50 protein-coding genes (2 of these 50 running past the window's edge) are annotated in these 57,351 nt (G+C 68.6%); 21 read left to right on the forward strand and 29 right to left on the reverse strand.

Annotated elements, in window-relative coordinates; translation table 11 throughout:
• Positions 1 to 648, forward strand: partial view of a lytic murein transglycosylase gene (locus tag EV651_RS35420; RefSeq protein ID WP_133789621.1) — the end only. It extends 723 nt beyond the left edge of the window; only the last 648 of its 1,371 coding nucleotides appear in the window; its start codon lies off the left edge, out of view; its stop codon occupies positions 646 to 648.
• 102 nt (positions 649 to 750) lie between these two features.
• On the opposite strand, the gene EV651_RS35425 is transcribed toward EV651_RS35420, so the two are convergent.
• The 3 genes from EV651_RS35425 to EV651_RS35435 form a co-directional block, all read right to left on the reverse strand.
• Positions 751 to 4,404: a S8 family peptidase gene (locus EV651_RS35425; RefSeq protein WP_133789622.1), complete on the reverse strand. Its 3,654-nt coding sequence runs from the start codon at positions 4,402 to 4,404 to the stop codon at positions 751 to 753.
• Positions 4,405 to 4,614: 210 nt separating this feature from the next.
• Positions 4,615 to 5,577 (reverse strand): LLM class F420-dependent oxidoreductase, encoded by a 963-nt coding sequence (locus EV651_RS35430; RefSeq protein WP_133789623.1) that lies wholly within the window; start codon positions 5,575 to 5,577, stop codon positions 4,615 to 4,617.
• 82 nt (positions 5,578 to 5,659) lie between these two features.
• Positions 5,660 to 7,504 carry a S8 family serine peptidase gene (locus tag EV651_RS35435; RefSeq protein WP_166658896.1) on the reverse strand — a complete coding sequence of 615 codons (1,845 nt, stop codon included), beginning with the start codon at positions 7,502 to 7,504 and terminating at the stop codon, positions 5,660 to 5,662.
• Between the two features lie 374 nt (positions 7,505 to 7,878).
• Here EV651_RS35435 and EV651_RS35440 point away from each other — a divergent pair, with 374 nt between their 5' ends.
• Positions 7,879 to 11,019, forward strand: coding sequence for a glycoside hydrolase family 3 N-terminal domain-containing protein (locus EV651_RS35440; protein WP_238157400.1), 3,141 nt, complete (start codon positions 7,879 to 7,881; stop codon positions 11,017 to 11,019).
• Positions 11,020 to 11,120: 101 nt separating this feature from the next.
• On the opposite strand, the gene EV651_RS35445 is transcribed toward EV651_RS35440, so the two are convergent.
• The 3 genes from EV651_RS35445 to EV651_RS35455 all read right to left on the reverse strand — a co-directional run bounded on the left by EV651_RS35445 (position 11,121) and on the right by EV651_RS35455 (position 13,368).
• Complete coding sequence (locus EV651_RS35445; RefSeq protein WP_133789626.1) at positions 11,121 to 11,780, reverse strand: hypothetical protein; 660 nt, start codon at positions 11,778 to 11,780, stop codon at positions 11,121 to 11,123.
• A 66-nt stretch (positions 11,781 to 11,846) separates the two neighbouring features.
• Positions 11,847 to 12,764, reverse strand: coding sequence for a GlxA family transcriptional regulator (locus EV651_RS35450; RefSeq protein WP_133789627.1), 918 nt, complete (start codon positions 12,762 to 12,764; stop codon positions 11,847 to 11,849).
• 4 nt (positions 12,765 to 12,768) lie between these two features.
• A complete protein-coding gene (locus tag EV651_RS35455; RefSeq protein ID WP_202870657.1) occupies positions 12,769 to 13,368 on the reverse strand; it encodes an isochorismatase family protein in 600 nt (199 codons plus the stop codon).
• A gap of 191 nt (positions 13,369 to 13,559) precedes the next feature.
• Here EV651_RS35455 and EV651_RS35460 point away from each other — a divergent pair, with 191 nt between their 5' ends.
• Positions 13,560 to 14,795 (forward strand): aldose epimerase family protein, encoded by a 1,236-nt coding sequence (locus EV651_RS35460; protein WP_133789628.1) that lies wholly within the window; start codon positions 13,560 to 13,562, stop codon positions 14,793 to 14,795.
• Between the two features lie 114 nt (positions 14,796 to 14,909).
• Here the strand turns inward: EV651_RS35460 and EV651_RS35465 are convergent, their stop codons facing one another.
• Positions 14,910 to 15,692 carry an SDR family NAD(P)-dependent oxidoreductase gene (locus EV651_RS35465; RefSeq protein ID WP_133789629.1) on the reverse strand — a complete coding sequence of 261 codons (783 nt, stop codon included), beginning with the start codon at positions 15,690 to 15,692 and terminating at the stop codon, positions 14,910 to 14,912.
• Between the two features lie 104 nt (positions 15,693 to 15,796).
• On the opposite strand from EV651_RS35465, the gene EV651_RS35470 reads away from it, so the two are divergent.
• Positions 15,797 to 16,384: a TetR/AcrR family transcriptional regulator gene (locus tag EV651_RS35470; RefSeq protein WP_133789630.1), complete on the forward strand. Its 588-nt coding sequence runs from the start codon at positions 15,797 to 15,799 to the stop codon at positions 16,382 to 16,384.
• Between the two features lie 59 nt (positions 16,385 to 16,443).
• A complete protein-coding gene (locus EV651_RS35475; protein WP_133789631.1) occupies positions 16,444 to 17,661 on the forward strand; it encodes a cytochrome P450 in 1,218 nt (405 codons plus the stop codon).
• On the opposite strand, the gene EV651_RS35480 is transcribed toward EV651_RS35475, so the two are convergent.
• Complete coding sequence (locus EV651_RS35480; protein WP_133789632.1) at positions 17,662 to 19,056, reverse strand: hypothetical protein; 1,395 nt, start codon at positions 19,054 to 19,056, stop codon at positions 17,662 to 17,664. It abuts the gene before it with no gap.
• Between the two features lie 215 nt (positions 19,057 to 19,271).
• On the opposite strand from EV651_RS35480, the gene EV651_RS35485 reads away from it, so the two are divergent.
• Positions 19,272 to 20,192, forward strand: coding sequence for a phosphotransferase enzyme family protein (locus tag EV651_RS35485; RefSeq protein WP_133789633.1), 921 nt, complete (start codon positions 19,272 to 19,274; stop codon positions 20,190 to 20,192).
• 64 nt (positions 20,193 to 20,256) lie between these two features.
• Positions 20,257 to 21,654 carry a HAMP domain-containing sensor histidine kinase gene (locus EV651_RS35490; protein ID WP_133789634.1) on the forward strand — a complete coding sequence of 466 codons (1,398 nt, stop codon included), beginning with the start codon at positions 20,257 to 20,259 and terminating at the stop codon, positions 21,652 to 21,654.
• Positions 21,655 to 21,908: 254 nt separating this feature from the next.
• Here EV651_RS35490 and EV651_RS35495 read toward each other — a convergent pair whose 3' ends face one another.
• The 4 genes from EV651_RS35495 to EV651_RS35510 are packed head-to-tail and all read right to left on the reverse strand — an operon-like array spanning position 21,909 to position 26,192.
• Entirely contained in the window at positions 21,909 to 23,006 is a 1,098-nt protein-coding gene (locus EV651_RS35495; protein WP_238157401.1) for a Gfo/Idh/MocA family protein, read from the reverse strand.
• 40 nt (positions 23,007 to 23,046) lie between these two features.
• Positions 23,047 to 24,375 carry an ABC transporter substrate-binding protein gene (locus EV651_RS35500; protein WP_166658897.1) on the reverse strand — a complete coding sequence of 443 codons (1,329 nt, stop codon included), beginning with the start codon at positions 24,373 to 24,375 and terminating at the stop codon, positions 23,047 to 23,049.
• A gap of 19 nt (positions 24,376 to 24,394) precedes the next feature.
• The gene (locus EV651_RS35505; protein WP_133789636.1) at positions 24,395 to 25,279 is read right to left on the reverse strand and encodes a carbohydrate ABC transporter permease; all 885 of its coding nucleotides are present in this window, start codon (positions 25,277 to 25,279) and stop codon (positions 24,395 to 24,397) included.
• A complete protein-coding gene (locus EV651_RS35510; protein WP_133789637.1) occupies positions 25,269 to 26,192 on the reverse strand; it encodes a carbohydrate ABC transporter permease in 924 nt (307 codons plus the stop codon). Before EV651_RS35510 ends, EV651_RS35505 begins: the two co-directional genes overlap by 11 nt.
• A 184-nt stretch (positions 26,193 to 26,376) precedes the next feature.
• Between EV651_RS35510 and EV651_RS35515 the strand changes: the two genes are divergently transcribed.
• Positions 26,377 to 28,125: a hypothetical protein gene (locus EV651_RS35515; protein ID WP_133789638.1), complete on the forward strand. Its 1,749-nt coding sequence runs from the start codon at positions 26,377 to 26,379 to the stop codon at positions 28,123 to 28,125.
• Between the two features lie 51 nt (positions 28,126 to 28,176).
• Here the strand turns inward: EV651_RS35515 and EV651_RS35520 are convergent, their stop codons facing one another.
• The gene (locus tag EV651_RS35520; RefSeq protein ID WP_133789639.1) at positions 28,177 to 30,024 is read right to left on the reverse strand and encodes a hypothetical protein; all 1,848 of its coding nucleotides are present in this window, start codon (positions 30,022 to 30,024) and stop codon (positions 28,177 to 28,179) included.
• 208 nt (positions 30,025 to 30,232) lie between these two features.
• Here EV651_RS35520 and EV651_RS35525 point away from each other — a divergent pair, with 208 nt between their 5' ends.
• The 6 genes from EV651_RS35525 to EV651_RS35550 are packed head-to-tail and all read left to right on the forward strand — an operon-like array spanning position 30,233 to position 36,420.
• Entirely contained in the window at positions 30,233 to 31,261 is a 1,029-nt protein-coding gene (locus EV651_RS35525) for a LacI family DNA-binding transcriptional regulator (protein WP_133789640.1), read from the forward strand.
• The gene (locus EV651_RS35530; protein ID WP_133789641.1) at positions 31,262 to 32,866 is read left to right on the forward strand and encodes an FAD-dependent oxidoreductase; all 1,605 of its coding nucleotides are present in this window, start codon (positions 31,262 to 31,264) and stop codon (positions 32,864 to 32,866) included.
• A gap of 14 nt (positions 32,867 to 32,880) precedes the next feature.
• Positions 32,881 to 34,134, forward strand: a complete 1,254-nt coding sequence (locus tag EV651_RS35535) for a sugar ABC transporter substrate-binding protein (RefSeq protein WP_133789642.1) — start codon at positions 32,881 to 32,883, stop codon at positions 34,132 to 34,134.
• Positions 34,131 to 35,069, forward strand: coding sequence for a carbohydrate ABC transporter permease (locus EV651_RS35540; RefSeq protein WP_133789643.1), 939 nt, complete (start codon positions 34,131 to 34,133; stop codon positions 35,067 to 35,069). The genes EV651_RS35535 and EV651_RS35540 overlap by 4 nt, the downstream gene beginning before the upstream one ends.
• Positions 35,059 to 35,883 (forward strand): carbohydrate ABC transporter permease, encoded by an 825-nt coding sequence (locus EV651_RS35545; protein ID WP_133789644.1) that lies wholly within the window; start codon positions 35,059 to 35,061, stop codon positions 35,881 to 35,883. The genes EV651_RS35540 and EV651_RS35545 overlap by 11 nt, the downstream gene beginning before the upstream one ends.
• A 12-nt stretch (positions 35,884 to 35,895) precedes the next feature.
• On the forward strand, positions 35,896 to 36,420 hold the full coding sequence (locus EV651_RS35550) for a dihydrofolate reductase family protein (RefSeq protein WP_133789645.1): 525 nt from the start codon (positions 35,896 to 35,898) through the stop codon (positions 36,418 to 36,420).
• A 301-nt stretch (positions 36,421 to 36,721) separates the two neighbouring features.
• Here the strand turns inward: EV651_RS35550 and hemB are convergent, their stop codons facing one another.
• The 7 genes from hemB to EV651_RS35585 form a co-directional block, all read right to left on the reverse strand.
• The gene (gene hemB / locus EV651_RS35555; RefSeq protein WP_133789646.1) at positions 36,722 to 37,705 is read right to left on the reverse strand and encodes a porphobilinogen synthase; all 984 of its coding nucleotides are present in this window, start codon (positions 37,703 to 37,705) and stop codon (positions 36,722 to 36,724) included.
• Positions 37,706 to 37,707: 2 nt separating this feature from the next.
• The gene (locus tag EV651_RS35560) at positions 37,708 to 39,447 is read right to left on the reverse strand and encodes a uroporphyrinogen-III synthase (protein WP_133789647.1); all 1,740 of its coding nucleotides are present in this window, start codon (positions 39,445 to 39,447) and stop codon (positions 37,708 to 37,710) included.
• Positions 39,444 to 40,325 carry a hydroxymethylbilane synthase gene (hemC, locus tag EV651_RS35565; protein ID WP_133789648.1) on the reverse strand — a complete coding sequence of 294 codons (882 nt, stop codon included), beginning with the start codon at positions 40,323 to 40,325 and terminating at the stop codon, positions 39,444 to 39,446. The genes EV651_RS35560 and hemC overlap by 4 nt, the downstream gene beginning before the upstream one ends.
• Positions 40,322 to 41,644 (reverse strand): glutamyl-tRNA reductase, encoded by a 1,323-nt coding sequence (locus EV651_RS35570; protein WP_133789649.1) that lies wholly within the window; start codon positions 41,642 to 41,644, stop codon positions 40,322 to 40,324. Before EV651_RS35570 ends, hemC begins: the two co-directional genes overlap by 4 nt.
• 76 nt (positions 41,645 to 41,720) lie before the next feature.
• The gene (locus EV651_RS35575) at positions 41,721 to 42,476 is read right to left on the reverse strand and encodes a redox-sensing transcriptional repressor Rex (RefSeq protein ID WP_133789650.1); all 756 of its coding nucleotides are present in this window, start codon (positions 42,474 to 42,476) and stop codon (positions 41,721 to 41,723) included.
• Between the two features lie 196 nt (positions 42,477 to 42,672).
• Complete coding sequence (locus tag EV651_RS35580; protein WP_133789651.1) at positions 42,673 to 42,909, reverse strand: glutaredoxin family protein; 237 nt, start codon at positions 42,907 to 42,909, stop codon at positions 42,673 to 42,675.
• On the reverse strand, positions 42,906 to 44,354 hold the full coding sequence (locus EV651_RS35585) for a class I adenylate-forming enzyme family protein (protein ID WP_133789652.1): 1,449 nt from the start codon (positions 44,352 to 44,354) through the stop codon (positions 42,906 to 42,908). Before EV651_RS35585 ends, EV651_RS35580 begins: the two co-directional genes overlap by 4 nt.
• A 393-nt stretch (positions 44,355 to 44,747) precedes the next feature.
• Here EV651_RS35585 and EV651_RS35590 point away from each other — a divergent pair, with 393 nt between their 5' ends.
• Positions 44,748 to 45,290: a sigma-70 family RNA polymerase sigma factor gene (locus EV651_RS35590; protein ID WP_130384882.1), complete on the forward strand. Its 543-nt coding sequence runs from the start codon at positions 44,748 to 44,750 to the stop codon at positions 45,288 to 45,290.
• A 669-nt stretch (positions 45,291 to 45,959) separates the two neighbouring features.
• Complete coding sequence (locus tag EV651_RS42740) at positions 45,960 to 46,616, forward strand: hypothetical protein (RefSeq protein ID WP_238157402.1); 657 nt, start codon at positions 45,960 to 45,962, stop codon at positions 46,614 to 46,616.
• A gap of 165 nt (positions 46,617 to 46,781) precedes the next feature.
• Here EV651_RS42740 and EV651_RS35600 read toward each other — a convergent pair whose 3' ends face one another.
• The 3 genes from EV651_RS35600 to EV651_RS35610 all read right to left on the reverse strand — a co-directional run bounded on the left by EV651_RS35600 (position 46,782) and on the right by EV651_RS35610 (position 49,093).
• Positions 46,782 to 47,945, reverse strand: coding sequence for a lysophospholipid acyltransferase family protein (locus EV651_RS35600; protein ID WP_133789653.1), 1,164 nt, complete (start codon positions 47,943 to 47,945; stop codon positions 46,782 to 46,784).
• Positions 47,938 to 48,930 (reverse strand): NAD-dependent epimerase/dehydratase family protein, encoded by a 993-nt coding sequence (locus tag EV651_RS35605; protein ID WP_133789690.1) that lies wholly within the window; start codon positions 48,928 to 48,930, stop codon positions 47,938 to 47,940. The genes EV651_RS35600 and EV651_RS35605 overlap by 8 nt, the downstream gene beginning before the upstream one ends.
• A gap of 61 nt (positions 48,931 to 48,991) precedes the next feature.
• A complete protein-coding gene (locus EV651_RS35610) occupies positions 48,992 to 49,093 on the reverse strand; it encodes a 30S ribosomal protein bS22 (RefSeq protein WP_008356322.1) in 102 nt (33 codons plus the stop codon).
• A 110-nt stretch (positions 49,094 to 49,203) separates the two neighbouring features.
• Here EV651_RS35610 and EV651_RS35615 point away from each other — a divergent pair, with 110 nt between their 5' ends.
• Positions 49,204 to 49,866 (forward strand): class I SAM-dependent methyltransferase, encoded by a 663-nt coding sequence (locus tag EV651_RS35615; protein WP_133789654.1) that lies wholly within the window; start codon positions 49,204 to 49,206, stop codon positions 49,864 to 49,866.
• 31 nt (positions 49,867 to 49,897) lie between these two features.
• Complete coding sequence (locus EV651_RS35620) at positions 49,898 to 50,410, forward strand: GNAT family N-acetyltransferase (protein ID WP_133789655.1); 513 nt, start codon at positions 49,898 to 49,900, stop codon at positions 50,408 to 50,410.
• Here EV651_RS35620 and EV651_RS35625 read toward each other — a convergent pair.
• Positions 50,385 to 50,885, reverse strand: coding sequence for a GNAT family N-acetyltransferase (locus tag EV651_RS35625; protein ID WP_133789656.1), 501 nt, complete (start codon positions 50,883 to 50,885; stop codon positions 50,385 to 50,387). The genes EV651_RS35620 and EV651_RS35625 overlap by 26 nt on opposite strands.
• 12 nt (positions 50,886 to 50,897) lie before the next feature.
• On the reverse strand, positions 50,898 to 51,071 hold the full coding sequence (locus EV651_RS41660) for a hypothetical protein (RefSeq protein WP_166658898.1): 174 nt from the start codon (positions 51,069 to 51,071) through the stop codon (positions 50,898 to 50,900).
• Between the two features lie 199 nt (positions 51,072 to 51,270).
• Between EV651_RS41660 and EV651_RS35630 the strand changes: the two genes are divergently transcribed.
• Positions 51,271 to 51,486 (forward strand): hypothetical protein, encoded by a 216-nt coding sequence (locus EV651_RS35630; protein WP_133789657.1) that lies wholly within the window; start codon positions 51,271 to 51,273, stop codon positions 51,484 to 51,486.
• Here the strand turns inward: EV651_RS35630 and EV651_RS35635 are convergent.
• Positions 51,483 to 53,645, reverse strand: coding sequence for a BTAD domain-containing putative transcriptional regulator (locus tag EV651_RS35635; protein WP_133789658.1), 2,163 nt, complete (start codon positions 53,643 to 53,645; stop codon positions 51,483 to 51,485). The genes EV651_RS35630 and EV651_RS35635 overlap by 4 nt on opposite strands.
• Before the next feature lie 54 nt (positions 53,646 to 53,699).
• Here EV651_RS35635 and EV651_RS35640 point away from each other — a divergent pair, with 54 nt between their 5' ends.
• Positions 53,700 to 54,560 carry an alpha/beta fold hydrolase gene (locus EV651_RS35640; protein WP_133789659.1) on the forward strand — a complete coding sequence of 287 codons (861 nt, stop codon included), beginning with the start codon at positions 53,700 to 53,702 and terminating at the stop codon, positions 54,558 to 54,560.
• Here EV651_RS35640 and EV651_RS35645 read toward each other — a convergent pair.
• Positions 54,557 to 55,798, reverse strand: coding sequence for an amidohydrolase family protein (locus tag EV651_RS35645; protein ID WP_238157403.1), 1,242 nt, complete (start codon positions 55,796 to 55,798; stop codon positions 54,557 to 54,559). The two genes, EV651_RS35640 and EV651_RS35645, sit on opposite strands and share 4 nt — an antisense overlap.
• Positions 55,799 to 55,862: 64 nt before the next feature.
• Between EV651_RS35645 and EV651_RS35650 the strand changes: the two genes are divergently transcribed.
• Complete coding sequence (locus EV651_RS35650; RefSeq protein WP_133789660.1) at positions 55,863 to 56,351, forward strand: MarR family winged helix-turn-helix transcriptional regulator; 489 nt, start codon at positions 55,863 to 55,865, stop codon at positions 56,349 to 56,351.
• Between the two features lie 47 nt (positions 56,352 to 56,398).
• On the opposite strand, the gene EV651_RS35655 is transcribed toward EV651_RS35650, so the two are convergent.
• A complete protein-coding gene (locus tag EV651_RS35655) occupies positions 56,399 to 56,614 on the reverse strand; it encodes a helix-turn-helix domain-containing protein (protein ID WP_012923942.1) in 216 nt (71 codons plus the stop codon).
• A 146-nt stretch (positions 56,615 to 56,760) separates the two neighbouring features.
• A protein-coding gene (locus EV651_RS35660; protein ID WP_133789661.1) for an acetoin utilization protein AcuC crosses the window boundary here: on the reverse strand, positions 56,761 to 57,351 show its 3' portion. It continues 585 nt past the right edge of the window; only the last 591 of its 1,176 coding nucleotides appear in the window; the start codon falls outside the window, past its right edge — the gene reads right to left on this strand; it ends in the stop codon at positions 56,761 to 56,763.

The following is a 57,351-nucleotide window of genomic DNA, read 5'->3' on the forward strand; positions in this document are numbered from 1 at the left end:
CGCTACAACCACTCGCAGCAGTACGTCGACCTGGTGGTCAGCATCGCGAAGGCGTATGCCGGCGGCAGCTGGATCGCGGTCGGCAACGGCACCGCGGGTGACGACGTGGACGAGGCAGGCGACCAGATCGACGACCCGACCATCGACGCCCCGTCGGACAAGGACCTGCCGAAGTCGATCGACATCCCGACGCCCACCGCGACAGCGACGCCGACTCCGATACTGACCGACGAGCGGGACGGCAACCGGCCGACGGACCGGCCGACCGCGACACCGACGGCAACGCCGAGCAGCCGGCCGACGGCGAAACCGACGACGGCCAGGCCGACCACCTCGAAGCCGACCACGGCCAAGCCGACGGTTCCGACCACGACCACGCAGAAGCCGGGTCTCACCAGCCTGACGACGGCCGTCGGGGTCATCGTCGGCACGGCGGGCAGCACGCTGGCCGAGCTGCAGAAGGCCACGACGTACTGCCAGTCCGAGATGGCGAAGGTGACGATCACCAAGCCGACCCAGACCCAGTTGCAGAACTGCGTGACCGCCTACCAGACCGGTGGCGCCAAGGCGGTCGACCAGGTCATCCGCGGCCTGCTGTCGGCCCTCGGGCTGCTGGGCATCCTCGGTGGAGGCATCCTCGGGAGCTGATCCCCACTGGACCGGCGCGCCAGCCCCCACCCCTCCCTTGGCGCGCCCTTGGCGACGCCACGAAGCAATCCCCCCGGCTTCGTGGCGTCGCTCTTTTAACGTTCAGCTGGCCCAGGCGCGGTCGATCGTCTGGGTGATGCTGTTGCCGATCAGGTCCGTCGCGGTCACCCGGATGCTCGGGTACGCACCGGCCGGTACCTGGGCGCGGAGCGTGCCGGTCCCGCGGAGCGACAGCTTCGTCCAGGTCTTCCCGTCGTACGAGATCTCGGCCGTGGTCCGGAAGATCCCGGCGCCGCGCACACCCGGCTGGTAGCGCGGGGTGAGCTCGAGCCAGCCGTTGGCGTGCTTGTAGTCGACCTGGACGAGCGGCAGCACCGCCCGGCTCTTGGACGGCACCGAGAGGAAATGCCACCGGGTGTGCGTCGAGGTCGAGGTCTTCGCCCAGCTGTTCGGGCCGCGCTGCTGGTCCAGCGTGAGGTCGTACCAGGCGGCGCGTTCCGGGACGGTGAACTGTGCGACCGACCAGTTCTTGCTACCCAGTTCGACGCCGTTGCTGCTCAGCTTCATGCTCGTCACGTCGCCGCGGTCGGCCCAGCCGAACGTGGTCCGGTCGCCGCTCACGTACTGCGGAATCGCGATCCGCAGCGCGTTCTCGAACCGCGCCGGCGGCCAGCCCTGCGCCTCGTCACCCGGAGCATCCGACAACCCCGGTACGGCGGGACGCGTGATCGACTCCCACCAACCGCGCGTGACCTGCTCGCCCGGCCGGTAGGACCGCGCGATCGTGGCCTCGAAGCCGGTCTCGTTCCACTCCCCCGCAGACGTCTTCTCGTCCCAGGTGACGCCCTTCTGGTCGGTGACGAGGTAGTCGGTCCGCTTCACCGCACCGGCCACCAGACGGGACGCCGACAGCCCGGTCGAGATGCCCGGAAGGTGGGCGACCCGCTGGTCCCGGTGCAGCCAGAAAGCGTCGTTCTGCTGGAAGTCCGTCGTCACCACGGCCGGGCGCATCTTCGCGACGTCGTACGTCAGTCCTCCCTTCACGACCGACGGGCCGAGCGCGACGTCGTACCGGTAGGTGCTGTCGAGCAGACCGTTCAGCTGCACGAACTGCGGGCCCTTCGCCAGCTCGGCGAGCAACTGCTTGCCCTGCTCGGATCGCAGCAGGTAGAGCGGGACGCCCTGATCGCTACCGGTCGACCAGAAGCCGGGTGCTTCGTTGTAGAGGAACACCACCTTGGCGCCGGCGGCCTTCGCGGCCTTGACCTGTGCGGTCGTCTTGTCGAAGCCGCCCCATCGGATCAGCACGGCGGTGTCCTTGGCGCCGGTCAGCTCGGCCGCGGTGCCGTCGCCACCGTTGTAGAGCGGGAGTTTCGCGTTGCCGACGTACACCGTCCGGGACGACCCCTCGGCCGGTGTGGCCAGCCGCACGCCGTTGATGTCGACGGTCAGCTTCGGCTGCGCGAGATCCCAGCGCTGCACGACCTGGAAGGTGCCGTTGGCAACCTTTCCGAAGTCCTGGACGTAGACGCCGTCGGCGACCCGGCCGTTGTACGCCCAGCCGGAGACCGCGTCCCGGTCCCCGACCTTGCGGTGCCAGGCGATCCCGATGCTCTGCGCGTCGGCCGGTCGCGGCGTCTTGACGGTCACCTTGTGCGCGGTCCGGGCGTCGAACGTGAACGTCCGGTCGCTGCCGATCCACTCGTCCGGATCGCCGAGCAGCGTGATCGAGTTCGCCCAGTTCGCCTCGTCGCCGCCGACGGCGTACGCCATCACGCTGTAGCGGCCGGTCGGTACGTCGAGTGTGCGGCTGCCCGTCTCGTCGAACGCGATCGCGTTGACGTCGCCGGTGTCCTGGTTCCACAGCTGCACGCCGCTCGCACCGGCCTTGGTGGTGGCGGGCTGTCCGTCGCGCCCGATCGCCTTCACGGTCACCTGGTTCAGCCGCCCACCGGCCGCGAACCCGAGGCCGGTCCGGTACGACGTGGCGCCGGCGCGGGCCGTCAGCACACCGGAGTACTTGGAGGGCTGGGTCTTCGCGAGGTCGAGGGTGACCGTCGCGGACCCGGTACCACCGGCGGGGATGGTCAGCCGGGCCGGGCTCACCGTCAGCCCGGCCTCCACCCCCGCCGGAGACTGTGCGTCGACCGAGAGCGTGAGCGTCACCGATCGCTTCGAGTTGTTGCTGTAGGCAACGGTGCGGGTAACCGGCGCGGGGGCGGCCGGGCCGGTCCAGGACAGGTCACCGAAGAACAGGTTGGCGGTGTCCGGGAGGACCGACGGGTCGAGCGCGTTCGGGATGTCGATCCGGCCGAGGCCCTGCTGGTCGGTGCGGGCGCCGGCGGACGGGACAGCCGTCGAGGCGAGTGCGGCCTTCAGCTGCGGGCCGGTCCAGTCGGGGTGCCGTTGCGCGAGGATCGCGGCCGCCCCGGCGACGTGCGGCGTCGCCATCGACGTACCGCTCATGGCTGTGTAGTACTGGCCGAGGACGTGGCCCTGCTCGGTGCCGGCAGCGCGCGCGGCGGCGATCTCCACGCCGGGGGCAGTCACCTCAGGCTTCAGGGCGCCGTCGCCGACGCGCGGACCGCGGCTGGAGAAGTTCGCGAGGCTGTTGTCCCGGTCGACCGCGCCGACGGTCAGCGCCTCGGACGCGGCGCCGGGCGATCCGACGGTTTCCTCGGCGCCGGAGTTGCCGGCCGCGATCACGAACAGCGCGCCGCTCGACTTCGACAACCGGTCGACGGCCTCGCTCATCGGGTCGGTGCCGTCGGACGGCCAGCCGCCGAGGCTCATGCTGACGACCTTCGCGCCCTGCTGGACGGCCCACTCCATGCCGGCGATCGCCTCGGAGTCGTAGCCGCCGCCGCTGTTGTCGAGAACCTTGCCGATCAGCAGTTCCGAGCCGGGCGCCACACCCTTCCGCTTGCCGTCGGACGCCGTACCGAGACCGGCGACGATCGACGCGGTGTGCGTGCCGTGTCCGTGCAGATCCTGGACCGCCTCGTCGGGCACGAAGCTCTCCGCCGCGACGACCTGCTTGGCGAGGTCGGGGTGGCCGGCGTCGTACCCGGTGTCGAGGACGGCGACCTTCACCCCGTGGCCGTCGTACCCCTGCTTCCAGGCGGTCGGGGCGCCGATCTGCTTCGTGGACTGGTCGAGGGTCGCGTGGGTGCGGCCGTCGAGCCAGATCTTCGTGACCTGGCTGGACTTGAAGGTGGTCGGGCCGCTGATGCCGTCCCAGAACGTCTTCGCGTCGGCCTTCTGCACAGTCACCGCGGTGCTTCCGACGCTGTCGAGAGTACGGCGGTACGTCGCAGCAGCCGGCGTACTCGGCGCGCTGCGGAGGGTGGCGGGCGCGGTGAGGAGGAGGGGAAGGCTAGCGTTGCTGGCGTCGTCGTACCCCTGCGCCGCCAGCTCGGTCAGGTTGAAGAGGCGCTTGTCGAGGCGTCCCGCGGAGAGCAGCGGGTAGGCGTCGGCCGGGACCAGGGTGAGGTCTCCGTCGAAGGTGCCGAAGTAGTACGGCTCGTCATCGAGCAGGCGGGCCGAGACCTGGCCGTTGGAACTGGTGGTCAGCTCGGCGACGTCGCCGGTGACGAGGGTGATCCGCTTGCTGCTCGCGCCGGGCATCGGGTTGCTTGCCGTAGGCCCGGCCGGTGTGTCGGGCGGGCCGGCATTCGCCGTGGTGGTCGTCAGCAGCAGGGAACCGGCGACCACCACGGCGAGCAGGCCGGCCGCGGACCGGGACATTCGAGACATCACAGGGGGAAACCTCCCGACGCCCCGACCCACGCGAGGCCGTCAGCGGGAGCCTGTCAGTTGCCCACAGCCCCAGTCCACCACTCCCCCTGACCTACACCCGCCATGACCGATACCAGCCAATTTGGCTGGCTTGCCAGCCAAATGAGGGGTTGTGCACCCTGGTTACGGGTGACGAACCCCCAATTTGGCTGGCGGACCACCCGAATGTCAGGCGAAGCGCTTGGTGATGTTCTCGACGCGCTCGAGGAGGTCCAGGTCGTAGGCGACGCCGGGGATGTAGAAGATGACGTAGTCGGCGCCGGCCTCGAGGACCGCCTCGACCTTGTTCGCGATCTCGTCCTCGGTGGTGATCAGGTTGTCCCGGTCGAACTTCTCCCGGTTCATCGGGCCGAGGGCCTTCTCGGTCGCCTTCTGCGGGTCGTCGCCCTTGTCGATCGGGAACACGTTGAAGTTCGTCGACTTGATGATGTCGTCGTAGTTCCGGCCGAGCTTCTCGCAGTGGCCGCGGAGGATGTCGGCCTTCTCCTTGAACAGCTCCGGGTTGCCGCCGCCGATGTTCGCGGCGTCGGCGTACTGCGCGACCAGCTTCAGCGTGACCTTCGGGCCGCCGCCGCCGATCCAGAAGCTCGGGTGCGGCTTGCGGACGCCCTTCGGCTCGTTGATGGGGGCGTCGATCGAGTAGTACTTGCCGTTGTAGACCGGCTTGTCCTCGGTCCACATCTTGTAGATGATCTCGGTCGCCTCACGGAACGCCGCCATCCGCTGCGGTACGTCGGTCCACTCGTAGCCGTACGCCTTCCACTCGTGCTCGTACCAGCCCGCGCCGATCCCGGCATACAGGCGGCCGTGGCTGGCGACGTCGACGGTGGATGCGATCTTCGCGTACAGCGACGGGTTGCGGTACCCGTTGCAGCCGACCATCTGGCCGATGTTGACCCGCTTGGTGTCACGGGCCAGCGCCGCCGTCGCGCTCCAGCACTCGAAGGTGGTGTTGTCACTCGGCTCCGGCACCGTGTGGAAGTGGTCGAACAGCCAGATCGAGTCCCACGACTGCTCGTCGGCCCGCTTGGCGACGTCCGTCATCGCCTCCCATTGCTCGATCGGATCGGCGATGCCGGCCAGGTCCATCTTCCAGCCCTGCGGTACGAAGACCCCGAAACGTGTAGTCATGCTGCCATCCTTTCCGGGGATGGCAGCATCGGTCCATTGCTACGAGTACTGAATTTGCACTCAATCGGACCACTACAGCTTCTTAATTCGCGCTCAGGACTCCCGCTCCGGTGCTGGGCTCGCTGCGATCCACGGCTCGGGCGGAGAGCAGGGCGTTCAGGATGAGCGGCGAGACGTGGCCGCCGAACTCCTGCCGGGTCAGGGCCGCCACGCCGGCGGCGGTCGGCGCCGAGGCCGACGTACCGAAGAAGCGGCAGCCGCCTTGGGTCGTGGTGGGGCAGGTCCCGGAGCCGAAGCCGCCGGCACCGCTGACCGACTCGCCGTCGGCCGCGAGCCAGTTCGGCGCCGGGAAGTTCAGCGCATCCGCGCCGGGGATCCCGCGGCACGGACCGGGCTTGCCGCCGGGGCAGCGGGTCGTGCTGACGAGTTGCGTCGGACCCGCGGCGCTGAACGCCTCCAGCGGAGCGGTCTTCGGGTCGGTGGACACACTCGAGTTCACGGCGCCCGCGCTGGTGGCGAAGACGGTGTAGTTCGAGTCGGGGTTCATCGAGCCGGCCCGCTCGGGCGGGTCGATGGTCTGGACGCCGGACGCCAGCGCCCGCCAGCGCAGATCCAGGATCGGAGCCTTGCGCGCGGTCGACGTGCCCTCGACGTCGACGACGAGCTTCACGGGCTGCGGCGCCTTCGTCGTGTTGAAGTACTCGAACTGCTCGATGGTGTCGCCGACGCCGTTCGCCTGGACGGCGGTGCTGGACGCGAGGCACTTCGTCCCGGTGCTGTCCATCAGATACAGGTTGAGGTCGGTGAATCCGCCCTGGCCCGCGGTCGGGTAGATCGCCCGCGGCTCGCTCCACTGCAGGGTCGGCAGGATCCCGGCGCCGGGCAGCAGATTGAGGTCGTACGACGTGTCGCTGCCGCGCAACTGCACCACGTTGTCGGGCGACTTCGGGCAGCCGGTGTACGGCCCGGTCGCGCCGTCCGCGCCCTGGCCCGTACCGGTCGCCGTCACCCGCGGGGCGTGCCGGTTGCCAAGGTTCCCGGCCGAGGAGCTGACCCAGATGCCGTGCTTGGCGAGCGCTTCGGCCGTTGCGGCGCCGAGACCCTGCTGGAACGCGGGCTCGTCGTCGAGTGCGATGTCCTCGGCAATCATCGTGACGCCGGACTTCGCGAGGAGGTGGAACGCCTCGAAGTAGTCGGCGTTGGTCTCCAGCGTGCTCGCGAAGGTCAGCTTCGCGTCCGGCGCGAGGTCGTGGATGATCTCCATCATCGCGGTGCCCTCGTCGTTGTTGTACGCCGCCGACTGCACCACCCGGGTGTCGGCCGGCAACTCACCCGCGGCGATCGCGTCCGCGACGTGGTCGGCGTCACCGGAGATCACGCCGATCTTCTGACCGCGACCGGTCAAGCCCTTGGCCTGCGCCTTGTCCGCCTGGTGCAGCTGGACGCCCTCGGCGGTGATCGGGCCGACGTCGACGGCGGGCCGTAGGGACGGCCGCAGGGCGGTCACCCAGTCGAGTGCCGCGAGTGCGTCCAGCTTGTCGTACGGGACCGTGGCGGAGACCAGGCCGGTGCTGGGGAGCTCGGTGCCGGCGACGGCCGGGAAGTCGGCGGAGTTCTTGAGGACCGAGGCCCCGAGTGCGGTCAGGTCAGCCTGCTGTTGCGCAGTGACCGGCGCTGCGGCGTACACCTGGACGCCCAGACGGCTGCCTTCGACGCCCAGTGAGCGGGCCTGCACGTTCGACTGCTTCTTCGCGGCGAGCGTCGCGGCGTCCCGCAGCATCGACGGCACCTTCGCCGCGGCCCGGCCGTGCGCAGCCGGTGCGGCCGCCTGGTCCGGCGGCGCCGCCGCGGTCGCCGGGGAGCCCAAGGCAACCACAGCCATCGGAACGACCAGCATCACGCTGCCCAGCACATATCGGAGCTTCATACGTGTCCCTTCCCCTCCAGCACGGTCGCGACCCACAGTCATCTACCCACCAACCGACTGTCCAGTCCTTGCGTCTACCGATCCGAGCACGGTCGATCCCGGGCTGCCCTGTCAGACGCGGTAGCCGAGGTCCTCTTCTTCGATGTCCCGGTCGATCCAGCGCAGGTACCCGGACGTCAGCTCGCACCGGTACTGCCCGGGTCCGCGTCCGCACATGCGGCCGATGGTGCTCGGCGACACCGTGAGAGCGCTCTAGTTCCGGAACCGGTGAGGTCTTGACCCGGGTTCTGGGAGGGCTGAGAGTCGGGCCGAGCGCTCGTGCTCGATATCCCTGTGAGGAGTCGCCCATGCTCTGGTGGTCTGGTTCTCGAGTGATGGATCGCCGGAGGGGGCGGGTGGCGCTGGTCTCGGTGGCTGCTCTGCTGGGCGGGCTGCTGGTGACGACGCCGGCGGCGGCCGATGATCCGGCTCCGGTGACGTTGGCGGCGTTCGAGGGTGCGGAGCCGTTCGCGGCGCCGCCGAACGCCGGGATCTTCACCTGGGGCAGCGACGCCGACGACCCGCCGATGCTCGAGCTGCAGACCCGGGCGGACGCGCCGGCCGGCGAGAAGGTGCTGCACGGGACGTACAACATCAGCGGCTGGGGCGGGTTCAGTCACGACGTCACGTACGACGTGAACCCCGGCGACTGGTCGCCGTACAAGGGGATCCGGTTCTGGTGGTACGGGCAGAACACTGCCCCGCTTCCGCCCGGCTCCGGGAAGCGGATCTTCTTCGAGATCAAGGACGGCGGCGCGAACGCCGAGGCGTCCGAGCTGTGGAACACCAGCTTCACCGACGACTGGCAGGGCTGGCACCTGGTCGAGATCCCGTTCAGCGAGCTCGTGTACCGCGGTGACTACCAGCCTGTCGGCGGGATCGACCACATCCTGAACCTGACCCAGATGTGGGGCTACGCGTTCACGATGCCGGCCGGTGCACCGGGTGAGTTCGCGATCGACCAGGTCGAGGTCTACGGCAAGGCCGACCCGGCGCTGAAGAACAGTGTCGTGACCGACGCCGACGTGTACCCGGTCAAGGAGGGCGGCACCGCGCAGGTGAAGGTCTCGGTCGCGACCACGGGCGGTACGCCGCTCGACGAGCCGGTCACGGTCGACTACAAGACCGGAACCGGAACGGCCGGTGCCGACGACTACACACCGGTTTCCGGAACGATCACGTTCCCGGCCGGAACAGTTTCCGGAACGTCGCAGAATGTTTCCGTGACCACCCGGAAAGACGGTTCCGCGGAAGTTGCGGAAACCGTTCCCCTCGAGCTCACGGTCACCGGGGCCAAGGCCCCGCAGACCCAGCCGGTTGTGGTGATCGACGCCCACGACCTGCCGTACCTGAACCGGAAACTCCCGATCGGAAAACGTGTTACCGATCTGCTGGCCCGGATGACGACGGCGGAAAAGGTCGGACAGATGACCCAGGCCGAGCGGAACGCGCTCCGGTCCCGCTCGGACATCGCGTCGTACGCGCTCGGCTCGCTGCTGTCCGGCGGCGGCTCCGTCCCGACCCCGAACACCCCGGCCGCCTGGGCTGCGATGATCGACACCTTCCAGCTCGACGCGCAGGCGACCCGGCTGCAGATCCCGTTGATCTACGGCGTCGACGCGGTGCACGGGCACAACAACGTGATCGGCGCGACGATCCTGCCGCACAACATCGCGATCGGTGCCACCCGCGATCCGGACCTGGCCCGGCGGACCGGCGAGGTGACCGCGACTGAGGTCCGCGCGACCGGCATCCCGTGGGACTTCGCGCCGTGCGTGTGCGTCGTCCGCGACGACCGCTGGGGCCGCGCGTACGAGGGGTACGGCGAGGATCCGGCGCTCGTGCAGTCGATGGCGACCGTGATCACCGGCCTGCAGGGCAAGGCCGACGGCAGTCAGCTCGCGGGCAACACCCACGTCCTCGCCACCGCGAAGCACTTCGTCGGCGACGGCGGTACGACGTACGGCAGCTCGACGACCGGCTCGTACAAGATCGACCAGGGCGTCACGCAGGTGACCCGGCAGCAGTTGGAGACCATCCACCTCGCGCCGTTCAAGACGGCTGTCGACCTCGGCATCGGCACCGTGATGCCGTCGTACTCGAGCATGTCGGTCGACGGCGCCGCGCCGGTCAAGATGCACGGGAACGGTGAGCTGATCAACGGCGTGCTGAAGCAGCGGATGGGCTTCGACGGATTCGTGATCAGCGACTGGCAGGCGATCGACCAGCTGCCGGGCGACTACGCGAGCGACATCCGTACGTCGATCAACGCCGGCCTGGACATGATCATGGTGCCGACGAACTACCAGGGCTTCACGCAGGGCCTCACCGAGGAGATCGGTGCCGGCCGGATCCCGATGACCCGGATCGACGACGCGGTCCGCAGGATCCTGACCGAGAAGTTCAAGCTCGGCCTGTTCGAGCACCCGTACGCCGACACGACCAACGCCGCGACCATCGGATCGGCCGCACACCGGGCGGTCGGTCGCGAGGCGGCGGCGAAATCCCAGGTGCTGTTGAAGAACGACGGCAATCTGTTGCCACTGGCATCGACTGCCAAGGTGTACGTCGCCGGAAGCAACGCGAACGATCTCGGCAACCAGATGGGCGGCTGGAGCATCAGCTGGCAAGGCGGATCCGGTCCGACGACAACAGGTACGACGATCCTCGACGGCATCAAGCAGGTGGTGCCGGACGCGACGTTCAGCGCGGACGCGTCAGCACCGCTCGAGGGTCACGACGTCGGCGTGGTCGTGGTCGGCGAACGTCCGTACGCCGAAGGAATCGGGGATGTCGGCAACGGTCACGACCTGCTGCTCTCGGACGCCGACAAGGCCGCCGTGGACAAGGTCTGCGGCGCGATGAAGTGCGTCGTACTGATCGTGTCCGGCCGTCCGCAGGTGATCGCGGATCAGCTCGGCGAGATCAACGCACTGGTCGCGTCATGGCTGCCGGGGACCGAGGGCGCCGGCGTCGCGGATGTGCTGTTCGGCAAGGTCCCGTTCAGCGGTCGCTTGCCGGTCAGTTGGCCGCGCGCGGAGGACCAGCAACCGTTGAACGTCGGCGATGCGTCCTACAACCCGCAGTACCCGTTCGGATGGGGCCTCACAACCCAAGCCGCAGCCCGTGCAGCACTGACGGAAGCGCGCAACACCTTGCTGCGCAAGCACGATCCGTACGCCGTGGCTGCCGGGATCGCTGCCGGTGTCGCACTCCGGGCCGACGACTGGTCGGGGCCGCAGGCAACCATCGCTCTGGCGGCCGCTGCCCAGGCCGCCAAGTTCCTGGAGCGCACCAAGGCGGACACCTTCGCCGAGGACGACGCCGTCGTCGGCGTGGCGCGGTGGATCGCGCAGAACCACGTCGGCCAGAACCTGGACGAGCCGGCGTCGAAGCTCATCTCCGACGCCGACCACGCCCTCCTCAGCGGGCAGCTGAGCACCGCGGTCACGAAACTGACGGCGGTTTCGAGGTAAGACAAGTGTTGGCCGGGACGGTGACCCCTCATCCGTCCCGGCCAACACCCCCCAGGCACGCTACTTTCCCCGCACGCCGTCCCGCGTCTTCTGCGCGAAGTTCAGCGGCTGACCTTCGCCGCCGCCTGACGAGCGAGCTTGTCGAAGTTCGGCGCGGGCATCCCCGGCCCCATCTCACTGAACGCCAGCACCGAGACGTTGCGTCCCTTCAGCGTCACGGCGTACGGGAAACCGCCCGCCTCGCTGCCCGGGTCGTTCGGCTTCGGGTAGTCGTACCAGCGGATCACCTGCGTGAGGTCGCCCGAGGCGCCCTTGACCACGCGGTTCTCGGTGATCTTCCGTGCGTGCGTCGGCGCCGGCTTGCTGTACGCGCAGCTCTTCAGCGTCGCGATGATCGAGTTGTACGCCGCCCGCGCGGTCGCCGCGTTCGCGTACCGGCTGACGTACTGCGCGCCGTACGCGTCCATCTCGTCGGTGAACCCGCGGGCCATCCGCGCGGAGACCCGCTTGCCCTCGGTCGACGCCGGCCCGCAGTAGGTCTTCGGCAGAATTCCCCTGTCGACCTGCCGGATCCAGTCCCGCCGCGCATCGGCCTTCTTCACCGCGCCGACCGTCAGCATCTGCGACCGGCTCAGCGCGGTGGCCGACGTCGTCCCGGCGTCCGCGCCCTGCGTTGCCAGGGCGGTGAGCCCCACGGCCAGCACTCCTGTCGCCACACCCGTCGCAACCACCCCTCGGCGCATGCCCCCAGCGAACTTCATGTCCCGTCCCCTCGTCGGTTGGTTGTACGAGTAGACGTGCGACCCGCGGGAAAAGTTGGTTCTGGTCTAGACGGAAGTTCGGCCGCGGAGGCGGCGGAGCATGCGGGCGTCCTCGAAGCCGACGATGCGAGCGGCGGACTCGACCGTGGTGCCGTGGCCGATGAGGTGTTCGGCTCGTTCCAGGCGGAGGAGCTGCTGGTACCGGAGCGGGGTGAGGCCGGTGGCGGCGGTGAAGATGCGGGTGAGGGTGCGTTCGCTGACGCCGACCTGCCCGGCCAGATCGGTCAGCGGCAGCCGATCGGCGTACCGCGCGTCGATGACGTCCTGGACGCGGTGCGCGAGGTCGTTGAGATGACCCCGGTGGCGGAGCATCGCGGATTCCTGGAATTCGTCGCCGTTGCGGCGGGCGTAGACGACCATCTCGCGCGCCACCCGGGCCGCCGCCTCGGCACCCCGGCCGACCGCGACGAGATGCAGCGCGAGGTCGATACCACTCGCGATCCCGGCGGAGGTGATGACGCGATCGTCCTCGACGTACAACACGTCCCGCACGATGATCGCCCGCGGGTACCGGGCCGCCAGCTCGTCGGTCAGGTCGTGGTGGGTCGTGAAGCGCCGCCCGTCGAGCAGGCCCGCCCATCCGAGGGCGTCGGCCCCCGAGCAGACACTCGCAACCGACCCACCACGCGCGTGGTGGGCACGCAATCGCTCCCGGAAGTCCGGCCCGATCGGCGGCTCCGGCGACAAACGCGGCGACCGCCATCCCGGTACGACGATCAGGTCCGCCACATCGAGCTCCGGCCACTGCAACTGGGCCCGCAACGGCACGCCCTGAGCGGTCGCGATCTCCTCGGATTCGGCGACGTACGACACCTCGTAGCCGTACCCGAAGTCGTTCGCCGTCGTGAAAACCTGTGCGGGCCCGGCGAGATCCAGCAAATGGAGCCGCGGCGCCAGGACGAAGACGACACGAGTAGGGCGCATCCGGTCAGGATGACACGGGTACGCCGGTGAGCTCGTCGAGCGTCCGGATCGCGGCGAACCGGCCGGCCAGCGCGTACTCCGTGCGCTCGACGACCTGCTCCGTGGTCAGGGTCCGCGGGTCGGCGAGGATCTCTTCGACGCTCGCCTCGTCGCGGATCGACCAGTGCGCCAACGCCATCGTCGCGGTCGCCTCGGTGACGAACACGACGTCGTACCCGAGATCGGACGCGACGCGTGCGGTGGTCTCGCAGCACTGCTCGGTACGGATGCCGGAGACAACGATCTCGCCGACGCCGTGCTGGGTCAGCAACTGCTGCAGATTCGTTGTGGTGAAGGCGTTGTGCGACGTCTTGGTGAGAATGGGCTCACCCGGCAACGGTTCGAGACCGTCGATCAGCTGGACGTGACCGTTGACCGGGTCGAACGCCCCGCCGGTCCCGGGCTCGGTGTGCAGCACCCAGACGACGAGGTCGCCCTTGTCGCGGGCCGCGCGCACCAGACGGTCCACGCGTTCGGCGATGTCGGGGTGGTTCACCAACTGCCAGTTCGGGCGGACCCGGAACGATTCCTGGACGTCGATCACGATCAGTGCGGTTCGGCTCATGACCTCATCCTCGCCCGCGGACGGCGTACCGCTGAAGGCTCGATCGGGCCCCGGACCGGACCGATCTGGTCACGAGGATCAGCAGCCTCCAGAGATCGGACGAATTCACACCCTTCCGAACTGTTCCAAACACTCCTCCAGCGTGCTTATCGTGCCCAGGTCTGGTTTCTCCAACGATTGAGGGGATTGCGATGCCCGATCACCTGCCCCGCCGCCAGGTCCTGCGGACCGCCGGCGCCCTGGGCCTCGGTGCCGCCGCCGCGGGCGCGCTCAGCACCACCGCTGACGCCAGTACCCAGGCCAGTTCGGCCGCTGGTACGCCGGATAAGTTGAGGACCATGGGCGCACACCACCACGGCAAGCTCGAGATCCGTCAGGACCCGTTCGGCACCACTCCGGACGGTCAGAAGGTGGACGTCTACACGTTCACCAACGGCCGGGTGACGATCTCGATGCTCACCTGGGGCGCGACCATCCAGAAGGTCGAGACGCCGGACCGCCGCGGCAGAACCACGAACATCAGCCTCGGCTTCGACAACCTGCCGGACTACGCCAAGCTCAGCCCGTACTTCGGCGCCACCATCGGGCGGTACGGGAACCGGATCGCCAAGGGCAAGTTCACGCTGGACGGGACGACGTACCAGATCCCGGTCAACAACGGTGAGAACGCGCTGCACGGCGGCACCCTCGGCTTCGACAAGAAGGTGTGGAAGGCCAAGGTCGTCCAGAGCGACAGGGCCGTCGGCGTCGCGTTCACCTACGTCAGCCCGGACGGCGAGATGGGCTTCCCCGGTGAGCTCACCAGCACCGTCACGTACACGCTGGACAGGCGCGACGACCTGCGGATCGACTACCACGCGACCGTGGCCGGCAAGGCGACGATCGTGAACCTGACCAACCACGTGTACTTCAACCTGCTCGGCGAGGGCAACGGCACCATCTACGACCACGTGCTGGAGCTGAACGCGCCGAAGTACACACCGGTCGACGCGACGCTGATCCCGACCGGCGAGATCGCCCCGGTCGCCGGTACGCCGTTCGACTTCAGCAGGCCGACCGCGATCGGCAAGCGGCTGCGCGGCGACCACGAGCAGCTGGTCTTCGGCCGCGGGTACGACCACAACTTCGTGCTCGGCGGGCAGCCGGACAGCAACGGGCTGCGGCTCGCGGGGCGTTTCTGGGAGCCGGAGCACGGCCGCACGATCGAGGTACTCACCGACCAGCCGGGCGTCCAGTTCTACAGCGGGAACTTCCTCGACGGCACGTTCCTCGGCATCGGCAACAAGGCCTACCGCCAGGGCGACGCGTTCGCCTTCGAGACCCAGCACTTCCCCGACTCCCCGAACCACCCCAACTTCCCCTCCACGGTTCTGCGTCCCGGCGAGACCTACAAGTCCACCACCATCTACTCCTTCGGCACCAAGTAGCGCCAAGGACAGGAGGTAGTCGGCCCACACCGGGCCGGCCGAGCGTGCGTACGGCGAGGTGGTCCCGTCCCGGCGGGACCACCTCCTGTCGTTCCGCGCCCTGCGCAACGGGAGCTAGGCCGTCTTCACGCTCCCCCCGTCAATGAGGAAGTCCGCACCGACAATGCTGGCGGTGAGCGGCGAGCACAGCTGGACGATCAAGGCGGCGACCTCGGCCGGCTCGATCAGGCGGCCGGTGAGCATGCCGATCTGCTGGGGTAGCGCGGCCAGCAGGTCGTCGTGCGAGACACCTAGCGTCCGCGCGAGCTGACCGCCGTACTTGTCCGGGTCCGTCCACAGCGCGGTGCGCACCGGGCCGGGCGACACGGTGTTCACCCGGACGCCTTGTGGGCCGAACTCCTCGGCGAGCGCCTTTCCCAGAGCAGTGAGCGCGGCCTTCGCGGTCGTGTACGGCGCCGGACCGCCCGACGGTACCCGCGCTGCGTTCGACGACACGTTGACGATCGCACCGCGCTGCCGGATCAGGCTCGGCAACGCGGCTCGCGTCGTCCGCACGGTGGCGAAGTAGTTCACCTCGAACAGCTGGCGCCAGACGTCGTCGTCGACCGCGAGGAATCCACTGGCCAGTTCACCGTCGCCGCCACCGACATTGTTCACCAGCAGATCCAGCTCCCCGACCTCCGCCAGCGCAGCGGTCACAGCCTGCTCCGGCCCATCCGCAGTCGCGAGGTCGGCCGGTACGACGAAGGCGCCGGTGTCACGCAGTTCCGGCGTACTGGTCCGCGCGACCGCGACCACCCGCACGCCCTCGGCGACGAGCTGCTCGACGGCGGCCAGCCCGATCCCCCGACTTGCACCGGTGACGAGCGCGGTCTTGTCCTTCAACTGAAGATCCATCTCATCGTCCCTAATCGCGTCTTGGTTGACACTGAAAATCTACTACTTGCTACATGACTGTTGCAAGTAGCGTCCAAGACGTACCTTCCGGGTAGTCTTTTCGCATGACCTCCACTCCCGCCCGCCCGCTGCGCGCTGACGCCGAGCGGACCGTGCGGACGATCCTGGAGGCGGCCGAGCGCGTCCTGAACCGCAATCCGTCCGCCTCGATGGAGGAGATCGCCGCGGCGGCCGGTGTCGCCCGGACGACCGTGCACCGTCGGTTCGCGACCCGCGAGGCGCTGGTGACCACGATGAAGGCCTGGGCGTCGAGGCAGCTCGCGAGCGCCGTCGACGAGGCCCGGTTCGACACCGCGCCACCCCTGGTCGCTCTCTACCAGGCGACCGCGAACGCCCTTCGGGTGAAGGTGTCCTGGGGCTTCTCCATGAACAGCGCTCTGGCCGCGAGCAGCGAGAGCGACGAGATCATGGCAGGCGTCGTCGCCTCGTGCGATCGTCTCTTCGCGCGACTGCAGAAGGCCGGCGTACTGCGTGCCGACGTCGACCTGGTCTGGGCCCGCCGCGTGTACTACGCCCTGCTCCACGAGGTCGCCCAGAGCAGCGATCCGGACGAGACCGACACCGACACGTTGGCGACCCAGCTCGTCGAAACCCTGTTGCGCGGCGTCGGCAGCCCGAACGCCCAGTTGTAGTCGCACCGACGCGCCGACGCCGCAGGCAAGGGCAACCTAACTTTGCCTAGGGTCGGGGTATGACTGAACCGGTGCTGCAGATTCCGTTCGAGGATGCGTTTCGGTTCGATCCGTCTCCGACGTTCGCCGAGTTGCGGGAGAACCGGCCGGTGGCGCGGGTGCGGACGCTGGCGGGCGCCGAGGTCTGGCTGGTGACGCGGTACGACGACGTGAAACTGGTGCTCGCCGATCCGCGGTTCTCCCGCGCCGCCGTGGTGAAGCAAGGAGCACCCCGGGTCGCGCTGGCCAAACCGATGCCGAACAGCCTGACCACCACCGACCCGCCGGAGCACAGCAGGCTCCGACGGTTGGTGGTGCCAACGTTCGCGCACCGGAAGATCGAGCAGACCCGGCCGTGGGTCGCGGAGCTGTCCGCACAGCTCGCGGAGGACGTCGCGGAGGCCGGCGACGGCGCCGACATCCGGCAACTGGTCGCGTTGCCGTTGCCGATCCAGGTGATCTGCCAGCTGCTCGGCGTACCGTACGCGGACCGCGCACAGTTCCGGGAGTGGACCGAGCTCGGGTACAGCATGAAGATGGCCGAGAAGGACCTCGTCGAGGACGCGATGACCAGCCTCACGGCGTACATCGAGGATCTGGTCACGAAGAAGCTCGCGAACACCTCGGGTCCCGCGGAGGACCTTCTGGACGAGCTGGTGCGCGCCCGTGAGGAGGGCGACCGGCTGAGTCAGGAGGAGCTGATCGCGTTCGGCGTGAACCTGCTGGTCGCCGGCCACGAGACGTCGGCCAACCAGATTTCGAGCTGCGTCGCCACCCTGCTGCGCTGGCCGGAGAACTGGGCGCGGCTGGTGGAGGAGCCGGAGCTGATTCCGTCGGCGATCGAGGAGCTGCTGCGGTTCAACAGGTTCAGCGAGGTTGGCCAGCTCCGGGTCGCGATCGAGGACGTCGAGCTGCACGGCGTACAGATCAAGGCCGGTGACGGGGTGATGGCCGCGCTCAACTCGGCGAACCGGGACCCGCGGGCGTACGACGCTCCGGACGAGCTACGGCTGGATCGTCGCGACAACAAGCACCTGTCCTTCGGCTTCGGACCGCACTTCTGCCTCGGCGCACAACTGGCGCGGATCGAGCTGCAGGAGTCGCTGGCGGCCCTCGTACGACGGTTCCCGCGGATGAGTCTCGCGAAGCCCGCCGAAGCGCTCGAGTGGCGTCGCGTACTGGTCAGCGGTCTCGCAGAACTGCCGGTGAACCTGGGCGGTCCACCGGCAGCTGAATGATCAGTTCTGCGAGGCGAACACGACTCCGTGCTCGGTCTCGTACTGCTCGATGAAGCGCGCCGCCATCGGCTCGCTCGAGGCGATCGCGTCGGCGAGCGTCTTCGCGCTGCGCTCACGGCCGGCCGGCCAGTCGGACAGCAGGGCGTAGGCCCGCATCCGCTTCTTCTCCAGCGCGGTCGGCTCCGGCTTGTCCTCCTCGGGCTCCGGCTCGGCCTTCGCCACGACAACCGGCGCCGGGTCGGGAAGGACCGGCTCCACCTTCGGAGTGGTGATCAGCGCCGGCGGCTGCGGATCGGCCGGGCCCGCGAACGGTGACGGCGGCTTCGGCTTCTCCACCAGCGGTTCCGCCTTCGGCTGCGGGGCGAACGGCTTGAGGCTGCTCGCCGTACCGTTGACGACGTGTTGCGGCTCGCTCTCGTCCTCGACGACAACGGCCTCGGACACGTTCCCGCTGTCGGTCGGGTCCTGGTCGACGATCGCCATCAGCTCGCCGGTCCAGGCGTCGTCGTCACGCAACCCGACCCCGGTGCCGTCAGCACGCCGCGGCTGCCCGCCCTCGAGCACCCACACGGCGGCGGGTACGGCGGGACGGTCCTCGGGCTGCTCCGGCGGCGGTGAGATCGCCTTGGTCAGCTTGTTGGTGATGACCTCGTAGTTGATCCGCTCCTCGAGCATCCCGGCCAGCCGGTCCGGGTCGTACGTCGTCTCGGCGATCTTCGCCAGCCGCTCGTCCTGGTGCTCGGAACGGATGTACTCCGCGACCGTGCCGGCGATCGCGTCCCGGCGGCTCTTGTTCCGGATCTGGTGCTGGGCCGCACGGAGGCTCTCGTACAGCCCGTAGCCGTGCTCGATCGCCAGCGACCGCGCCAGCCAGGTGACCCGCGGCTCACGGGCCCACTGGACGATGCCGTACACCGGGCCGGTCTCGCGCATCTGGCCCGCACGACGGAGCGCGTCGCGGCGTCGGGCCGAGCTGTGGATCAGCCAGAGCACGTACGCGAACGCGGACAGACCGCCGAAGCCGAAGGCCAGGAACCGCTCCTCCGGCCGCCAGTGGCCGACCACGTTGAAGACGACCGCGACGAGCGCCGCGAAGAACGACATCGCGCGGTACGCGTAGGCCTGCTCGCCCTTGCGGCGGCGCAGGTCGGCGAGCGCCGCGGTGGCGACACCGCCGAGCTCCAGCACCGCGACCGCGGGCGTGACGAGGACGATCTTGAGCAGCTGCGAGAAGCCGTCGTCCGGCCAGGGGATATGGGTCACGCCGGCCCAGACCTGGCCGACCAGCGCCGCGGCAGCCGCGGTCGCGTAGAAAGCGTAGGCGACTTTGTCCGCACCGGTGAGGGGTACGTTGACCAGTTCGCCAGTACTGGTGGTGCTGGTGTTCTCCTGCAAGACGTGCTCTCCTGACCGGTTTGGGCTCTCCGGCAGTTCGTCGGGTGGGTGGTACGGCGGCCCCATTTAGCGCGCTGCAAGAGGCTACCGGTTTCCGGCCCCGAACGGGGAGGCGAATCCGGAAACGTCTCGAACCTCCCCACTCCGGCCCCGGTTCTAACCTGCCAATTCAAACGCGTTGTGGGGTCGGCTCCGAGATTCGTAGGGTCGGCGCCATGATCCCGACGCTCCGCTCACTCCCCGACCCCGAGGCCCTGGCCGCGGAGCTCGGCACGCGTTACCGCCTCGGCTTCACCAGTTGCACCCTGCTCCGTTCGCTGGTGAACGACGTCTACGAGCTGGCCACCGACAACGCGCGGTACGTCCTCAAGCTCTATCGGTACGACGGCCGCGGACCGGACGAAATCCGTTGGGAGACAGGGCTTTCGGAGCATCTGCGCGCATCCGGCGTACTCGCTCCAATGGTCGTTCCGCTGCCCGACGGGGACACCGTCGGACTCCTCGAGACACCCGAGGGTCCCCGTCCGTTCACCCTGCTCGGGTACGTCGAGGGCACCAAGCCGCGACCGCCGTTCACCGACGAGGTGTACGCCGACTTCGGCCGGCAACTCGCCGCATTTCACGATGCCGCCGACAACTACACGTCGCCGTACTATCGGCCGCCGGCAGATCTCGTTCACCGGCTCGACCGGCCGCTCGAAGAAATCCTCGTGGTCGACAGCACGGAGGAAAACCTGCTCCGGTCTCTTGCGGGTGCTGTACGGAACAACCTCGCGCAGTACTCAAAGGCAGGAACCTGCCACGGCGACGTCACGATGGACAATGTTTTGTTGACCGAGCAGGGACTTCTGCTGCTCGATTTCGATCTCGCCGCGGTGGGGCCGTTGGCGGCGGATTTCGGCGGCGTCGCGACGACACCGCACTGGGATGCGTTCAAGGCCGGGTACGCCGCTCGCCGGCCGATCACGTCCGAGGACGAGGCGGCGATCCCGTACCTGCAGGTCGCCGGCAGAATCTTCAACCTGTACTTCCACCTCGTCGACAAGCCGCGCTGGCGCGGCGCCGAGTCGCGTGACGAGGGTTGGGCCGCGGCCGAGCTCGACGGGCTGCGCGCGGCGGCCGCCGTACTTCTCTGACGCTCACAGGAACGTCCCAGGAAACACGAAGGAACCCTCAGGGCCGGCCGCACATGCTGGGTGCATGAAGGTCGCGGCGCGTTCGTTGAGTGTGCGGGTCGCGGCGGCGATGGTGGCGCTGGTCGCGGTGGTGAGTCTCGTGATCGGCGTGCTGACGACCGCCGCGATCGGCTCGTACCTGACCAGGCAACTGGACGGAAAGGTCGCCGCCACCCAGGGCCGCGCGGTCGGTGCGCTCAAGAACGGCGGCCCGCCACCGGACGCCCCGCACGGGCAGGACGCCGGCACGGTGACGGTCTACACGGGATCTTCCACGGCTGTCGGCGAAGTGATCACCGCCGACGGCAAGCTCAGCGAGCTGTCCGACCAGGCGGTCGACGTACTCGACGATCTGGCCGACGGTCAGAACAAGACGGTCGACCTCCCGGACCTCGGCGAGTACCGCGTGCACGCAACGAGCGTCGGGCAGTTCACCGTGATCACCGGGCTCCCGACCAAGGACATCCAGAACACGATCAACAGCCTGATCGGGTGGGAGGCGCTCTTCGGCGGGATCGGCGTACTCACCGCGGGCGGCGTCGCGGTGTTCGTCGTACGGCGTCAACTGCGGCCACTGCGCCGGGTCGCGCAGACCGCCCGCGAGGTGGCCGGTCTGCCGCTCGACACCGGCGAGATCGGGATGACCGCACGGGTGCCGGATCAGCTCACGGACGAACGGACCGAGGTCGGCCAGGTCGCGGTCGCACTGAACACGCTGCTCGGGCACATGGAGAACGCCCTCGATGCGCGGCATCGCAGCGAGCAGCAGGTCCGGCAGTTCGTCGCGGACGCCTCGCACGAGCTGCGTACGCCGCTGACCACGATCCACGGCTACGCCCAGCTGAGCCTGCACCAGAGCGATCCCGAACTGTTCACGCACGCGATGGGCAAGGTGATGGTCGAGACCACCCGGATGGCGTCACTGGTCGAGGACCTCCTGCTCCTCGCGCGGCTGGACGCCGGCCGGCCGCTCGACAGTCGCCCGGTCGACCTGTCCCGGCTCGCCCTCGACGCGGTCACCGACGCGCGAATCGTTGCCCCCGGCCACCATTGGGAGCTCGACCTGCCGGCCGAACCGATCATCGTGATCGGCGACGAGCAGCGCCTGCATCAGGTCGTCGCCAACCTGCTCACCAACGCCCGCCGGCACACCCCGCCCGGCACCACGGTCACCGTCGCGGCCACCAGCAGCGAGCGCTCCGCCCTGCTCACCATCCACGACGACGGCCCCGGCATCCCTGCCGACCTGCTCCCCAACGTCTTCCAGCGCTTCACCCGAGCCGACACCGCCCGCAACCGATCCACCGGCGGCACCGGCCTAGGCCTCTCCCTAGCCCAATCCATAACCCAAGCCCACAACGGCACCCTCACCCTCACCTCAACCCCAGGCAACACCACCTTCACCCTCACCCTCCCCCGCTAGAGCGACCGCCATTTGCCTGGTTGACCCACCAACTTGGGGGTTCGCCACCCTGGTTACGGGTGGAGAACCCCCCATCGCGTGGGTCAACCAGCCAAATTGGTGGGTGGGCCAGGCAAATGCGATACGGCGGAGGTGGCGCCGCGGCGGGGGGGCGGGGGTCGCGCGGCGAGGTGGCGCGGGGCCGGGGTGGGGTTGATGTGGCTAGGGCCTTTGGGCTTGAGCGGCCAGGACTTGGCAGCCGAGGTTCTGCGGGGTCAGCTCTTTCGTTCCCCTGGTCTCGTCCACGGCGCCCCGATCTCGCTGAACAGGGCCAGCTCGTCCGAAGCACGGTCGATCCAGTCCTCGACGTCGAGAACGATCGGCCGGCGCTCCAGCCCTTCGCCTTCCCAGCGCACCAGCTCGGGCGGGATCGCCACCGGGTCCGGCGCCGTCCGCACGGCCTCGACCACGCGGGTGAACCCACCCGTCGCCTCCAGCGGCACGTACAACGGGACCGACGGATCCGCCCGATGCGCGAGCAGGTTCTCCAAGAGATCAGCTCTGCCGTACTTCGTGTCACCGATCAGGTCCGACTGGTACGTCAGGACCGCGCGCCCCTCCGACCCGTGCACGATCACGGTCGCCTCGAGATGATCGACGGCGCACAACGTCACCGCGATCAAGATCGGCGTACCGCGGCTGGTCGTGATCCGCACCGCGGAGGTGTCATCGGACTCGATCGGGTTCGCGCGGTACAACTCGGTCTCGATCGACCGTACGTCGTCCACACCGGTCGAACCGTCCAGCAGCAGGGCTGCCGCGGTGGCGTGGGCGAGCGGGTTCGTCACCGCGCCGTCGACGACATCGACACCGTCGAGCCGCCGTTTGCCGGACCACCGCGCGCGCTGGAAGTACCGGGCCTTGCGCACCCACTTCCCCACCGCGCTGATGCCCCGGATCTCGCCGAGCTGTCCTTCGGCGACCATCGCCGCCAGCTTCAGCGTGGCCTCCGACGCCTGCGCCTGGAAGCCCACCTGACACGCCCGCCCGGTCTCGGCCACCACCGCGGACAACTGCTCGAACTCGGCCATCGACGCCGTCGGCGGTTTCTCCAGCAGTACGTCGGCGCCCGCGCGCATCGCCAGCTCCGCCAGCGGGACGTGGGTCTGGATCGGCGTACAGATCACCACCACGTCGACCTCGGTTGTCGCGAGCAACTCGTCCAGGCCGCTGAAGACCTGGACGCTCGCGGGCAGGTCGTCGGCGCCTTGCGGATCGGCGACCGCGACCAGCTCGGCCCGGCCGGCCTCCGCCAGCCGGGCGACGTTGCGTACGTGGGAGGCTCCGTGGCCGTGGATTCCCACCACGGCCACGCGAGCCACCGTCATCGACAACCAGTTGCCGTCAGCAACACTATTTGAGCTCCCCGTTGACCTCGTCCAGGAACGCCTTGGCGGCCGCGTCCGGCGTCTGCCGGCCGAACAGTACCTCGGTCGTGTACCGCTGGATGATCTTCTCCACCTGACCGCCGCCGACCGGCGGCGCCGGCGACGGGTCGCCGAGCTCCTTGCCGATGTCCTGGATGAACTTGGCGGACGCGGCGTCGGCAGGCTGCAGCTTCGGCGTCACCTCGGCGCGGATCTCGGTGTTCGGCGGCACGCCCCGCTCGGCGAGCAGGATGTTGCCGGCCGCGGTGTTGTTGGCGAGGAAGTTGACGAACTCGACCGCTTCCTTCTGGTGCTTGCTCCGCGACGAGATCGACCAGAACATGGATCCCTTGTAGTACGAGCCGTTCGCGCTGGCCTTGCCTTCGACGCTCGGGACGCGGAGCAACTTGAGCTCCGTGCCGGCCGCCTTGCTCATGGCGTTGAGCTGGTTGCTCCACATCCAGGTCATCGCCAGCTTGCCGGTGGCCATCGCGGACTGGTCGAGTGCGGCGTTCATGTCCTGCGAGATGGCTTCCGCCGACGGGATGGCCTTCGCATCCCTCATCTTCAGCACCTGCTGGTAGAACGCCGTCACCTGCTCCGGGGAGACGCCGACCTTGCCGTCCTGGGTCCACAGCGACTCGCCGTGCTGGCGGGCCCACAGGTTCAGTGCGGCCTCGTTCGTGCCGGGTGCACCGGTGCCGAACGCCTTGCCGTTCAGCTTGGTGGTGAGCTCGGCAGCGATCCGGGTATAGTCGTCCCAGGTCCAGGTGGTGTCGTCGGGCATGGCGACACCCGCTGCTTTGAACAGCGCCGGGTTGGCCACGATCGCGAACGAGTTGATACCGGCGTTCAGGCCGTACAGACCGCCGTCGAACTCACCGGCCTTGAGCGTGTCGTCCTCGAACTTGCTGGTGTCGAGACCCTCGGACTTCTTCAGGTCCTGCAGCGCGCCGCGGTCGGCGTACTCGCGCAGGTACTTCTCGTCCATCTGGATGATGTCCGGGGCGTCGTTCGCCGCGACCTTGGTGGCGAGCTTGTCCCAGTACCCGGACCACTCGCCGAACTCGCCCTTGATCTTGATGTTCGGGTGGTCCTTCTGGAACGCGTCGATCGCCTGCTGGGTCAGCTTCGTGCGGGTATCGCCACCCCACCAGGTGAATCGGAGCGTGACGTCACCGCCGCCGCCGGCGGACGATCCACCGCCGCCGGAATCACCGCCACAGCCGCTCGCGGCCAGCAAGGTGGTGGCGACCGCCACGGCGGCCAGGGCGCGCAGGCGGCGGCCCGCGGTGCGTGGGATGTGCGGCCTCATGATGTGCACCTTTCAGGGGTTACTTGATACCGGTGGTCGCGATGCCCTTGATCAGGAATCGCTGGCCGACCAGGAATGCGAGGAAGACGGGGACCAGGGAAACGACCGACATCGCGAACATCGACCCCCACGACGATTCCGACGTGGCGTCGACGAACGACCGCAGTGCGACCGGAACGGTGTACATGTGCGGGTCGGTCAGGTAGATCAGCTGGCTGAAGAAGTCGTTCCAGGTCCAGATGAACGTGAAGATCGTCGTGGTGGCCAGCGCCGGCACCATCAGCGGGAGGATGATCCTCAGGAAGATCGAGGCCTTGCCGCAGCCGTCGATCCGGGCGGCCTCGTCCAGCTCGCGCGGGATACCGCGGATGAACTGCACCATCAGGAACACGAAGAACGCGTCCGTGGCGAGCAGCTTCGGCACGATCAGCGGCAGCACCGTGTTGATCCAGCCCAGGTGCGAGAACAGGATGTACTGCGGCACGATCACCACGTGGATCGGCAGCATGATGCTCAGCAGCATGATCGCGAACCAGAACTTCTTGCCCCTGAACTCCAGCCGGGCGAACGCGTACGCCGCCATCGAGCAGGACACCAGGTTGCCGAGGATCGAGCCGAGCACAACGACCGCGGAGTTCAGCAGGTAGCGGGTGAACGGCTCGGTCAGCGCGTGCCAGCCGATCCGGTAGTTCTCGATCCGCAGGTCCTTCACCAGGATCCCGGGATCGCGGAAGATCTCGTTGCCCGGTCGCAGCGAACTGACCACCATCCAGATCACCGGGTACAGCATCACCAGCGCCGAGCCGGCCAGCAGCACGTGGATCACCAGCGGCCGGATCCGCGCCCAGGTGATGACGCCGGAACGCCCGGCGGCGACTGTGGTGCGAAGCGTTTCAGTCGTCATAGAACACCCAGTACTTCGAGGCGAAGAAGTTCGCGGCGGTGAAGACCCCGATGATCACGAGCAGGAACCACGCCATCGCGGAGGCGTAGCCCATGTCGAAGTTCCCGAAGCCCCGGTCGTAGAGGTACAGCGTGAAGAACATCGTCGAGTCCGACGGTCCGCCGCTGCCCCCGGAGACGACGAACGCCTGGGTGAACGACTGGAACGCGTGGATGATCTGCAGCACCAGGTTGAAGAAGATGATCGGCGTCAGCAGCGGCAGCGTGATGCTGACGAACCGCCGCAGTACGCCGGCGCCGTCGACCGACGCCGCCTCGTAGTACATCGTGGGGATCTGTCTGAGTCCGGCGAGGAAGATCACCATCGGCGATCCGAACGTCCACACGTTCAGTACGACGAGGGTGCCGAGCGCCGTGCTCGGGTCGGAGATCCAGCCCTTGCCGTGGATGCCGATCACGTCGAGGACCTGGTTGAGCAGGCCGGTGGTCCCGAACACCTGCCGCCAAAGGATCGCGATCGCGACACTCGAGCCGAGCAGCGAGGGCAGGTAGAACACCGAGCGGTAGAACGCCATCCCGCGGACGCCGCGGTCGAGTACGACGGCCAGCAGCAGGGCGATCCCCAACTGCAGCGGCACCGAGACGAAGACGTAGGTGAACGTCACCCGGAGCGAGTTGTGCAGCCGCTCGTCGGACAACATCCGGCTGAAGTTCTCCAGGCCGATCCACTTCGGCGCCTGGATCAGGTTGTAGTCCGTGAAGGACAGGTACAGCGAGGCCACCATCGGGCCGATCGTGATCAGGAACAGCCCCAGCAACCACGGCGCCAGGAACAGGTAGCCCGCGAGGTTGTCCTTCTTCTGACCTACCGCTTTCTTCCCCCGGAGACTGCCCAGCTCGCCCAGCGCACTCATGGTCACCGCCTCTCTGGAAAGCGCTTGCCTTGGCCGGTCAAACTAGTACGAGAAACCGGTTTACGCAAGGGTTCATCGATGTAGGAAACGACCGGATCCGGACCGGCTGCGAGGTATTGACAGGACAAAGTTCCACGGCGACAGTTCTGAACATTTGGCAACCGTTTACCGACGGGAGATCGCGATGCTGCGACGTACGTTTCTCACCGGTTCGCTGACCACCGTTGCGCTCGGCGCGCTGCATCCGACCACGGCTCGTGCTGAGGTGGCAGCTGTGGACGAGGACTTCCTGACCCTGCTGACCGAGGCGAACCGGAAACAGATTCCGCTCGTGCTCGGCAACTTTCAGAACGTTTCCGACAGCGTCCGGACCGTGGCTCGCAAAGCCCGCCGGCTGGTTTCCGGCTATGTCTGGGGAAGGTCGTCGTACCACCACGACGCCACGCTCCTCGGTCCGCTCGGCTGGCTGGTCGACCAGCTCGCCGCACGCCAGCACGAGGACGGCCTGTACGACGTCGGCAACCTGCACTCGCCGCCGGACAGCGCCTTCGCGATCCAGGACGTCTGCATGCTCTACGCGTTGCTCGACGCGGACGCCGCTGCGGAAACCGTTTCGATGCGCGCGACGCTGGCCTCGGTGATCAAGAAGGCCGGGCCCGCGTTGGCGAGTGGCGGCGTACACACGCCGAACCACCGGTGGGAGGTGTCCGCGGCGCTGGCACGGGCGAACCACCTGTTCCCGGACCGGCGGTACGCGGCGCGGATCGACGACTGGCTCGACGAGGGCATCGACGCGACCCCGGACGGGATCTACAGCGAGCGGAGTTCGACGTACGCCGCCGAGGTCACGAACCCGTGCCTGCTGACGATCGCGTGGCTGCGCCACAAGCCGGCACTGCTGGATTACGTACGGCGGAACCTCGACGTGACGCTGTACTTGCTCGAGCCGAACGGCGAGGTCGACACGACCGCGTCCCGGCGGCAGGACCAGAAGGGCGTACGCGAGGTCTGGTGGTACCTGACGCAGTTCCGCGAGCTGGCTTTGCACACGCACGACGGGCGGTTCACGACCATTGCCAAGAGCATCGAGGCGCACGGCACGGGTGAGCTCGGCGATTTCCTGGCGGAGGTGCTGGAGCGGCCCGAGCTGTCCGCTGTCCTTCCGACGGCAGCACCGGCTCCGACGGACTTCGTGCAGCACTACCCGTCGCAGGCGTCGGTCCGGATCCGGCGGGAGGCCCGGACCGCGACAGTGTTCGGCGGCACCGACTTCCACGACCTCCCGGTGATCTCGTCGGGCCTCTCCACCAATCCGACCTTCTTCAAGCTCCGCAACGGCGCGGCGATCCTCGACTCGGTTCGCCTGTCGCCACAGTTCTTCAGCACCGGACATTTCCGCAGCAATGGGCTCCGCAGGCTTGGCGAGAACTCGTTCCGTCTGTCCCAAGAGGTCAAGGTTCCGTACCACCTGCCGCTCCCCAAGCGCTATCGCCGCTCGGACGGCCAGTACGCGCTCACCCCGGACGGCCGTTTCTACGCGGCGATGGATTTCGGGCACCGACCGAAGCAGTACCGGACGCTGACGACCGAGGTCACGGTGACCGAGGTCGGCGGCGGCTACGACCTGGTGTTCGAGTTCGCCGGCGACGAGACGGCGTACGCGATCGAGCTGTGTTTCCGCGCCGGCGGAACGCTTTCCGGCGTCGACGCATTGGATGCTGCGGGCAACTACCAGCTGGCGTCCGGGACCGGGACCTACACGGTCGGCGCGGATCGGATCGAGTTCGGCCCCGGAAACGGCGCCGCCCGCGTCGCCATGGACCCGGGCGAGCGCTACACCTACCTGGGCGGCAGCCTCACCCCGGACGGCCTCCGCGTCTACCTGACCGGCCGCACCCCAGGCCGCCAGATCCTGAGGCTGCGCACCTCCTGACACCGGCTCACCGACGACACGCGCCTCGAGCTGGCCGGTCGGTGTGAGCTGCTACCCGGCTGTCCGCACGACGGTCTCGAGCGAACCGTCGTGCGGAATCCGCAGTACGTGGATCCGGCGGCGCTGGTCGCGCAGATAGGTCCGCGACGAGGTGCTGAGCGTCGCCGTACACCGTCCCGACCAGGTGATCGTGATCGTCGCACGTCCGCGGCGGATCACGATGCCGTCGGCAGTGGCCGTCCGCGTCTCGCCGTACGGCACGACTGTCCCGTCCGAGAAGACCACCTCGTCGCCCGGTTGGAGCACCAGCGGGACCTGTTCGGTCGCGGCACTCGCCGCGGTCACCCGGCGGCTGACCGACTGCGAGCCGATCACGAGCTCGGTCGACACCGAGCCGTCGGGCGTGCGGTAGCGGACGCGATCCTTCGACGGGTACTCCGCGATCAGGTTGCTCTCGGCATCGGACTTGCCGTCGCGGACTGTGCCCCAGCAGCCGGTCGCGGTCTGCTGCGCGTGGATCACGGTGCCGGCCGTCGGGTGCCAGAGGAATCCGGTCCCGGCCCTGACCGCGCTGCCCTGCCGCTCGCCGAAGAAGGCGCCGAGGTACAGGCCAGGACGCCGTACGTAGAGGTAGTCCTGGTTGCCGTAGACGTCGTGGCGCCGCTCGGTGAAGTCGTCGCGGCGCAGGTACGGGAGGTTCGCGATCGCGGCGTGCTTGGCGGTCCGGGTCGGCAGCGTCTCGCCGTACGGCGCGTGCGCGATGATGCGCGGCGACGTGTCCTGCTTGGCGAGCGCAGGCACCGGAGCGGGGTCGGCGGCCCAGGCCTGCCGGGTCGCCGCCTTGTCCTCGCGGGACGTGAAGAAGGCTCCGAAGTCCGGTACGGCGGGGACGAAGTGTGATCCGAGGATGCTCCGGTCCGGGTCCGGGATGATGTCGTCGTAGAACGCGACCGAGGTCCGGTCGGAGACGGCGTAGTACGTCAGCCAGCCGGAGTCGTCCGGTTCGCGGAGCAGGTTGTAGCCGAACCAGTCGGAGAACTTGCGCGTCATCGAGACCAGCAGCGGGTTCTTGGTCTGCAGGTAGAGCTCGGCCATCTCCGGGAGCATGACCTCGAAGTTGTAGTTGATGTCCATCCCGCGCGGATCGTAGAAGAATCCGGCCGGGCTCTGCGCCCATTTCGCGACGAAGCGGATGCGGTCCTGCAGCTTGGTCCAGCGGGCCTGGTCGGGCAACAGACGGAGGGTGAGCGCCGAGCCGGCGACACCGGCGACGGCCTGGTTGGTGTACTTGAACGGGTCGTCCCAGACGACCGAGTTGCCCGGGTCCAGGTACCAGTCGACCCCCTTGCGGAGGACGCCTTCCAGCTGGGTCCTCCGGCTCGGCAACACATTCGCCTGGCGAAGGTTCGCCAGAGTCTTGGCGAGGTAGCCGATGCCGAAACCGCTGGACGCTTTGCCGCGCTCACCCGGGGAGTACTCGGGCCACGAGCCGTCCGGGTTCTGCAGCCCCAGGTAGTGCTGCAGCGCTGCGTCGAGTCGGCCGAGCAGGGCGCTGTCGCGGTAGTACGGGTTCCACGCGCGCTTGTTCGCGTAGAACCAGCTCAGGGTGAAAACGTGTTCCTGGACCCGCGAGTTGAACGGCTGCGACGGCGTCCGCCACCATCCGCCGCCCATGAAGCCGTACGGGTCCGTGTCGACGATGTCGTTCGTCATCGGCGCGAGGATCACCAGGTACCCCGCGAACCGCTGTTCCCCGGCCGCGAACAGCCGTCGATCAGGCAGTCCGGCCGGCAGCTTCGCCAGCAGTGGAAGGCCGGCAGCACGAGCCGGCGCCGAAATCATCCCGGGCGCAAGCCCGGCGGCGGCGCCGAGTAGGACAGTACGACGTTTGACGTCCATAACTGAACTCCTGAACTAGTTTCAGCGGATGGCGAGAACGGCGTCGTGGACGACGACCGGAACTGCGGCGAGTTTTCTGTGCCGGACCGACCGTGGTCAAGGCCTCGGCTTTGGTAATCCGGATTAGCAACCGAAGCCAGCCCTTGACGACGGTCCGGGGACTGTTCTAATGTCCCCGGCAATCCGTATTACCGTGAAGGATCGATCGATGCCGGACAAGGCGACCACTCGACTCACCCAACGCGACATCGCGCGGCTGGCCAAGGTCAGCCAGACGACGGTGTCGCTGGTGCTGAACAATCGCAGCGACGCGATCGCGCGGATCCCGGCCGAGACCCGGGACCGCGTGCTCAAGGTGATCCGCGAGACCGGCTACCAGGCCGATCCGCTGGCCCGCCGGATGACGAACCAGCGCAATCAGATCCTCGGCGTGTTCACCTACGAGTCGGTGTTCCCGAGTGCGAGCGGCGACTTCTACCACCCGTTCCTGGCCGGTATCGAGGACCGCGCCGAGCGCCTCGGATGGGACCTGTTGCTGTTCACCAGCGCTCCGGTGACCGACGGGCATCGGCGGATCTTCCACGAGAACAACCGGCTCCGGATCGCCGACGGCTGCCTGCTGCTCGGGCGCGAGATCCCTTCCGACGAGCTGGCTCGGCTGATCGCCGAGGACTACCCGTTCGTCTCGGTCGGCCGCCGCGACGACGCCGGCGCCCCGGTGCCGTACGTCGGTGCCGACTACAGCACCGCCACGCGCACAGTCGCGGAACGGGCGCGGGAGCTCGGCCACCGGCGGATCGCCTTCGTCGGGCTGGGCGTCGGCGCCGAGTCGTCGGCTGACCGGCTCCGAGGCTTTCGCGAGGCCGCGGGGCCGCGTGCACCGCACGTGCCGACGCTCGATCGTTCGCCGGGCGAGCTGCTCGACGACCTGCTGGAACGGCGCATCACCGCGGCGTTCGTCGAGGAGCGGGCCGACGCGGTCGCGTTGTACGCCGCGGCGGCCGAGCGCGGAGTCGACGTACCGGGCGACCTGTCCGTGATCGCGCTCGGTGACTCGACGCGGCCTGCTGCCAGCGATCTGGACTTCACGGGCTTCCACGTCCCGCGGCGAGCCATGGGCGTACGCGCGGTCGAACTGCTGGAGGCGGTCCTCAGCGGCACCTCCACCGAGCGGCAACTGCTGCTCCCCTGCGAGCTGACCGACGGAATCACACTCACTCCACCCAAAGGTGCCTGAATGCATACCGATGTACTTGTGATCGGCGGCGGACTCGGCGGCGTCGCCGCGGCTCTCGCCGCGCTACGTGCCGGTCGCTCGGTGATCCTGACCGAGGAGTTCGACTGGCTCGGCGGACAGCTGACCAGCCAGGCCGTCCCGCCGGACGAACACACCTGGGTCGAACAGTTCGGCGTCACGGCGTCGTACCGGACGCTGCGCAACGGGATCCGTGACTACTACCGCCGCCACTACCCGCTGACCGCGGCGTCGCGCGCCGCGGCCAACCTCAATCCGGGTGCCGGGTACGTGTCCAAGCTCTGTCACGAGCCTCGCGTCGCGCTCGCCGTCATCGAGGCCATGCTTGCCCCCTACCGAGCCAGTCGCCGGCTCCAGGTGCTGCAGCCGTACCGGCCTGTGGCCGCCGACACCGACGGCGATCGGGTCACCGCGGTCACCGTGCAGCATCGCGACACCGAGGAACGGTTGACGCTCACCGCGCCGTACATCCTCGATGCGACCGAGACGGGTGAGCTGCTGCCTCTGACCGGGACCGAGTACGTGACCGGGTTCGAGGCGCAGGCCGAGACGGGCGAGCCGAGCGCCCCGGCCGAGGCGCAGCCGCTGAACATGCAGGCGGTGTCGTACTGCTTCGCCGTCGATCACGTGGACGGGGACGGGGTCGACATGGTCGGGGACAAGCCGGCGAACTACGCGTTCTGGCGGAACTACCAGCCGTCGTTCTGGGGCGATCGGCTGCTGTCCTGGACCGCGCCCAACCCACGGACGCTGGAGAGCTCGCGGCGCACGTTCACTCCCAATCCCGACGACGACCCGCTCGCGGTGGTGGCGGATCAGCGGCGGACCGGCGGCGACACGAACTTGTGGACGTTCCGCCGGATCGCGGCCCGCCGGCACTTCGTCCCGGGTGCGTACGAGAGCGACATCTGCCTGGTGAACTGGCCGATGATCGACTACTTCGAGGGCCCGGTCATCGACGTACCGGACGCCGCGAAGCACCTCGCGGCGGCTCGCGAACTCGCTCAATCGGTTCTGTACTGGCTGCAGACCGAAGCGCCGCGGCCCGACGGCGGAACCGGCTTCTCCGGGCTGCGGCTGCGGGGCGACGTCGTCGGCTCCGCGGACGGTCTGGCCCAGGCGCCGTACATCCGCGAATCCCGGCGGATCAAGGCGGAGTACACCATCGTCGAGCAGGACCTCTCCGTTGCCGTGCGCGGTGAGCAGGGAGCGGTCGAGTACGACGACAGCGTCGGCATCGGCATGTACCGGATCGACCTGCACCCCTCGACCGGTGGCGACAACTACATCGACGTGGCCAGCAGTCCGTTCCGGATCCCGCTCGGCGCACTCATCCCGCAGCGGGTGGAGAACCTGCTGCCCGCGAACAAGAACCTCGGCACCACGCACATCACCAACGGCTGCTACCGGCTGCATCCCGTCGAATGGAACATCGGCGAGTCCGCCGGCGCGCTCGCGGCGTTCTGCCTCGACCGCGGCACCGCCCCGCGGGCAGTCCGCAACACCCCTGCTCTACTCGCCGAGTTCCAGGACCGCCTGGTTGCTCAGGGCATCGAACTCGCCTGGCCAAGCGTCACTGGCTACTGATGGAGGACTGACCGATGAAACTCCGTTCCCTGACAGCGGCCGGTGTGGCCGCCGCTCTGCTGGCCCTTGCGGGCTGCGGCGGCTCGTCCGACGGCGGCTCCGGCTCTTCGGGTCCGGTGGACCTGCGGATGACGATCTGGAGCGCCAACGCCAAGCATCTGGCGTTGTTCGACCAGATCGCCGCCGACTACAAGAAGGACCATCCCGAGATCGGCAAGATCACCTTCGAGTCGATCCCGTTCGACAGCTACACGACCACGCTGACCACGCAGATCGGCGGCGGCAACGTGCCCGACCTGGCGTGGATCCTGGAGAGCACCGCACCGGACTTCGTCAGCTCGGGCGCGCTCGAGCCGATCGACAAGGACGCCGATCTGGTGCCGAGTACGACGGCCAACTGGGAGAAGGACGGCAAGCTCTACGCGTACCCGTTCTCCACCTCGCCGCTGGGGGTGTTCGTGAACACCGACCTGGTGAAAGCGGCGGGGCGGCCGGCTCCGGCCCAGCAGATCGCGTCCGGGACCTGGACCTGGGACGAGGCCGCCAAGACGGCTTCCGCCGTACAGGCCCGGGGTAAGGGCGGGCTCGTGGTCGGCGACTTCGACTACAAGGGCTGGGACACACTGAACTCGATCTGGTCCGGCTGGGGCGCGCGGCCGTGGAGCGAGGACGGGAAGACCTGCGGCTTCGACCAGCCCGCGATGGTCGACGCGATGACGTTCATCCACAAGCTGATCTTCACCGACAAGGGCATGCCGGGTCCGGGCGTGACGAAGGACTTCTACGCCGGTGACTCGGCGATGATCCTGACCCAGATCAGCCGCGCGGCCTTGCTCGAAAAGTCCAAGTTCAAGTGGGACCTGGTGCCGCTGCCCAAGGGCCCGTCCGGCGAGTACTCCGTCGTCGGTCAGGCCGGGATCGGTGTCTTCAAGCGCGGCAAGCACGCCGACGCGGCCAAGCAGTTCCTGGCCTTCTTCAGCAACGCCGAGAACTCGGCCAAGCTCGCGCAGTTCTTCCCGCCGCCGCGCAAGTCGCAACTGAACGCCGCAACGCTCGCCAAGGCCAACCCGTTGCTCAAGCCGGCCCAGCTGCAGAGTGTCGTCATCGACGGCATCCAGCGCGGCGACATCAAGACCAGCCATACCGGGTACGCCGAGCTGCAGCAGACCGTCCGCGCCGCCCTCGACCCGCTGTGGAAGCCGGATGCCGACGTGAAAACGGTGATGTCCGGCGTCTGCTCGAAGATCAACCCCCTCCTGGCGAAATGACCTTGCTCCTCGACAAACCGGCGCCGCCCCGGGCGCCGACCGAGCGCGCGCCGTACTGGACGATGCGGCGGCGGGACACCTTGGCCGGGTGGCTGATGGTGCTTCCGCAGCTCGCCGGGATCGTTGCCTTTGTCATCGTTCCGCTCGGGCTCGTGGTCTGGTACAGCGTGCACGAGTGGAACGTGCTGGGCGGGACGTTCGAGTTCGTCGGCGGCGACAACTACGCGGCGCTGGCCGACGACCAACGACTCGGTCCGGTGCTCAGGGCAACAGGTCTCTTCTCGTTCGGGCTGGTGGTGCTGAACCTCAGCCTGGCGCTGTTCCTCGCTGTACTGCTGAACCAGAAGCTCCGCGGCACGGTGGTTTTCCGGACACTGTTCTTCTCACCGGTCGTGGTGACGCTGGTCGCCTGGACGATCGTGTGGGGGTTCCTGCTGCAGGACAACGGCGGCGTGAACGGGTTCTTGAACGTGCTCGGGATCGACGGTCCGAACTGGCTGCGATCCGGCGGTACGGCGATGGCGTCGGTGATCGTGGTCCAGCTGTTCAAGAACGTCGGCCTCAACATGGTGCTGTTCCTGGCCGCGCTGCAGGGCGTTCCGGCCGAGCTGTACGAGGCGGCCCGGATCGACGGCGCGTCCGCGTGGGCCCGGTTCCGTCGGGTGACCGTGCCACTCATCAGTCCGACGATTCTGCTGACGATGATCCTGACCATCGTCGGGTCGCTGCAGGTGTTCGCGCAGATCGCCGTACTGACCCAAGGCGGGCCTGAGACGTCGACTACCGTGCTCGTTTACTACCTGTACCAGCAAGCGTTCCAGTTCCATCACTTCGGATACGGCTCGGCCCTGTCGCTGCTGCTGTTCTTGATCGTCCTGGCGCTGACGGCGGTCCAGTGGCGGATGCGTCGTAGGTGGGTGTTCCATGAGGCTTAAGTTGCTGATCTACGGCGTACTGCTGGTGTGCTGTGTGCCGTTCGTGTTCCCGATCTGGTGGATGGCGACGACGTCGCTGAAGCCGGTGGCCGAGATCTTCGCGTTCCCGCCGTCGCTGCTGCCGGGATCGCCGACGTTGGACGCCTATCGCCAGGTGTTCGAGTTGCAACCCTTCGGCCGGCAGTACTTGAACAGCCTCTACATCGCTTTGGTCGTCACCATCGGGACCCTGGCGGTGTCGGCGCTGGCCGGGTATGCGTTCGCGCGGGTGAAGTTCCGCGGCGCCGGGGTTGTGTTCGTCATCGTGCTCAGCGGGTTGCTGGTGCCGAACGAGGTGACGATCATCCCGCTGTACCGGATGTTCGACGCGTTCGGGCTGGTGGACACGCACTGGCCGCTGATCCTGATCCCGATGCTCGGTGCGCCGAGCGTGCTGGCGACGTTCATCATGCGGCAGTTCTTCATCACCCTGCCGACCGAGCTCGAGGAGGCCGGCCGCGTCGACGGGCTCGGTCGCTTCGGCCTCTTCTGGCGCGTGTGCCTCCCGCTGGCCAGGCCGGCGATCGGCGCGGTGTCGATCTTCACGTTCCTGCACAGCTGGAACCTCTACCTCGAGCCGATCGTGTTCCTCTCCTCGAAGCAGAAGTTCACCGTCCCCCAGGCCCTCACCCAGTACGTCGACGCGTACGGCGGCCCCATGTGGAACACCCAGCTCGCCGCCGCAACCCTGTCCGCCCTCCCCGTCCTCATCATCTTCGTCCTGGCCCAACGCCAATTCGTCGAAGGCCTCGCCCAAACCGGCTTGAAGGGTTGAGACAATGACAAGGTGAGCTTTCATGCTGCTGCGTTCATCGCCACCAGCCTCGACGGGTACATCGCGCGGGTCGACGGGTCCATCGACTGGTTGACCAGTCGTGCGGAGCATGCCGGGGAGACCGGGTACGACGAGTTCCTGGCGTCGGTGGACACCGTCGTACTCGGGCGCAACACGTACCAGCTGGTCTGCACGTTCGACAGCTGGCCGTACGACGGCAAGCAGGTCGAGGTCCTGAGCACCACGCTCGACCCCGACATCGACGACCGCATTCTCGTCCACCGCACCCTGGACGCCCTCGTCGAGACGCTCAACGACCGCGGCGCCCAACGCATCTACACCGACGGAGCCGCGACGATCCAGACGTTCCTCACGGCAGGCCTCCTCAACGAACTCACCATCACCACCGCCCCCGTCCTCCTAGGCGCCGGCATCCCCCTCTTCGGCCCCGTCCCCACCGACATCCCCCTGACCCACAACGCCACCCGCACCCTAAAAGCCGGCTTCACCCAATCCGACTACTCAGTGACGCGCTGATCAGCGGTCCTCTCGGACAGCCGGCGTGTATTTGGACAGGACGTGTCGGTCGGCGGGGTAGTGCACCTGAGCGTGATCGTGGACGTGCGTACGGTGTCTCGCAGGTGCTCTACCTGTCGAGCTTGCACACCATCGCCCGACTCGGCGCGCCTCATGGATTGACCCGACCGTTGTGGTGGGTGGAGACAGCAAATGGCGAGTGGAGACAGAACGTGGTGGGGCGAGACCTGCTATTTCCTGTGCAAGCCCACCAGTTCAGGTGCCAGGCACCCGCTGCCCCCTTCGCCGTTCGGCAACGACGTCAGCGGTAGTTCAGGTGTTGGGCTACTTCGGTGGCCCAGTAGGTGAGGATGGTGTCGGCGCCGGCTCGGCGGATCGAGGTGAGGGTTTCGAGGATGGCCTTGTCGCGGTCGATCCAGCCGTTGGCGGCGGCGGCCTCGACCATCGCGTACTCGCCGGAGATGTTGTACGCCGCGACCGGGACGTTCACGTGGTCGCGGATCTGGCGGACGATGTCCAGGTACGGCAGCGCGGGCTTGACCATCACGATGTCGGCGCCCTCGGCGATGTCGAGGTCGACCTCGCGGATCGCGTCGCGGGCGTTCGCGTTGTCCTGCTGGTAGGTCTTGCGGTCACCGGTCAGCGACGAGTCGACGGCCTCCCGGAACGGCCCGAAGAACGCCGACGCGTACTTGACGGCGTACGCCAGGATCACCGTGTCGATGAATCCGGCCGCGTCCAGCGCCGTACGGATGACGCCGACCTGGCCGTCCATCATCCCGGACGGACCGACGACATGCGCGCCGGCGGTTGCCTGCGCGACACCCATCTCCGCGTAGATCTTCAGCGTCGCGTCGTTGTCCACGCGCCCGGAGGAGTCCAGTACGCCGCAGTGTCCGTGGGACGTGAACTCGTCCAGGCATAGGTCCGACATCACCAGCAAGGAGTCACCGGCCTCGGACACCGCGTCCCGGATCGCTACGTTCAGAATCCCGTCCGGGTCCAGCGCACCCGACCCGACCTCGTCCTTGTCAGCGGGTACGCCGAACAGCATCACGCCGCCGAGGCCCAACGAAGCCGCCTCGGCGACCGCCTTCCGCGCCGTGTCCCGGGTGTGCTGTACGACGCCCGGCATCGACTTGATCGCGATCGGCTCGCGCGCGCCTTCCCGGATGAACATCGGCAGGATCAGCTGCCGCGGCTCCAGGGAGGTCTCCGCGACCAGCCTGCGCACCGCCTCCGACGACCTCAGTCGCCGCGGCCTCACTTCCGGGAATCCAGGCACATTCAGCTCTTTCGACGAGAACCAGACCGACGTTCGGACGGGCGGGTGACCGGCTCGCCGGCCTCCACCATGGTGTCACGCCGATCCGCACCGAACCGGGCGAGGGCGTCGGCCAGCTCCTCGACGGACGGCGTCTCGGCCATCGCGTCGACCCGCAGGCCGTGCTCCTCGGCGGTCTTCAGCGTCGCCGGGCCGATCACGCCGATCACCGTCGACGCGTGCGGCTTGCCGGCGATGCCCACCAGGTTGCGCACGGTCGAGGACGAGGTGAACACGACCGCGTCGAACTTGCCGGACTTGATCGCCTCGCGGGTCGGCGCGGGCGGCGGAGCGGCCCGGACGGTCCGGTACGCCGTGACGTCGTCGACCTCCCAGCCGAGATCGGTCAGGCCCGCGACCAGGGTCTCGGTGGCGATGTCCGCGCGCGGCAGGAAGACCCGGTTGATCGGGTCCAGCACCTCGTCGAACGGCGGCCAGTCCTCGACCAGCCCGGCGGCGGACTGCTCACCGGACGGGACCAGGTCCGGACGGATGCCCCAGGCCCCGATCGCCTCGGCGGTCTTGTCGCCGACCGCCGCGATCTTCAGCCCGGAGAACGCCCGCGCGTCCAGCCCGTACTCGTCGAACTTCTCCCGGACCGCCTTCACCGCGTTGACCGAGGTGAACGCGACCCACTCGTAGCGGCCCTCGACCAGACCGCGGATCGCCTTGTCCATCTGCTGCGGGTTGCGCGGCGGCTCGACCGAGATCGTCGGGACCTCTTCGGGCATCGCGCCGTACCGACGCAGCCGGTCCATCAGCGGGCCGGCCTGGTCCTTGGTCCGCGGCACCAGGATCCGCCAGCCGAACAGCGGCTTGGTCTCGAACCAGGACAGCGCCTCGCGCTGCTCGACGACCGAACCGACCACGATCACGGCCTCGCCGGTCACCTTCGCGGCCCGCAGGTCGGTGACGATCGTCTCGAGCGTCCCCACCACGCTGGTCTGCGAGGTCGTCGTACCGCAGACCGTCGCCGCGACCGGGGTGGACGCCTCGAAGCCGGCCTCGACCAGCGCCGCGACGGTCTCCTTCAGCACCTCGGAGGCGTTCAGCAGGACGAGTGTCTGCCTGGGCTGCAGGCGGCTCAGGTCGAGCTTGTTCTCGGCGAGGTCGACGACGGTGACCTCGCGGTCGCCCTTCATGGTCAGCGGGATCCCGGCGTACGTCGGAACCGCGCTCACCTCGCTCACACCCGGCACCACGTTGAACCCGATTCCCGCCTTCTTGCACGCGGCCGCCTCCTCGGCGCCGCTGGAGAAGGTGAACGGGTCGCCGGTCAGCAGCCGGACCACGTTCGCCGCGGACTTGGCCGTCTTCACCACCAGCCGGGCCCGGGCCGCGACCCGCAGCGCCCGGCTGCCCTCGGCGCCGGAGCCGTCCACGACCTCGACGCCCGGCCTGCAGTAGGTCAGGAACGCGTCGTGTTCGGGGCCCTCGACAACGACCGCGTCGGCGTTCGCGAGCACGTCCCGGCCCGCGAGCGTCAGCAGCGCCGGGTCACCGGGGCCGACGCCGACGAATGTGACATGGCCGAGCGGTTTGGTCTGCTTGGCGGTACTGGTCGCGGCCTTCTGAGGTGCCGCGGTTGCGGCTGTCTTCGCGCTCACGTCTGCCTTCGCCCTCGTCGTTTTCCTGCTCGTCCTGTGGGCCGTCTTCTTGCCCTGCTGATGGGCCGCAGTGCTCGTGCCCTGTGCCGGTGTCATGTTCGCTCCAGCAACTCGTTCGCCAGCGCCTTGCCGAGAGACACCGGGTCGTCCACCGGCCCGTTCGCGGAGAGCCGCCGTACGCCGTCGTCCTGGCCGAGCGCGCCCCGCAGCCAGAGCTCGGGGCCGTCCTCACCCTCGACCACCTCGGCGAGGGCACCGACCGGAGCCGTGCACCCTGCCTCCAGCGTGGCCATCAGTTGACGTTCCGCCGTCACCGCCACGCGGGTCGCCGGGTCCTCCAGCGGGGCCAGCGCGGCCAGTACGGCGGTGTCGTCCGCGCGGCACTCGATGCCCAGGGCACCTTGTCCCGGCGCGGGCAGCATCTGGATCGGGTCCAGGGTCTCGGTCACCTCGGCGAGCCGGCCCAACCGGGACAGGCCTGCCCTCGCGAGCACTACGGCGTCCAACTTGCCGTCGGTGACCAGGCTGATCCGGGTGTCCACGTTGCCGCGGATCCCGGTGCACTCGATGCCGAGGCCGAGCGCGTCGAGCTGCGCGGCGCGCCGTGCGGCGCCGGTGCCGACCAGGGCGCCGCGCGGCAGTTCGCCGAGCGTCAGGCCGTCGCGGGCGACGAGAACGTCGCGCGGGTCCTCGCGAACCGGAATGGCACCGAGCGTCAGGCCGTCGAGCGGCGTGGTCGGCAGATCCTTCAACGAGTGCACGGCGATGTCGATCTCGTGGCCCAGCAGCGCGTCGCGCAGTGCGCTGACGAAGATGCCGGTGCCGCCGATCTGCTCGACCGGTGCGCGGTTCACGTCGCCGGTGGTCGTGATCAGGACGAGCTCGACCTCGTGACCGAGCGCGCGCAGCTGGTCGGCCACGATCGTCGACTGCGCGGTCGCCAGCTTGGAGCGGCGGGTACCGAGCCGGATCATGCCTGCTCACCTCCGGTCGCATTCGAGTCGGCGCGGGTGTTGCTCGTCTCCGCCGGCGTCTTCGCGGTCGTGACCGCATCCACAGTCGCCTGGTCGAGCGCGAACAGTTGCCGCAGCGCATCGGCGTACGTGGGTCCGCCCGGATCGCCGCCGAGCTCCTTCACCCGGACCGTCGGGTTGTGCAGCACCTTGTCGACGACGCGGCGGATGGTCCGCTCGACCTCGTGCCGTTCGTGCTCGTCGAGTTCGGGCAGCCGGCGCTCGAGGCGGGCCAGTTCAGCGTCGACCAGCGAGCTCGCCATCGCCCGCAGCGCGACCACGGTCGGCGCCACCGAAGCAGCCCGGCGGGTCGCCTCGAACGAACCGGTCTCCTCGCCGACGATCCGGCGTACCTCGTCGATGTCGGCCTGGCTGCCGCCCGCCGTACCGATCAGGTCGGCCAGCGTGATCAGTGTGACGCCGGGGATCCGGGCCGCCTCGGGAGCGACGTCCCGCGGCAGCGCGATGTCGAGGACGCCGAGCGGCCGGCCGTCGGTCGCGTCGCGGATCGTCTCGGCGGTCAGTACGACGCCGCGCGCGCCGGTGCACGACACGACCAGATCGGCGTCGCGCAAGGCTTCGGGCACGTCTGCCAGGCGGATCGCCGTACCGCCGATCCGGTCGGTCAGCGCGACCGCCCGGTCGTAGTTGCGGTTGGCAATGGTTACGGTCTTCGCGCCGCCGTTGAGCAGCGTCTGGGCGGCCAGCGAGGCCATCGAGCCGGCGCCGACGACCAGTGCACGCCGGCCCGCGAAGCCGCCGACGGCGTCCAGCCCGGCCGAGACGACCGAGCGGCCGGCCGAGTCGATCCCGGTTTCGGTGCGGGCCCGCTTGCCGACCCGCAACGCGTGCTGGAACAAGGCGTTCAGGTCGGTGCCGACGGTCTCCAGGTCCTGGCCGACGCGCAGCGTCTCCTTCACCTGGCCGAGGATCTGGCTCTCGCCGACGACCATCGAGTCCAGCCCGACCGCGACCTGGAACAGGTGCGCGACCGCGCCTTCCTCGAAGTGCACGTAGAGGTGCTCGGCCAGATCCAGCAGCGGTACGCCGGTGACGTCGGACAGGATCGCGGTGACCTCGTCCATCCCGGCGTGGAACCGGTCGACGGTCGCATAGACCTCGGTCCGGTTGCAGGTGGCAAGGACCGCGGACTCCGCGACGGCCGCCGAGTCCCGCACCGCCAGGGCCACCTTGGTCGCCGCGTCCGCGTCGAGCGCGACCCGCTCCAGTACGTCGATGGCAGCGGAACGGTGACTGATACCGACCACGAGGTAGCTCATCCGCGTCCTCGCTTCGCTCCGGGCGCGGATGAGGCACAAACCGCGCTGTGTTGGATGGTGAACTCGCTTCGCTCGTTCACGCTCCGACACCTCCCCCGACACTCGGGAGATCCGGCATACCGTTCAGCGCTGGTAGTTCGGGCACCTGGGGGAGCGCCGCCTCTCCGGACTTTCGTTGTTCGTGGTACGCCAGGATCTGCAGCTCGATCGAGAGGTCCACCTTGCGGATGTCGACGCCGTCGGGCACGGACAGCACCACGGGCGCGAAGTTCAGGATGCTGGTCACGCCGGCGGCGACCAGCCGGTCGCAGACGTCCTGCGCGGGACCGGCGGGCGTGGTGATGACCCCGATCGAGACCCGGTCGGCCTTGACGATGTCCTCGAGTTCGGCGAAGTCGCGGACCTCCATCTCGCCGATCCGCTCGCCGACCAGGGTCGGGTCGGCGTCCAGCAGGGCGACGATCCGGAAGCCGCGGGTGCCGAAGCCCGAGTAGTTCGCCAGCGCGTGGCCCAGGTTTCCGATCCCGACGATGACCACGGCCCAGTCCTGGGTGACGCCGATCTCGCGGGCGATCTGGTACCTCAGGTACTCCACGTCGTACCCGACGCCGCGGGTGCCGTAGGAGCCGAGGTAGGACAGGTCCTTGCGGAGCTTGGCCGAGTTGACGCCGGCCGCGGTCGCCAGGTCCTCGCTCGACGCGGTCGCGATGCCACTGTCCGAGAGCGCGGTCAGGGCCCGCAGGTAGACCGGCAAGCGCGCGACAGTCGCCTCGGGGATGCCGCGTTCGGTTCTCGTCGGCGGGCCGGGGCGACGGCTGCTGGCACGCGTCACAATTCTCCTGGGAGCGGTTGGTTCACCGCGGTCTGACGGCCGGCGGCTCTCTTACTCTAGGAGCTTGTGAACGTGAGAACAAAATCGGCGGAAGTGACCTAGGGCGCATCTCTCAATCCCACGCCGTCGCGAGCAGGTGCTCGGCGAGGTGCCCGCCGAGTGCCGCGCAGTAGGCGTGGGATTGAGAGATGCGCCCTTACCTCATCAGGGCCTTTCGTAGTCTGGCGGGGTCGACGCGCCAGAAGTCGTGTTGCTTCCCGTCCACGAACGTCACTGGGATCTGTTCGCCGTACTGCGTGAACAACCGGTCGTCCTGCGTGATGTCCACCTCGGACCAGTCCGCCCCCACCTCGGCGCAGACCGCGCGGATGACCTCCCGCGCGTCGTCGCACAGATGACACCCGGGCTTCCCGTACATGACCACGCGACTCATCGATCCGCCTCCCGGAGCCGGCCCTTCGCGACCTTGCCGGTGACCGAGTGCGGCAGGTTGTCCACCACCTCGATCTCGACCGGGCTCTTGAACCGCGCCAGCCGGCCCTCCGCGTACTCGCGGACCGCGGCGACATCGACCGATGCGTCCGGCAACGGAACGACGAAGGCCTTGACCGCCTCGCCGGTCTCCTCGGACGGTACGCCGATGACCGCGGCCTCCCGTACGCCGGGAGCGGCGACCAGCACGTCCTCCACCTCGCTCGGGAAGACGTTGAACCCGGACACGATGATCAGCTCCCGCAGCCGGTCGACCAGGAACAGGTCGCCGTCCGCGTCCAGGAACCCGACGTCGCCGGTCCGGTACCAGCCCTCCGCGTCGGGGCCGTCGACGCCGTCCGGCCAGTAGCCGGAGAACAGGTTGCCGCCGCGGATCAGGATCTCGCCGGGGTCGTCGCCTTCGACGTCCTCGCCCTGCTCGTCGGCGATCCGGACCTCGACGTTGGGCAGCGGGCGACCGACCGAGCCGGGCTTCGGCTCGGCCTCGCCCAGGGTCGTGGTGACACCCGGGGACGCCTCGGTCAGTCCGTACCCCTGGTGGACGTGCAGCCCGGTGGCCCGCTCGAAGCGGTCCGCGAGCGCGCGATCCAGCGTGGACGCGCCGGTCAGCACGACCTTGACGGTCTTGAGCGCCTCCCGCAGATCGGACCGGGTCAGCAGCGCGTTCAGTGCAGGCGGAGCGAGCGGCAGCCGTGTCACGCCGTACCGGCCGACCAGATCCAGCGTTTCGTCGGGATCGAAGCGCTGCTCGACAACGAGCGCGGCGCCGGTGGCGACCGCCCAGCCGAGGACCGCGTTCAGGCCGAACGCGTGGAACATCGGAAGCACCCCCAGCACCACGTCCTCGGGCCCCATCCGGTCCTCGCCGAGCTCGCTGAGGTTCCGCACATTCGCCGCGAGGGCGCGATGGGTCAGCATCGCGGCGCGCGGATCTCCACTGGTTCCGGACGTGTAGAGCAGGACCGCGAGCGTCTCGGGATCTTTCGACGGCAGTAACGGAGCGTTACCTTGAAGCTCGTCGGGTGCCACCACGCGAACGCCTTCGAACCGGTCCGCGAGACCCGGTCCGGCGATCGCCAGCCGGGCCCCGGAGTGCGCCGTGACGGCTGCCAGCTCGGGCTTGGTGAGCCCGGTGTTCAGCGGTACGGCGACCAGCCCGGCCCGGAGAATGCCCAGGTAGGACGTGACGAACTCGATGCTGTTGGCAACCAGGAGCAGCACCCGGTACCCCGGTACCAGGCCGGCCGCGGCGAGGCCCTGCGCGGTCCGGTCGACGGCTTGGTCGAGCTCGCTCCAGGTGAGCCGCCGATCCCCGTCGACCAGCGCGGGACGCTCGCCGTGCCGTTGCGCTGTGTCACGAAGAATGTCCGCGAAATTCACGTTCACCAGGCGAGTCTGTCACGGCCGGGATTCGCTGCGAGAGGAACCGTCTTTCACAGAATGGTTGCAGCGGAGCGTAACCACCGATATACAGGTGACTTCGCGAGCGCGCTTCTGTTGAACCTCACACTGCAGAAACCCGCCCGCGAGCGGGGACCTTCATGCGCAATGCAACACCCCCGACAGCAGGCTGCTCCGTCCCGCGGACGCAGTCCGCTGGCGCATTCACAGACCTTCGGACCGGACGGAAGGCGGCACGCCCCAGCCTGTTGACAGCACGTATCTGATCAGTAACGTTCAGTGCTGTCCCAGTCGCTGTGGCCATTCGCGGATGTGTCGAACGACGTGTCAGTTGAACGGGGAGAACACTTGACCACGCCGGAGCCAAGCCCGGACGGGATGAGACGTGCGGAGCTCGTCGATCGCGCCCAGGCCGGGGACGTCGGTGCCTTCGGTGAGCTGTACGACGAGTACTCGCTCACCGTCTATCGCTACATCTACGCACGGGTGTCGTCCTCGGCACTCGCCGAGGACCTGACCAGCGAGACCTTCGTCCGGGCGCTCCGTGCGCTGGACTCGTTCCGCTGGCAGGGCCGGGACTTCGGAGCCTGGCTGGTGACGATCGCCCGGAACCTGATCACCGACCACTACAAGTCGGGCCGGGTCCGGCTCGAGGTGGTCACCGACGAGATCGAGACCCACGACCGGCAGACCGAAGGCCCGGAGATCGACGTACTGGCCGCGGCCACCGCCGAGGTCCTACGGGACGCGGTTGCCGGCCTGCCCGACGAGCAGCGCGACTGCTTGACGATGCGGTTCTTCGCCGGTCTGTCGATCGCCGAAACGGCCAAGGCGCTGGAGAAATCCGAGGGCGCCGTGAAGCAGCTCCAGCTGAGGGCCGTACGGCACTTGGCGAAGGTTATCCCCAAGGACTTGAGATGAGGCGGATGACAACGAACGTCTTTCGTAACCCGTCAGGGAGTTACCTCGTTTGCCTGGTGAGGACCTGTCGGTGACCCCGACTGGCCATTGAGGAGAACGAGAACTCATGAGTGACCTACACAGGGCTCGAGCGCGCGCGGAGGCATTCGCGCACGCCGTCGATCACGGGCCCCGTCACTCCACGCGACTGGGCGATGACCCCGAGTTACTGGAAGCTGTGGAGCTCGTCGGACGGCTGAGGACCGCCGGCGCAGTTGCCCCGCGACCGGAGTTCAGTGCCGAGCTGCGGCACCGCCTGTTGGAGCAGGCGGCGGCGCGCGCGGCGACCACTGCGACTCCGTTGACGGTGCACACCGCACCAGACGACTCGGACGACCCGCCGGGTAGCGAGGACGTTGGCGCGTCCGTGACAGATATCCGTCGTCGCCAGGGCCGGAGGATCCGGCTCGTGGCCAGCACCGCCGCGCTGGTGCTGCTCGGAGGTGGCATCGGTTCCGCCGCCGCCGCTCAGCAGGCCATGCCCGGCGACACCTTGTACGGAATGAAGCGCAGCATCGAGAACGTGGCGACCAATGTCGGAGTCGGGGACGACTCCCGCGGCCGGCGCGATCTCGAGCACGCGAGACCCGACTGTCCGAAGTCCGCGAGCTGGCCCAGAACGGCGGCTCCGTGGGCACGATCAACGCGACGCTGGACGACTTCTCGGCGCAGGCCCGCAAGGGCGTGTCCCGACTGGTCGCGTCGTACCAGCAGGACAACGACGAGAGTTCGATCTCCGCGATCACGGCGTTCATCACCAGCGCCCGCCAGGCTTTGGTCGAGCTCGCGCCGAAACTCCCGCCGGAGTCGCTGAAGTCCGGGGTCGAGGCACTGGCCACGATCGAGCAGCTGGCGCAGCACACCTCGGCGGCATGCCCGAAGTGTGCGGCACCGAAGCCGTCGGGTGCGCCGAGCACCGGCACGAACAACAACCAGCCGAACCGCACCAGCCCCGGCACCGGCTCCGAGTCGAGCAACCCGGCCAAGGCGTCGTCGAGCCCCAAGGCGTCGACGACGATCCCGACACCGGTCAACTCGATCTCTCAGCAGCCGACCACGGTGCCGACCAAGCTGCCGAACACCACCATCGTGCAGTCCACCGCTCCGCCTCCGACCAGCCTGAAGACCCCACCTCGGCCGTCGTCGTCAAACTCGCCGATTGCGACGCCCACCGTGCTGCCTTCAACGCTGCCCCCGGCCACACCGTCCTGGCCGTGGCCGTTCCCGACAACACCACTGATCAACCTGCCCGGAATCATCCAAACCCTCTTCCCACCCTGGAAGTAACAGGACCCGAGCACCGCGCAGCCCCGGCACAAGCACCACGTGCCGGGGCTGCGTCGTTCGACCTCACCGTCAGCCGCGTCGGCGGGCTACACAGGGTGGGTGAGTGCGTGCTTGGTTGGGCCACGAGACCGGTGGGGCGATGGCGGGGTGGGGGCCGGGGTGGCGTCAGAAGAAGACGCTGCGGCGTTGCATGAGGAGGGTGTAGAGGGTTTGCTGGATGGTTTCGCGGACCTGGTCGGTGACGTTGAAGACCAGCATCGGGTCGTCGGCGGCGCCGTCGGGGAAGTCGTCGGTGCGGATCGGTTCGCCGAACTCGATCAGCCACTTGGACGGCAGCGGGATCAGGCCGAGCGGCCCGAGCAGCGGGAAGAACGGCGTGACCGGGATGTACGGGACGCCCAGCAACCGTGCCAGCGAGGCGATGTTGCCGACCAGCGGGTAGATCTCCTCGGCGCCCACGATCGAGCAAGGAACAATCGGTACGCCGGTCCGCATCGCCGCGCTGACGAACCCGCCGCGCCCGAAGCGCTGCAGCTTGTACCGCTCGGAGAACGGCTTCCCGAGCCCCTTGAAACCTTCCGGCCAGACACCGACCAGGTTCCCCTGCCGGAGCAGCCGCTCGGCGTCGTCGTTGTTCGCCAGCGTCGCACCGCCCTTGCGTGACAACTCACCCACGAACGGGGTCTGGAACACCAGGTCGGCGGCGAGCGTGCGCAGCGGCCGGCCGGTGTGATCCGCGACGACCACCTGCGTGACGAGCCCGTCGAGCGGCATCGTGCCCGAGTGGTTAGCGACGATCAGGGCGCTGCCGTCGGACGGGATGTTCTCGATCCCGCGGACCTCGACGCGGAACCACTTCTCCACCATCGGGCGCAGCATCGGCAGCAGCACCTGGTCGGTCAGGTCGGAGTCGTACCCGAACTCGTCGAGCTCGTACTCCCCGGTCAGCCGCCGGCGCAGGAACGCGAGCCACTCGGCGACCCGCCGCTCCCCGTCCTCACCGAACAGTCCCCGCACCGCCTGCTCGAGCCCGGCGAATTCAGAACCAGCAGGCGCCTCGGGCCCATCGACATCCGGTACGGCGCCAACCGGCTCGACCGGCTCCTCGGCAGACGGCCTGCCCGTCGCGGGGCCGCTTTTCGAGGCACGGCTCGCCGTGACGTCGGCGTCGACTCGCTCGTCACGTTGCGCTCGGGCGCGGCTGTTCTTCTTCCCGCGACCGCCCTGCCCCGCGAGCGCACGAGCCGCGGCCGAGGGCGTCGTACGACGTCCGCTCCCCCGGCCCGGCCGGCCGGCGGAGCCGATCGGGATCACGTCCGCGTCAGCCACGCAGCGCCCCCAGGCCGGCGGTGAGCAAACCGGCCACCCGGGTCATCGCGCCGGTCCCGAGCGATCGCCGGAAGTCGTCGAACGCCTCCGCAGTCGAGTACTTCGGCTCGAATCCGAACTCGGTCCGCATCCGTGTCGTGTCCACACCCCGCCCGTAGGTCAGGAAGGTGATCTGGTCCGGCGAGAAGTCCGCCAGCCGGGCTCGTCGTACGACGGCCGCAGTGCTGGACGCCGTGAACGAAGGAAGCCGCAGCGTCGGCCGGCCGAGGCGGCGGATCGCCTGGGACAGCGACAGCACGCCGTCACCGGCCAGGTTGAAGGTCCCCGGAAGATCGTTGACGGTCGCGTGGTGGATCGCCTCGACACCGTCGTCCTCGTGCAGGAACTGCAGGCGGGCGTCGTACCCGAACACGGTCGGTACGACGGGCATCGCGAAGTAGCGCGTGATCGGGGAATCGGTCTTGGGGCCGATCCAGTTCGCCATCCGGAGCGTGCTGACGCAGACGTCGGGGCGGCGCCGGGCGAAGCCCCGCACGTAGCCCTCGACCTCGACGGCGTCCTTGCTCAATCCGTGGTGATGGATCGCCCGCGGCGCCATCTCCTCGGTGAACATCGCCGGATCCCGCGGACCCGCGCCGTACACCGTCGTCGACGACTTCACCACCAGCTTGGCCACGCCGGGCGCCTTCTGGCAGGCGGCGAGCAGCTGCATGGTGCCGATGACGTTGATCTCCTTCATCGACGACCGGCCACCGGCGCTGCCGGGCGTGGCCACAACGCCGGTGTGGACGACCGTGTCCACGTCCTCGGCGGCGATCACCTTGGCGATCACCGGATTACGAATATCCGCCCGGACGAACCGGACCCGCCCCAGCTCCGCGCGCGGCGGAACCACGTCGACACCGAGAACGGTGCCGATCGACGGGTCGTCGGCCAGTCTGCGGGCACAGCGAGCACCGGCGTCCCTCGAGACGCCGGTCACCATCACTACCTGTGCCACGAGCAACCCCCAGCCGGACCGGGCGCGGCAGGCCAGTACTGCCCGGCTACTTGCCGAGCTTGCGGCGCTGCACCCGCGTCTTCTTCAGCAGCTTGCGGTGCTTCTTCTTCGCCATACGCTTGCGGCGCTTCTTGATTACGGAACCCACGTCTGACCATCCAAACTCAAAGAGAACGTCGGCAAAGCTTACCCGTAGGTCACTGTCCCGACCTAAAGCAGGCTGCACCAGTAGACTGGGACCTTACCTGGGGAGGCTGGATGCGGGCTCGGTATGACGGTCTTGCGGAGTGGTACGACGAACGCTTCGGGAAGGACGCCGAGCCTCATCAGCCGGGCCTGCTGGACCTCCTCGGGCCTGGATCCGGGCCGTGCCTCGACATCGGCTGCGGCACCGGGCGGAACTTCGAGAGCATCCGCGCCAGCGGGCGCACCGTTGTGGGGCTGGACTACTCCATCGACCAACTCGGCCGCGCCCGGACGCGTACCGACGGTCCACTGCTGCACGGCGACGCTGCGGCCCTGCCCTTCGCGGACGCGTCGTTCGACACTGCGATCACGCTGTGGACCTCCACCGATGTGGACGACTTCGGTGCGGTCCTCCTGGAGGCGGCGCGAGTACTGCGACCCGGCGGGGTGCTGGTCGTGTACGGCGTGCACCCGTGCTTCAACGGTCCGCACGTCGTGTACGCCGAGGACGGTCGCCGGATCGTACACCCGACGTACCGGCACTCCGGCTGGCACACCGAGTCGCCCTGGTGGAGCGAGGACGGTATCCGCCGCCGCATCGGCATGAACCATGTCCCGCTGGCGGACTACCTGAACGCCGTGATCAGCAGCGGCTTGGTCGTGGACCGCTTCGAGGAGCCCGGCGGCTACGACGTCCCGCACGCCTTCGCCTTCCGAGCCCACCGCCCGGCCTGAGGTTGTCGGCGGCGGCTGATGTACTGCTGGCATGGTGACGCTGGTTTCCTGGACTGAGCAGGACTTCCGGCTGCTCGAGCGGTGCAATACGCCGGAGATGACGGCGTACCTCGGCGGTCCGGAGACGCCCGAGAAGCTGCGGGACCGGCATCGGAAGTACGTCGAGAACGCTTTCACCGGACAGATGTTCGTGATCGTCACCGAGGAGGGCGAGCGCGCCGGGTTGATCGGCTACTGGGAGCACAGCGAGAACGACGAGACTGTCTGGGAGACGGGGTGGTCGATTCTGCCCGAGTTCCAGGGGCGTGGACTGGCCACGGCCGCCGTACATGAGGTGGCGAAGGTCGCGGCCGACGCCGGCTCGCATCGGACGTTGCATGCGTACCCCGGAGTGGCCAACGCGGCATCCAATGCCTTGTGCCAGAAGGCCGGTTTCACCCTCCTCGGTGAACGCGACTTCGAATATCCCAAAGGCCACTGGATGCGCTGCAACGACTGGTCTCTCGACCTGATCCCCACTACTCGGCGAGGTGTTCCCAGGTGAACAGGGTCAGCTCGCGACCTTTGTCCACGACATGTTCCGGCGGTAGGTCGGTCTGCCGGTAGCCGGCTGCTCGCGCCACCGCGGTGCTTGCTGAATTGTCCGGCTCGATCTCGAGAATCACCCGCGGCAGGCCGGCCGTTTCGTGCGCGTAGGCGGTCAGCACCTTCAGCGCCCGCACCCCGAGACGCTGCCCGCGATGCGCCGGTCCGATCGCGTACCCGAGCGAGCCCGTGGCGAGGTTGAGCATGACCTCGCCGAGCGGCTGTACACCGTCTGTGGTGATCGCCAACTGGAGCTTGTCCGTCGCCCTGCGCGCGTTCGCGACGTACTCCGTCGCGACGGCGAGGTCGAAGGGGGACTTCAGCGGTGTCCAGTACGCCACCTCTGGGTCGTCGAACAGTTCGACCATCGCCGGCGCGTCCGCCGGCTCCCAGGCGCGGAGCACCAATCCGTCGGCGACCACTCGTGCTGCCATGCAGTCAGCATCTCAGGCAGCTTTGCGGACCGCGACCGGGACGACCGGCTCGGTGAGGACGGCGAGGTGGGGAGTGGCTGTCTTCGCGGTGGTGCTCGCGTAGGCGGCGGGGGTGAAGGCGACGGCGGCGAGCCCCAGGGTGGCGATGGTGCCTACGGCAACGGTCTTGACGATTCGGATCGGCATCGGAAGCCTCCTTCAGGTTGGTGACTCCATCCTGATCGCACGGTCTGCGACGGCCCTGGAAGATTCCTGGGAGGAGGCTGCGAGTCAGAGCGACGCCACGTCAGGCACCGCATCGGCAACGATCCCGACGGTTTCCGGTGTCCACGGTCCGGAGCGGATCACGATCGGTCGGTGACCAAACGCGAGGTACTTTGGCCGGATGGAGTACGTGGTGTTTCTCGCTGGGCTCGCCGTGGTGCTGGCGGGGCTGACCTGGTTCGCCTCGTGGGCGAAGCGCCACGGGCGCGGGTCGGGGGTCGCGGGCGCGATCGCGGCGCACGACGAGGCGTACCGGACCACGGCACACCAGTCGCACCACGAGCTGCGGCTGCAGGCCGATCGGAAGTCCGAGAGCGGTTCTCCGGACGACCTCTAAGGCAGATAGTCGGCAACCGGGCCGAGGGTGAGCAGGCCGCTGCCGGCTGCGTGTTCGTCGGCCGCCGGCGCCAACGCGGCTTGCGCCTTTGCCAACAGCTCGGGGTCATGGGTGCTGTGGGCAGTCAGGGCCCAGTACGCCTCCAACAGCAGGCCGGGCGGCGGATCCGGCGCTCCGTACACCCACGGAGCGTGCGGGCCGTAGTCGGCCTTCGGGATCGGTTCGCCATGACGTACGGCGTGTGCGGCCAACGCCAGCGGGAGGAGACCGGCGCTCAGGCCGGGCATGCCCGCGTCGTCGAGCAGGGCGGCTGCGGCGCGGTACGACTCGGGGGTGTCGTCGCGGAGGGCGGCGTACCAGCGAGTGAAGACGGCGACGAGCGGGAGCTCGTGCCGGGCGGCCAACGCGTCGGCGGCCGCTGCGTGTTCGTCGGCGGCGGTGTGGTCGGCTCTTGCGCAGGCGGATTGCAGCCTGATCAGGTGGCCGAGAACCTCGTAGGTAAAGAGGTTGTGGCGCTGCGCGAGGGTGATGAGTTCGGCGCCGATCGCGTCGCGTTGTGGGGCGAGGCCGGCGCGGTGACAGGTCTGCATGAAGACGCCGTTCAACGTGAACGCCAGCAGCGCGGGGTCGTCGAGGCCGCGGGCTAGTTGCTCGGCCTCGAGGGCCGCCTCCCGTGCTCGCGGCGAGCGGGAGCCTCGGGACTCGAGCGCGATCGTGGCCAGCAGTCGTGCGCGGATGCTGGCGTGATGCTGGGTCGGCAGTACGCGTTCGGCGGCGGCCACGATGGCCGCTGCCTGCGCTTCGTCGTCGGAGCGGGTCCAGATCGCTGGTACGTCGTACGCACCGATCACGCGGGCGGTGAGGTCGGGATCGCCTAGCTCCTCAGCCGCGGCGATCGCTGCGAGCCGGTGCCGACGAGCCGCTTCCAGCCCGCCGCCACCGGTAACCGCGAGATTGCGGAGCAGCCCGACAGTCGATTCGATCCGAGCCCGCGTCCCCCCGACGGCCCGGTCATACGCAGCGGCCGCCTCCGCCCACACACTCCCAGCCTGCGCCAACCGCGCGCCCGAGCCGACCTCCCCAGCCGAAGCGACCTGCCCAGGCGGGGCGAGAGGTGCAGGCGGAGTCGCCTGCCCAGGCTGAGTGAGACGTGCGGGCGGGGTGACCTGGGAAGCCTCGGTGGGATGGGCAGCCTCGGTGGGATCGGTGGGCTCGGCAGCCTCGGTGGGATGGGCAGCCCGGGTGGGATGCGCGGCCTCGGTGGGATGGGCGGTCTGGGTGAGCTGGGGTGGCCTGGTGCGGTGGGGTGGCGGGGTTAGGTGGGGGGCCTGGTTGAGGATGTCGGTTTCTAGGCGGGTGAGCGTGGGGCCGGGGTCTAGGCCGAGTTGGCCGACCAGGGTTTCCCGGGCGCGACGCAGTACGGCGAGGGCGTCGCCTTGCCGTTCGCTCCGGTACAGGGCGAGGGCCAGCAAGCGCCAGGCGTCCTCGCGCCACGGGTGCTCGATGACGTGTGCGTCGAGGTCCGGCACCGCCTCCGCTGCGAGGCCCATCTCCAGGCGGGTTTCCGCGATCTGCTCCACAGCATGCAGCCGCAACTCGGTCAGTCGCGCCCGCTCGGCCAGCGCCCACGGTTCGTCCACGAACTCGGCGTACGCCGGCCCCCGCCACAACCCCAACCCGGCCAGAAGCTCATCCAACCGCTCCTCCGACGACGCAAACCCCGCTGACCCACGGCTCACACCCGCCGCTCCCACGGCCGACCCGCCGCTCGGAGCGGACGCTTGCGCGGCTGGCCCGCCGCTCGGGGTGGAGGCGCGTAGTGCCTTCTCGAAGTGCCAGGCGTCTACGTTTGTTGTTTTCAGGGCGTAGCCGGGGCCTGCGGTGATCAGGAGTCGGGCTGGTTCGCGCGGGGCGCGGTCCGGCTCGATCGCTCGACGCAGCGCGGCCACGAACGTCCGCACCGCACTCAACGCGCCCGCTGGCGGATCGACCCACAAGTCGTCCACCAACACCTGCGCAGGCACGACCCGCCCCCGCGCCACGATCAGCCGGGCCAGCACGGCCCGATGCCGCGGCCCCCGCAAATCAACCTGCTCCCGGTTCAGGTCGGACGACTCGCTCTCCCAGGCGACCACCGGTCCCAGTACGCCGAACTCCACTCGGTCACGGTAGCGCTCATTCGTTGCTCATCCGGATCGGTGAGGCTGGGCGGCATGGAGATTGAAGGCTTTGACTACCGGCGGGTGCCGGGTGCGGATGGTGTGGTGCTGAATGTTGCTGTCGGCGGCTCGGGCACTCCGGTGGTGTTGTTGCACGGGTTTCCGCAGACGCATTTGATGTGGCGGCGGGTTGCGGCTGAGTTGGCGGTGGATCACACCGTGATCTGCCCGGATCTTCGGGGCTACGGCGCGAGCGACAAGCCGGCTGAGGGGTATTCGAAACGGAGCATGGCTGCGGACGTTGTCGCGGTGGCGGCTGCGTTGGGGCATTCGCAGTTCGCGTTGGTCGGGCACGACCGGGGTGCGTTGGTCGCGTTCCGTGCTGGTCTCGATCACCCGGACGTGGTTACACACCTGATGTGCCTGGACGTGTTGCCGACGCTCGACATGTGGGACGTGATGCACGGAACGACCGCAGCCGTCGGGTTCCACTTGTATCTGATGGCGCAGCCCGTCGGCCTGCCTGAGCGGATGATCGCCGCCAGCTCGGACGAGTTCTTCGGGTACTTCCTCGACCTGTGGACGAACGATCCCGCGGCGATCCCCTCCGACGTCCGCGCAGCGTACCTGGAGGCCTGCCGGCACGCGGTGCCGTCGATCGTCGCGGACTACCGCGCCTCGGCGACCGTCGACGTCAAGCACGACGAGGAGGATCTTGCCCGGGGCAACAAATTGCGGATGCCGGTGACGGTGATCCAGCAGGACTGGGGCGCCGCACTCGGCTTCGACGCCGCGGCCCGCTGGAAGACCTGGGCCCCCGATCTCCATCATCAAACCACCACCTCCGGACACTTCATGGCAGAGCAGAACCCGCCCGAAATCACCACAGCCATCCGCAAGCTCCTCAGCCGCTAGGCGGCTTCGGTGAGGTAGGCGGTGGACTCGGCGAGGTCGGCGAGGGCCGCTGGGAGCAACGGGCTCACGAGTCGGCCGTCGCGTTTGACCGGCGTGCCTCCGACCAGGACCGTGTCCACGTTCCCCGGATGCGCGGCGGTCACCACGGTCGCGACCGGGTCGTGCAGACCGCCGGCGAGATTGATGTCCATGCTGCGGAGCAGCACGACGTCGGCCTTGTTGCCGACGGCGAGTGACCCCACGTCGGGTAGTCCGAGCGCTCGAGCTCCGCCGTACGTCGCCAGCTGCAGCACCTCCGCGGCCGTGAATGCCTGGTAGCCAAGGGAAAGCACCTCGTGCATCGCCCGGAACATGTCGCCGCCGGCCGTGGTCACGACGTCGATCCCGAGGCTGAAGGGAATCCCGGCCTCGCGGAGCCGGCCGGACAACGGAGAGCCCATCTCCATCCGCGACTCGACCGTCGGCGTGACCGAAACGGCCGCACCGGTCTCGGCGATCACCTTCAGCTCGGAGTCGGGCAGGTTGTTGCCGTGCACGTACAGCGTGTTCGGCCGCGCGAGCCCGGCATCCCGCAACCGCGTGATCGGGTCGGGGGCCTGCGCCGTGCTGCTGACATGGACGACGACCGGCACCCCGAGTGAGTCGGCCAGCTCCCAGTCCTCGCGGACCGTCTCGAACGGCGCGTACGCCGGCCCGATCGCCGCGACCGCCAACTCGAGGCGCTCGGACCGGCGCCCCATGATCCGGCGCATCTCCCCGGCATCGACCGCGCCACCACCGAGCGGTGAGGGACCGTACCCGAAGACGGCCCGGATCCCGCTGCGTTCCAACGCGTCCAGCGCCGCGTCGGCCTGCTCCGGGGAACGCTGCACGTGGGAGTAGTCCTGGACCGTGGTGATGCCCGCGTCCAAGCACTCCAGCGCGCCGACAAGGTTGCCGGCCGCAACATCTTCCGCGCGGAACCTCGACCCGTAGCCGCCCAGCACCCGCTCGAAGTACACCCCGAGACCGGCGTCGAGGGTGATCCCGCGCAACGCGGTCTGCCACAGGTGCCGATGTGTGTCGACGAACCCGGGCAGCACGATCCGCTCCCGCGCGTCGATCACCTCGGCGTCCGCGGTCAGCCCGGCCCCGACCGCCGCGATCCGCCCGTCCTCGATCAGTACGTCGGTGTCGCGCCGTACGACGACCTCCGGGAAGGTGTCGACCACCGTCCCGCCCTTGAGCAACAACCTCACGTCGATCTCCCTCAGTAGAAAGCTTTGAAGAAAGCTATCATCAAAGGCAGATAAGCTGTCAACCGTGACCGACGACCCTGTGGACCGGCTGATCTCGTCCTGGGAGCAGGAGCTGCCCGAGGTGCTGTATCCGACCAGCGAGCTGACGAAGCGGATCATGCTGCTGGCCGGCGAGCTGAACGCGTCGACGCGGCGGGTGCTGCGCGACCTGGAGCTGACCATGGCCGAGTTCGACGTACTCGTCTCGCTGCGCCGCTCCGGTGCGCCGTACCGCCAGAAGCCGTCGGACCTGGTCCGGAGTCTGCTGCTGTCGTCGGGCGGGACCAGCAACGTGACGAATCAGCTGGTCCGCCGCGGCCTGGCCGTCCGCGAATCCGATCCGGACGACGGCCGCGGGACGCAGATCCGCCTGACCCCGGAGGGCATCAGCCTGGCGGAGCAGGCTGTGAAGGCGAGCTCGGCCGCCCACCACGACCTGTGGGCCGGAGTGCCGGACGAGGCCGTCGTACAAGCAGCGAAGGCGCTTCGGGCGCTGAACAGGCCCGGGACATGACGAAGGGGCCGGTCCTGATCGGATCCGGCCCCTTCGGCTTCTCGTGGTTATCCGGCCTGGAAGAAGGCGCCCTTGAGGTAGTCGTGCACGGCGTCCTCCGACACCCGGAACGAACGACCCACCCGCACCGCGGGCAGCTCACCGGAGTGCACCAAGCGGTACACCGTCATCTTGGACACGCGCATGGCCGTGGCGACTTCGGCCACGGTCAGGAACTTCACCTCGGCGAGCGGCTGCTCACCACCGGACTTCTTTGATGCCATTTGCGCACCGCACTTCCAGCACGGATCGTGCGCCGGCTTCCCCTCCGGCACCTCCGTCCGTGCATGTCACGAGCGTAGTGGCTGTTGGTACGAATGGGAAAGAGGGGGACTCGTGTGACTCGGTCCTGGCTCAGAAGCTCGGATGCTCAATAGGTCGGATCGAGGCCCAACAGAGGGAAGCTGGCGTCGCGGGTGGCCTTGATGGCGCGATCGAGCCACGTGTCAGGGTTGTAACCGCTCGACCAGTCGACGTACGACGCGTCGCGGCCGTCCGTCATCCGCACCGGCGCGACCCGGCCGAACCGCAGCTGGACCTCCTCGCGCCAGGCCTCCGGCACCAGGGTGGCAGGGTCGATCGGGTGCCCGGCGACGATCGCCAGCAGGTGCGTCCAGGCCCGCGGTACGACGTCGATGATCGCGTACCCGCCGCCGCCGGTGGCGACCCATTTCCCGTCGGCCACCTCGTGCGCGAGTTGATGCAAGGCCAGGTACGCCGCACGCTGCCCGTCGATCGTCTTCGTCAGATGCGCCAGCGGATCCTCGACATGCGAGTCGCACCCGTGCTGCGTGACCAGCACGCTCGGACGGAACGCTTTCACGACATCGGGGACGACCGCATGGAACGCCCGCAACCAGCCCGCATCGCCTGTCCCGGGCGGGAGCGCGACGTTGACCGACGTACCTTGGGCATCCGGGCCGCCTGTCTCACCGGCGCTTCCGGTGCCCGGGAACAACGT

Source organism: Kribbella sp. VKM Ac-2571, from assembly GCF_004362255.1.
Lineage (GTDB): Bacteria > Actinomycetota > Actinomycetes > Propionibacteriales > Kribbellaceae > Kribbella > Kribbella pratensis.

Excerpts from the sequence above, each read along its gene's own strand:
- EV651_RS35425 (WP_133789622.1), bottom strand. The coding sequence starts at position 4,404 with ATGTCTCGAATGTCCCGGTCCGCGGCCGGCCTGCTCGCCGTGGTGGTC.
- EV651_RS35430 (WP_133789623.1), bottom strand. The coding sequence starts at position 5,577 with ATGACTACACGTTTCGGGGTCTTCGTACCGCAGGGCTGGAAGATGGAC.
- EV651_RS35435 (WP_166658896.1), bottom strand. The coding sequence starts at position 7,504 with ATGAAGCTCCGATATGTGCTGGGCAGCGTGATGCTGGTCGTTCCGATG.
- EV651_RS35440 (WP_238157400.1), top strand. The coding sequence starts at position 7,879 with ATGGATCGCCGGAGGGGGCGGGTGGCGCTGGTCTCGGTGGCTGCTCTG.
- EV651_RS35445 (WP_133789626.1), bottom strand. The coding sequence starts at position 11,780 with ATGAAGTTCGCTGGGGGCATGCGCCGAGGGGTGGTTGCGACGGGTGTG.
- EV651_RS35450 (WP_133789627.1), bottom strand. The coding sequence starts at position 12,764 with ATGCGCCCTACTCGTGTCGTCTTCGTCCTGGCGCCGCGGCTCCATTTG.
- EV651_RS35455 (WP_202870657.1), bottom strand. The coding sequence starts at position 13,368 with ATGAGCCGAACCGCACTGATCGTGATCGACGTCCAGGAATCGTTCCGG.
- EV651_RS35460 (WP_133789628.1), top strand. The coding sequence starts at position 13,560 with ATGCCCGATCACCTGCCCCGCCGCCAGGTCCTGCGGACCGCCGGCGCC.
- EV651_RS35465 (WP_133789629.1), bottom strand. The coding sequence starts at position 15,692 with ATGGATCTTCAGTTGAAGGACAAGACCGCGCTCGTCACCGGTGCAAGT.
- EV651_RS35470 (WP_133789630.1), top strand. The coding sequence starts at position 15,797 with ATGACCTCCACTCCCGCCCGCCCGCTGCGCGCTGACGCCGAGCGGACC.
- EV651_RS35475 (WP_133789631.1), top strand. The coding sequence starts at position 16,444 with ATGACTGAACCGGTGCTGCAGATTCCGTTCGAGGATGCGTTTCGGTTC.
- EV651_RS35485 (WP_133789633.1), top strand. The coding sequence starts at position 19,272 with ATGATCCCGACGCTCCGCTCACTCCCCGACCCCGAGGCCCTGGCCGCG.
- EV651_RS35490 (WP_133789634.1), top strand. The coding sequence starts at position 20,257 with ATGAAGGTCGCGGCGCGTTCGTTGAGTGTGCGGGTCGCGGCGGCGATG.
- EV651_RS35500 (WP_166658897.1), bottom strand. The coding sequence starts at position 24,375 with ATGAGGCCGCACATCCCACGCACCGCGGGCCGCCGCCTGCGCGCCCTG.
- EV651_RS35505 (WP_133789636.1), bottom strand. The coding sequence starts at position 25,279 with ATGACGACTGAAACGCTTCGCACCACAGTCGCCGCCGGGCGTTCCGGC.
- EV651_RS35510 (WP_133789637.1), bottom strand. The coding sequence starts at position 26,192 with ATGAGTGCGCTGGGCGAGCTGGGCAGTCTCCGGGGGAAGAAAGCGGTA.
- EV651_RS35515 (WP_133789638.1), top strand. The coding sequence starts at position 26,377 with ATGCTGCGACGTACGTTTCTCACCGGTTCGCTGACCACCGTTGCGCTC.
- EV651_RS35520 (WP_133789639.1), bottom strand. The coding sequence starts at position 30,024 with ATGGACGTCAAACGTCGTACTGTCCTACTCGGCGCCGCCGCCGGGCTT.
- EV651_RS35525 (WP_133789640.1), top strand. The coding sequence starts at position 30,233 with ATGCCGGACAAGGCGACCACTCGACTCACCCAACGCGACATCGCGCGG.
- EV651_RS35530 (WP_133789641.1), top strand. The coding sequence starts at position 31,262 with ATGCATACCGATGTACTTGTGATCGGCGGCGGACTCGGCGGCGTCGCC.
- EV651_RS35535 (WP_133789642.1), top strand. The coding sequence starts at position 32,881 with ATGAAACTCCGTTCCCTGACAGCGGCCGGTGTGGCCGCCGCTCTGCTG.
- EV651_RS35540 (WP_133789643.1), top strand. The coding sequence starts at position 34,131 with ATGACCTTGCTCCTCGACAAACCGGCGCCGCCCCGGGCGCCGACCGAG.
- EV651_RS35545 (WP_133789644.1), top strand. The coding sequence starts at position 35,059 with ATGAGGCTTAAGTTGCTGATCTACGGCGTACTGCTGGTGTGCTGTGTG.
- EV651_RS35560 (WP_133789647.1), bottom strand. The coding sequence starts at position 39,447 with ATGACACCGGCACAGGGCACGAGCACTGCGGCCCATCAGCAGGGCAAG.
- hemC (WP_133789648.1), bottom strand. The coding sequence starts at position 40,325 with ATGATCCGGCTCGGTACCCGCCGCTCCAAGCTGGCGACCGCGCAGTCG.
- EV651_RS35570 (WP_133789649.1), bottom strand. The coding sequence starts at position 41,644 with ATGAGCTACCTCGTGGTCGGTATCAGTCACCGTTCCGCTGCCATCGAC.
- EV651_RS35580 (WP_133789651.1), bottom strand. The coding sequence starts at position 42,909 with ATGAGTCGCGTGGTCATGTACGGGAAGCCCGGGTGTCATCTGTGCGAC.
- EV651_RS35590 (WP_130384882.1), top strand. The coding sequence starts at position 44,748 with ATGAGACGTGCGGAGCTCGTCGATCGCGCCCAGGCCGGGGACGTCGGT.
- EV651_RS35605 (WP_133789690.1), bottom strand. The coding sequence starts at position 48,930 with ATGGTGACCGGCGTCTCGAGGGACGCCGGTGCTCGCTGTGCCCGCAGA.
- EV651_RS35615 (WP_133789654.1), top strand. The coding sequence starts at position 49,204 with ATGCGGGCTCGGTATGACGGTCTTGCGGAGTGGTACGACGAACGCTTC.
- EV651_RS35620 (WP_133789655.1), top strand. The coding sequence starts at position 49,898 with ATGGTGACGCTGGTTTCCTGGACTGAGCAGGACTTCCGGCTGCTCGAG.
- EV651_RS35625 (WP_133789656.1), bottom strand. The coding sequence starts at position 50,885 with ATGGCAGCACGAGTGGTCGCCGACGGATTGGTGCTCCGCGCCTGGGAG.
- EV651_RS41660 (WP_166658898.1), bottom strand. The coding sequence starts at position 51,071 with ATGCCGATCCGAATCGTCAAGACCGTTGCCGTAGGCACCATCGCCACC.
- EV651_RS35630 (WP_133789657.1), top strand. The coding sequence starts at position 51,271 with ATGGAGTACGTGGTGTTTCTCGCTGGGCTCGCCGTGGTGCTGGCGGGG.
- EV651_RS35640 (WP_133789659.1), top strand. The coding sequence starts at position 53,700 with ATGGAGATTGAAGGCTTTGACTACCGGCGGGTGCCGGGTGCGGATGGT.
- EV651_RS35655 (WP_012923942.1), bottom strand. The coding sequence starts at position 56,614 with ATGGCATCAAAGAAGTCCGGTGGTGAGCAGCCGCTCGCCGAGGTGAAG.